Origin of the sequence: Dongia sp. (assembly GCF_041909655.1) — a bacterium.
In the GTDB taxonomy this organism is placed as follows: domain Bacteria; phylum Pseudomonadota; class Alphaproteobacteria; order Dongiales; family Dongiaceae; genus Dongia.
This window is the reverse complement of the sequence record NZ_JAYRDA010000003.1, coordinates 227,363-284,331: the sequence shown is the minus strand read 5'-3', so window position 1 is coordinate 284,331 and position 56,969 is coordinate 227,363. Positions and strand designations below refer to the sequence as shown.

General features: G+C 62.2%; 53 protein-coding genes (2 of these 53 running past the window's edge). 21 read left to right on the top strand and 32 right to left on the bottom strand.

The genetic code is table 11. The features are described from left to right. On the top strand, window positions 1–79 hold the final stretch of the coding sequence (locus ACE3PR_RS07545) for a pentapeptide repeat-containing protein (protein ID WP_374369998.1). It extends 953 nt beyond the left edge of the window; only the last 79 of its 1,032 coding nucleotides appear in the window; its start codon lies beyond the left edge, outside the window; its stop codon occupies window positions 77–79. Between the two features lie 36 nt (window positions 80–115). Here the strand turns inward: ACE3PR_RS07545 and ACE3PR_RS07540 are convergent, their stop codons facing one another. The 7 genes from ACE3PR_RS07540 to ACE3PR_RS07510 form a co-directional block, all read right to left on the bottom strand. Continuing rightward, the gene (locus tag ACE3PR_RS07540) at window positions 116–601 is read right to left on the bottom strand and encodes an STM3941 family protein (protein ID WP_374369995.1); all 486 of its coding nucleotides are present in this window, start codon (window positions 599–601) and stop codon (window positions 116–118) included. A 2-nt stretch (window positions 602–603) separates the two neighbouring features. Next, window positions 604–1,380: a succinate dehydrogenase iron-sulfur subunit gene (locus tag ACE3PR_RS07535; RefSeq protein WP_374369992.1), complete on the bottom strand. Its 777-nt coding sequence runs from the start codon at window positions 1,378–1,380 to the stop codon at window positions 604–606. A gap of 13 nt (window positions 1,381–1,393) precedes the next feature. Further along, window positions 1,394–3,220 (bottom strand): succinate dehydrogenase flavoprotein subunit, encoded by a 1,827-nt coding sequence (sdhA, locus tag ACE3PR_RS07530; RefSeq protein ID WP_374369989.1) that lies wholly within the window; start codon window positions 3,218–3,220, stop codon window positions 1,394–1,396. A gap of 26 nt (window positions 3,221–3,246) precedes the next feature. Beyond that, window positions 3,247–3,642, bottom strand: a complete 396-nt coding sequence (sdhD, locus tag ACE3PR_RS07525; protein WP_374369986.1) for a succinate dehydrogenase, hydrophobic membrane anchor protein — start codon at window positions 3,640–3,642, stop codon at window positions 3,247–3,249. Further along, entirely contained in the window at window positions 3,642–4,061 is a 420-nt protein-coding gene (sdhC, locus tag ACE3PR_RS07520; protein WP_374369983.1) for a succinate dehydrogenase, cytochrome b556 subunit, read from the bottom strand. Before sdhC ends, sdhD begins: the two co-directional genes overlap by 1 nt. Before the next feature lie 289 nt (window positions 4,062–4,350). After that, window positions 4,351–5,412: a MaoC family dehydratase gene (locus tag ACE3PR_RS07515; RefSeq protein WP_374369980.1), complete on the bottom strand. Its 1,062-nt coding sequence runs from the start codon at window positions 5,410–5,412 to the stop codon at window positions 4,351–4,353. A gap of 92 nt (window positions 5,413–5,504) precedes the next feature. Next, window positions 5,505–6,236, bottom strand: a complete 732-nt coding sequence (locus tag ACE3PR_RS07510) for a hypothetical protein (protein WP_374369977.1) — start codon at window positions 6,234–6,236, stop codon at window positions 5,505–5,507. A 289-nt stretch (window positions 6,237–6,525) separates the two neighbouring features. Here ACE3PR_RS07510 and ACE3PR_RS07505 point away from each other — a divergent pair, with 289 nt between their 5' ends. The 5 genes from ACE3PR_RS07505 (at window position 6,526) to ACE3PR_RS07485 (ending at window position 12,525) form a co-directional block, all read left to right on the top strand. Continuing rightward, entirely contained in the window at window positions 6,526–7,272 is a 747-nt protein-coding gene (locus tag ACE3PR_RS07505; RefSeq protein ID WP_374369974.1) for an SDR family oxidoreductase, read from the top strand. A 97-nt stretch (window positions 7,273–7,369) separates the two neighbouring features. After that, window positions 7,370–8,215, top strand: a complete 846-nt coding sequence (gene pdxY / locus ACE3PR_RS07500) for a pyridoxal kinase (protein WP_374369971.1) — start codon at window positions 7,370–7,372, stop codon at window positions 8,213–8,215. A gap of 141 nt (window positions 8,216–8,356) precedes the next feature. Continuing rightward, the gene (locus ACE3PR_RS07495; RefSeq protein WP_374369968.1) at window positions 8,357–10,567 is read left to right on the top strand and encodes a hypothetical protein; all 2,211 of its coding nucleotides are present in this window, start codon (window positions 8,357–8,359) and stop codon (window positions 10,565–10,567) included. 42 nt (window positions 10,568–10,609) lie between these two features. Further along, on the top strand, window positions 10,610–11,611 hold the full coding sequence (locus ACE3PR_RS07490) for a hypothetical protein (RefSeq protein ID WP_374369965.1): 1,002 nt from the start codon (window positions 10,610–10,612) through the stop codon (window positions 11,609–11,611). Further along, window positions 11,608–12,525 (top strand): hypothetical protein, encoded by a 918-nt coding sequence (locus ACE3PR_RS07485; protein WP_374369962.1) that lies wholly within the window; start codon window positions 11,608–11,610, stop codon window positions 12,523–12,525. The genes ACE3PR_RS07490 and ACE3PR_RS07485 overlap by 4 nt, the downstream gene beginning before the upstream one ends. Before the next feature lie 12 nt (window positions 12,526–12,537). Here the strand turns inward: ACE3PR_RS07485 and nth are convergent, their stop codons facing one another. Then, the gene (gene nth, locus ACE3PR_RS07480) at window positions 12,538–13,173 is read right to left on the bottom strand and encodes an endonuclease III (protein ID WP_374369959.1); all 636 of its coding nucleotides are present in this window, start codon (window positions 13,171–13,173) and stop codon (window positions 12,538–12,540) included. Between the two features lie 93 nt (window positions 13,174–13,266). On the opposite strand from nth, the gene ACE3PR_RS07475 reads away from it, so the two are divergent. Both ACE3PR_RS07475 and ACE3PR_RS07470 read left to right on the top strand, forming a co-directional pair. Continuing rightward, entirely contained in the window at window positions 13,267–13,803 is a 537-nt protein-coding gene (locus ACE3PR_RS07475) for a DUF2244 domain-containing protein (RefSeq protein ID WP_374369956.1), read from the top strand. A 17-nt stretch (window positions 13,804–13,820) separates the two neighbouring features. Continuing rightward, window positions 13,821–14,729 (top strand): DMT family transporter, encoded by a 909-nt coding sequence (locus tag ACE3PR_RS07470; protein ID WP_374369953.1) that lies wholly within the window; start codon window positions 13,821–13,823, stop codon window positions 14,727–14,729. Between the two features lie 4 nt (window positions 14,730–14,733). On the opposite strand, the gene dapB is transcribed toward ACE3PR_RS07470, so the two are convergent. The 4 genes from dapB to dnaK form a co-directional block, all read right to left on the bottom strand. Beyond that, on the bottom strand, window positions 14,734–15,555 hold the full coding sequence (gene dapB, locus ACE3PR_RS07465; protein WP_374370765.1) for a 4-hydroxy-tetrahydrodipicolinate reductase: 822 nt from the start codon (window positions 15,553–15,555) through the stop codon (window positions 14,734–14,736). A gap of 384 nt (window positions 15,556–15,939) precedes the next feature. Next, complete coding sequence (locus ACE3PR_RS07460) at window positions 15,940–17,442, bottom strand: ATP-binding protein (protein WP_374369950.1); 1,503 nt, start codon at window positions 17,440–17,442, stop codon at window positions 15,940–15,942. Between the two features lie 150 nt (window positions 17,443–17,592). Next, window positions 17,593–18,735: a molecular chaperone DnaJ gene (dnaJ, locus tag ACE3PR_RS07455; protein ID WP_374370763.1), complete on the bottom strand. Its 1,143-nt coding sequence runs from the start codon at window positions 18,733–18,735 to the stop codon at window positions 17,593–17,595. 174 nt (window positions 18,736–18,909) lie between these two features. Next, the gene (gene dnaK / locus ACE3PR_RS07450; RefSeq protein ID WP_374369947.1) at window positions 18,910–20,841 is read right to left on the bottom strand and encodes a molecular chaperone DnaK; all 1,932 of its coding nucleotides are present in this window, start codon (window positions 20,839–20,841) and stop codon (window positions 18,910–18,912) included. A gap of 388 nt (window positions 20,842–21,229) precedes the next feature. Between dnaK and ACE3PR_RS07445 the strand changes: the two genes are divergently transcribed. Beyond that, a complete protein-coding gene (locus ACE3PR_RS07445; protein ID WP_374369944.1) occupies window positions 21,230–21,433 on the top strand; it encodes a hypothetical protein in 204 nt (67 codons plus the stop codon). Window positions 21,434–22,006: 573 nt separating this feature from the next. Next, window positions 22,007–23,695, top strand: a complete 1,689-nt coding sequence (locus ACE3PR_RS07440; RefSeq protein WP_374369941.1) for a methyl-accepting chemotaxis protein — start codon at window positions 22,007–22,009, stop codon at window positions 23,693–23,695. Window positions 23,696–23,740: 45 nt separating this feature from the next. Here ACE3PR_RS07440 and ACE3PR_RS07435 read toward each other — a convergent pair whose 3' ends face one another. From ACE3PR_RS07435 to ACE3PR_RS07415, 5 genes are all read right to left on the bottom strand, one after another. Further along, window positions 23,741–25,030 (bottom strand): ELM1/GtrOC1 family putative glycosyltransferase, encoded by a 1,290-nt coding sequence (locus ACE3PR_RS07435; RefSeq protein ID WP_374369939.1) that lies wholly within the window; start codon window positions 25,028–25,030, stop codon window positions 23,741–23,743. A gap of 100 nt (window positions 25,031–25,130) precedes the next feature. Then, a complete protein-coding gene (locus ACE3PR_RS07430; RefSeq protein ID WP_374369936.1) occupies window positions 25,131–25,421 on the bottom strand; it encodes a SelT/SelW/SelH family protein in 291 nt (96 codons plus the stop codon). Further along, the gene (locus ACE3PR_RS07425; protein ID WP_374370761.1) at window positions 25,414–26,943 is read right to left on the bottom strand and encodes an MFS transporter; all 1,530 of its coding nucleotides are present in this window, start codon (window positions 26,941–26,943) and stop codon (window positions 25,414–25,416) included. Before ACE3PR_RS07425 ends, ACE3PR_RS07430 begins: the two co-directional genes overlap by 8 nt. A gap of 94 nt (window positions 26,944–27,037) precedes the next feature. Further along, window positions 27,038–27,391 (bottom strand): helix-turn-helix domain-containing protein, encoded by a 354-nt coding sequence (locus ACE3PR_RS07420; protein WP_374369933.1) that lies wholly within the window; start codon window positions 27,389–27,391, stop codon window positions 27,038–27,040. Window positions 27,392–27,434: 43 nt separating this feature from the next. After that, window positions 27,435–27,941, bottom strand: coding sequence for a hypothetical protein (locus ACE3PR_RS07415; RefSeq protein WP_374369930.1), 507 nt, complete (start codon window positions 27,939–27,941; stop codon window positions 27,435–27,437). Window positions 27,942–28,283: 342 nt separating this feature from the next. Here ACE3PR_RS07415 and ACE3PR_RS07410 point away from each other — a divergent pair, with 342 nt between their 5' ends. The 3 genes from ACE3PR_RS07410 (at window position 28,284) to ACE3PR_RS07400 (ending at window position 33,425) form a co-directional block, all read left to right on the top strand. After that, window positions 28,284–30,017: a putative bifunctional diguanylate cyclase/phosphodiesterase gene (locus tag ACE3PR_RS07410; protein WP_374369927.1), complete on the top strand. Its 1,734-nt coding sequence runs from the start codon at window positions 28,284–28,286 to the stop codon at window positions 30,015–30,017. Window positions 30,018–30,073: 56 nt separating this feature from the next. After that, entirely contained in the window at window positions 30,074–32,869 is a 2,796-nt protein-coding gene (locus ACE3PR_RS07405) for an ATP-dependent DNA helicase (protein WP_374369925.1), read from the top strand. 145 nt (window positions 32,870–33,014) lie between these two features. Beyond that, a complete protein-coding gene (locus ACE3PR_RS07400) occupies window positions 33,015–33,425 on the top strand; it encodes a tellurite resistance TerB family protein (RefSeq protein ID WP_374369922.1) in 411 nt (136 codons plus the stop codon). 65 nt (window positions 33,426–33,490) lie between these two features. Here ACE3PR_RS07400 and ACE3PR_RS07395 read toward each other — a convergent pair whose 3' ends face one another. From ACE3PR_RS07395 to ACE3PR_RS07385, 3 genes are all read right to left on the bottom strand, one after another. Continuing rightward, window positions 33,491–34,342 (bottom strand): branched-chain amino acid aminotransferase, encoded by an 852-nt coding sequence (locus tag ACE3PR_RS07395; RefSeq protein WP_374369920.1) that lies wholly within the window; start codon window positions 34,340–34,342, stop codon window positions 33,491–33,493. A gap of 143 nt (window positions 34,343–34,485) precedes the next feature. Next, window positions 34,486–34,896, bottom strand: a complete 411-nt coding sequence (locus tag ACE3PR_RS07390) for a hypothetical protein (RefSeq protein ID WP_374369917.1) — start codon at window positions 34,894–34,896, stop codon at window positions 34,486–34,488. 112 nt (window positions 34,897–35,008) lie between these two features. Continuing rightward, entirely contained in the window at window positions 35,009–35,725 is a 717-nt protein-coding gene (locus tag ACE3PR_RS07385) for a helix-turn-helix transcriptional regulator (RefSeq protein ID WP_374369914.1), read from the bottom strand. A 491-nt stretch (window positions 35,726–36,216) separates the two neighbouring features. On the opposite strand from ACE3PR_RS07385, the gene ACE3PR_RS07380 reads away from it, so the two are divergent. Genes ACE3PR_RS07380 through ACE3PR_RS07370 form a run of 3 tightly spaced genes read left to right on the top strand, consistent with a single transcriptional unit; the run spans window position 36,217 to window position 39,570 of the window. Then, a complete protein-coding gene (locus ACE3PR_RS07380) occupies window positions 36,217–37,299 on the top strand; it encodes a quinone-dependent dihydroorotate dehydrogenase (protein WP_374369911.1) in 1,083 nt (360 codons plus the stop codon). A 48-nt stretch (window positions 37,300–37,347) separates the two neighbouring features. After that, a complete protein-coding gene (locus ACE3PR_RS07375) occupies window positions 37,348–38,694 on the top strand; it encodes an EAL domain-containing protein (protein ID WP_374369909.1) in 1,347 nt (448 codons plus the stop codon). 3 nt (window positions 38,695–38,697) lie between these two features. Beyond that, entirely contained in the window at window positions 38,698–39,570 is an 873-nt protein-coding gene (locus tag ACE3PR_RS07370) for a TIGR01459 family HAD-type hydrolase (RefSeq protein ID WP_374369906.1), read from the top strand. A 15-nt stretch (window positions 39,571–39,585) separates the two neighbouring features. On the opposite strand, the gene ACE3PR_RS07365 is transcribed toward ACE3PR_RS07370, so the two are convergent. Genes ACE3PR_RS07365 through ACE3PR_RS07350 form a run of 4 tightly spaced genes read right to left on the bottom strand, consistent with a single transcriptional unit; the run spans window position 39,586 to window position 41,411 of the window. Further along, complete coding sequence (locus ACE3PR_RS07365) at window positions 39,586–40,203, bottom strand: flavin reductase family protein (RefSeq protein WP_374369904.1); 618 nt, start codon at window positions 40,201–40,203, stop codon at window positions 39,586–39,588. A gap of 16 nt (window positions 40,204–40,219) precedes the next feature. Further along, window positions 40,220–40,651, bottom strand: coding sequence for a DUF6691 family protein (locus ACE3PR_RS07360; protein ID WP_374369901.1), 432 nt, complete (start codon window positions 40,649–40,651; stop codon window positions 40,220–40,222). A 4-nt stretch (window positions 40,652–40,655) separates the two neighbouring features. After that, entirely contained in the window at window positions 40,656–41,084 is a 429-nt protein-coding gene (locus ACE3PR_RS07355) for a YeeE/YedE family protein (protein ID WP_374369898.1), read from the bottom strand. A gap of 21 nt (window positions 41,085–41,105) precedes the next feature. Further along, window positions 41,106–41,411 (bottom strand): ArsR/SmtB family transcription factor, encoded by a 306-nt coding sequence (locus tag ACE3PR_RS07350; protein WP_374369895.1) that lies wholly within the window; start codon window positions 41,409–41,411, stop codon window positions 41,106–41,108. Window positions 41,412–41,640: 229 nt separating this feature from the next. Between ACE3PR_RS07350 and ACE3PR_RS07345 the strand changes: the two genes are divergently transcribed. Next, entirely contained in the window at window positions 41,641–43,938 is a 2,298-nt protein-coding gene (locus ACE3PR_RS07345; protein WP_374369892.1) for an Orn/Lys/Arg decarboxylase N-terminal domain-containing protein, read from the top strand. Window positions 43,939–43,941: 3 nt separating this feature from the next. On the opposite strand, the gene ACE3PR_RS07340 is transcribed toward ACE3PR_RS07345, so the two are convergent. Beyond that, window positions 43,942–44,790, bottom strand: coding sequence for a LysR family transcriptional regulator (locus ACE3PR_RS07340; protein WP_374369889.1), 849 nt, complete (start codon window positions 44,788–44,790; stop codon window positions 43,942–43,944). 111 nt (window positions 44,791–44,901) lie between these two features. Here ACE3PR_RS07340 and ACE3PR_RS07335 point away from each other — a divergent pair, with 111 nt between their 5' ends. After that, window positions 44,902–45,900 carry a zinc-dependent alcohol dehydrogenase family protein gene (locus tag ACE3PR_RS07335; RefSeq protein ID WP_374369886.1) on the top strand — a complete coding sequence of 333 codons (999 nt, stop codon included), beginning with the start codon at window positions 44,902–44,904 and terminating at the stop codon, window positions 45,898–45,900. A gap of 3 nt (window positions 45,901–45,903) precedes the next feature. Here ACE3PR_RS07335 and betC read toward each other — a convergent pair whose 3' ends face one another. Next, window positions 45,904–47,430, bottom strand: a complete 1,527-nt coding sequence (gene betC / locus ACE3PR_RS07330; protein ID WP_374369883.1) for a choline-sulfatase — start codon at window positions 47,428–47,430, stop codon at window positions 45,904–45,906. 117 nt (window positions 47,431–47,547) lie between these two features. Here betC and ACE3PR_RS07325 point away from each other — a divergent pair, with 117 nt between their 5' ends. Next, window positions 47,548–48,429, top strand: a complete 882-nt coding sequence (locus ACE3PR_RS07325) for a LysR substrate-binding domain-containing protein (protein ID WP_374369880.1) — start codon at window positions 47,548–47,550, stop codon at window positions 48,427–48,429. A gap of 118 nt (window positions 48,430–48,547) precedes the next feature. Continuing rightward, on the top strand, window positions 48,548–49,096 hold the full coding sequence (locus ACE3PR_RS07320; RefSeq protein ID WP_374369878.1) for a rhodanese-like domain-containing protein: 549 nt from the start codon (window positions 48,548–48,550) through the stop codon (window positions 49,094–49,096). Window positions 49,097–49,186: 90 nt separating this feature from the next. On the opposite strand, the gene ACE3PR_RS07315 is transcribed toward ACE3PR_RS07320, so the two are convergent. The 4 genes from ACE3PR_RS07315 to ACE3PR_RS07300 form a co-directional block, all read right to left on the bottom strand. Then, entirely contained in the window at window positions 49,187–49,993 is an 807-nt protein-coding gene (locus tag ACE3PR_RS07315; RefSeq protein ID WP_374369875.1) for a hypothetical protein, read from the bottom strand. 18 nt (window positions 49,994–50,011) lie between these two features. Next, the gene (locus ACE3PR_RS07310) at window positions 50,012–50,815 is read right to left on the bottom strand and encodes a M55 family metallopeptidase (protein ID WP_374369871.1); all 804 of its coding nucleotides are present in this window, start codon (window positions 50,813–50,815) and stop codon (window positions 50,012–50,014) included. A gap of 75 nt (window positions 50,816–50,890) precedes the next feature. Further along, window positions 50,891–52,480 carry a trimethylamine methyltransferase family protein gene (locus ACE3PR_RS07305; protein WP_374369868.1) on the bottom strand — a complete coding sequence of 530 codons (1,590 nt, stop codon included), beginning with the start codon at window positions 52,478–52,480 and terminating at the stop codon, window positions 50,891–50,893. 104 nt (window positions 52,481–52,584) lie between these two features. Further along, window positions 52,585–53,421: a pirin family protein gene (locus tag ACE3PR_RS07300; RefSeq protein ID WP_374369865.1), complete on the bottom strand. Its 837-nt coding sequence runs from the start codon at window positions 53,419–53,421 to the stop codon at window positions 52,585–52,587. Between the two features lie 204 nt (window positions 53,422–53,625). On the opposite strand from ACE3PR_RS07300, the gene ACE3PR_RS07295 reads away from it, so the two are divergent. Further along, entirely contained in the window at window positions 53,626–54,447 is an 822-nt protein-coding gene (locus ACE3PR_RS07295; protein ID WP_374369862.1) for a phosphodiesterase, read from the top strand. Window positions 54,448–54,507: 60 nt separating this feature from the next. Here the strand turns inward: ACE3PR_RS07295 and ACE3PR_RS07290 are convergent, their stop codons facing one another. Continuing rightward, complete coding sequence (locus tag ACE3PR_RS07290) at window positions 54,508–56,031, bottom strand: ABC transporter substrate-binding protein (RefSeq protein WP_374369859.1); 1,524 nt, start codon at window positions 56,029–56,031, stop codon at window positions 54,508–54,510. Next, on the bottom strand, window positions 56,024–56,969 hold the 3' portion of the coding sequence (locus ACE3PR_RS07285; RefSeq protein WP_374369856.1) for an ABC transporter ATP-binding protein. It continues 59 nt past the right edge of the window; 946 of the gene's 1,005 nt are visible here — the last part of the coding sequence; its start codon lies off the right edge, out of view — the gene reads right to left on this strand; its stop codon occupies window positions 56,024–56,026. The genes ACE3PR_RS07290 and ACE3PR_RS07285 overlap by 8 nt, the downstream gene beginning before the upstream one ends.

The window sequence follows — 56,969 nt, the reverse complement described above, 5'->3', positions numbered from 1 at the left end:
GCGCGGGTTGGAGATGGCCGGTGCCAAGACCGGCGAGATTCCGGGATTGGGTGTGAAGACGAAAGGGTTGCGAAAGTAGCGCGCCTGTCTCTCGGAAAGCAGCCACACGCAATCTCTATTCAAGCGTCTTGTAGTGACCAATCGCCGCCCGAATGTCTCTTATGTCAGTATCGAGCAATTGCAGCGGAACGAAGACGTCGCCACCGATGAAGGGCTTATTGACGAGACCTAGCATACGCTTGGTCGGCGACTTGATGAAGTCGGCCGCCGGTTGTGTCAGACGCAAGCTGAAATAGTGCGCGCCTATTAAACGTCCTTCGGAAATGGATTTGATCGCGTTCCACGGAATCGCACAATCCATCGCCCGGCTGTCAAAGAAGCCATTCAAATCGACGACCATTGCCGGGCCGGAAGTAATAAGACGAATGGCAAAGATCCAGAAGCAGAGCCCAAAGAACGCGGCACCAATAACGCCGCGCCACCAATCCTCAGAAAGGAATGGGCCTCGCCAAACCATCCAAAACCCGATGCTCACAAAGAGCAAGGATAACAAGGCACAAAAACGAAGCTTCCATCGTGCGTGGCCGACGCGAAGCGCCACGCTTAGCGCCGCTCCACCATCAGCTTCTTGATCTCGCCGATGGCCTTGGCCGGATTGAGGCCCTTGGGGCAGGTCTTGGTGCAGTTCATGATGGTGTGGCAGCGATAGAGGCGGAAGGGATCTTCCAGCGCATCGAGGCGCTCGCCGGTGGCTTCGTCGCGGGTATCGGCGATGAAGCGATAGGCCTGCAGCAGGATGGCGGGGCCGAGATAGCGATCGCCGTTCCACCAATAGCTGGGGCAGGAGGTCGAGCAGGAGAAGCAGAGGATGCATTCCCAGAGACCGTCGAGCTTGGCGCGCTCTTCCGGGGTCTGCAGCCGCTCGCGGGTCTGCGGCGGGGTATCCGATTTCAGCCAGGGCTCGATCGTTTCGTATTGCGCGAAGATATGCGTGAGATCGGGCACCAGATCCTTCACCACCGGCATGTGCGGCAGCGGATAGATCTTCACGTCGCCCTTCACCTCCGAGGTGAATTTCGTGCAGGCCAGCGTATTGGTGCCGTCGATATTCATCGCGCAGGAACCGCAGACACCTTCGCGGCAGGAACGGCGGAAGGTCAGCGTCGAATCGATCTCGTTCTTGATCTTGATGATCGCATCCAGGATCATCGGGCCGCAGCTATCCATGTCGACTTCGTAGGAATCGACGCGCGGATTGGCACCGGTATCCGGATCCCAGCGATAGATCTTGAACACCTTGATGTTCTTCGCTCCCGCCGGCGCCTTCCAGGTCTTGCCGATGGTGGGTTTCGAATTGGCTGGCAGTGTCAGTTCGGCCATTTTTCCAGAACCTTCAGTACACGCGGGCTTTGGGCGGGAAGACCTGAACATCGTTGCTCAAGGTCGTCATGTGGACGGGGCGGTAATCGAGACGGACCTTGCCGTCCTCGCCCAGCCACGACACGGTATGCTTCATCCATTTTTCGTCATCGCGGTTGGGGAAATCCTCGCGCGCCTGGGCGCCGCGGCTTTCCTCGCGATTGGCGGCGGATTCGATCGAGACCCGCGCCTGATAGAGCAGATTGTCGAGTTCCAGCGTCTCGACGAGATCGCTGTTCCAGATCAAGGACCGGTCCTCGACCTTCACACGGTGGCGCTGGTCCCAGACAGCCTTCACCTTCTCGGCGCCTTCCTTCAGCGTCTGGCCCGTGCGGTAGACCGCGCAGTCGTTCTGCATGATCTTCTGCATGTCGAGGCGCAGCTTGGCCGTCGGGATATCGCCCTTGGCGTGGCGCAAACGGTCGAGACGCTCGATCGCCATGTCGCCCGCATTCTTCGGCAGGTTGCGATGCTTCTCGCCCTTGCCGATGATTTCGGCAGCACGGATCGCGGCCGAGCGGCCGAAGACGACGAGATCGAGGAGCGAGTTCGAGCCCAGGCGGTTGGCGCCGTGGACCGAGACGCAGGCCGCCTCGCCGATCGCCATCAGGCCCGGCACCACGGCATCGGGATTGCCGTCCTTCTTGGTGACGACCTCGGTGCGGTAATTGGTGGGGACGCCGCCCATGTTGTAGTGACAGGTCGGAAGGACCGGAATTGGTTCGCGTGTCACATCGACGCCGGCAAAGATGCGCGCGGTTTCCGAAATGCCCGGCAGGCGCTCATGGATGATCTTCGGATCGAGATGCTCGATGTGAAGATGGATATGATCCTTGTGCGTGCCGACGCCGCGACCTTCGCGGATTTCCATGGTCATGGCGCGCGAGACGACATCGCGCGACGCCAGATCTTTGGCCGAGGGTGCATAGCGTTCCATGAAACGCTCGCCTTCGGAATTGGTGAGATAGCCGCCCTCGCCGCGCACACCTTCGGTGATGAGGCAGCCGGCGCCGTAGATGCCGGTCGGATGGAACTGGATGAATTCCATGTCCTGGAGCGGCAATCCGGCGCGGAGCGCCATGGCATTGCCGTCGCCGGTGCAGGTATGGGCGGAGGTGGCCGAGAAGAAGACGCGGCCATAGCCGCCGGTCGCCAGCACCACGAGCTTGGCATGGAAGCGGTGCATGGTGCCGTCATCGAGATTCCAGGCAACGACGCCAACGCAGGCACCCTCTTCATCCATGATGAGATCGAGGGCGAAATATTCGACGAAGAACTCGGCGCGATGCTTCAAGGCCTGCTGATAGAGCGTGTGCAGGATCGCATGACCCGTGCGGTCGGCGGCGGCACAAGTACGCTGCGCGATGCCCTTGCCGTATTCCGTGGTCATGCCGCCAAAGGGGCGCTGATAGATCTTGCCGGCTTCGGTGCGGCTGAAAGGCACGCCGTAATGTTCCAACTCGACGATCGCCGGCACGGCTTCGCGGCACATGTATTCGATCGCATCCTGGTCGCCCAGCCAGTCCGACCCCTTCACAGTGTCGTACATGTGCCAGCGCCAATCATCAGGGCCCATATTGCCGAGCGAGGCGGAGATGCCGCCCTGTGCCGCCACGGTATGCGAGCGGGTCGGATAGACCTTGGAGATGCAGGCGGTCTTGAGGCCCTTCTCGGCCATGCCGAAAGCGGCGCGCAGGCCTGCGCCACCGGCACCCACCACCACCACGTCGTAGACATGATCGACGAAGGGATAGGCCTGGCCGTTGATCTTCGGGGCGTTCGTGCTAGCTGTGTCAGCCATGTTGAATCACTCTTGAATGAGACGCGTCAGCCGGCAAAGGCGATGACCAGCAGCGAGACGATCGCCGCGGCGGCAAAGGCGAAACCGGCGAATTGCAGGCCGATCAGCAGGACGAATTTCAGAACCTTGCCGTGGATGTAATCCTCGATCACGATCTGCAGCCCCAGGACCGCATGATAGAAGACGGCGAGGATCGTGAGGCTTAAGGCCGCCACGGTGAAGGGGGTGGAGAGCCACTGACTCACCACCGCGTAATCGGCGCCGGCAAGGCAGATGAAGGACGCCACCAGCCACAGGCTCAAGGGAATGAGCGCCAGGGCCGAGACACGCTGCGCCCACCAATGATGCAAGCCCTCGTGAGCGGAGCCAAGGCCCCGGGCACGGCCGAGATGCGAACGCAATGTCTTGCTGTTGTCGGCCATCACAGCGCTCCCATCTGGAAATAGGCGATCACCCAGGCGGCGATGGTGAGCAAGGCTGTGCCGATGAGCACCGCATAACCGGAGCGGTAGGCCGCCGGCAGCTCAAAACCGAAGCCGGCATCCCAGGCGAGATGCCGGATGCCATTGAGAAGATGGTAGAAGAACGCGATCGACCAGCCGAACAGCATCAGGCGCCCGAGGATACTGCCGTTGAAACTCTGCAGGGTATCGAAAGCCGCCATGCCCTGAGCCGCGGCCGCCAGCCAGCAGACTAAGTAAAGCAGGCCGATGCTGAGCACGATGCCGGAGATACGGTGGAGAATGGAAGTGATCGAGGTGAGCTGCGGCTTGTAGACCTGCAGATGCGGGCTCAAGGGTCTCGGATGACGCTTTGCGCCGCCTGACTGGCTTTCGGCCATGATGTTTCCCGTCCGATGCCCCACGTGCCGGGTGCTGACGCCCGGCGAGACGCGGGTTGGTTTGCCTTGGGGTCGATACGCGCCCCATGGGTAATTGGACTGCGCTGCGGCGTTTGGTCAGGGTCCGGCCCGCCTGAGGGTGATCGTCTGGCGACGATCGGCGGGGGGGCGCATGGCCTGCCGCATTGCAGCAGAAAGCGCGATCTTGATACTGAATAGTTACCGGGAGGTCAACGAAACTGCGACCCGGAGCGACATTTTATTGCCGGACCGCGCCAAAGGCGGAAACTTAGCCCCGGCGCTTCATCAGGACCGTGTAATCGAGGTCGAGGACGACGTTTTCGGGATATTTCCCGGTCGAATCCGGCCCGGGATGGTCGCCGCAGGCGAGATCCTTGGTGGCAATGGTTCTGAGGCGCAGGGCGCCCACATCGCGCCGGTCGGGGAGTTCGCCCTTTTCCAGCACTTCCGACCAGGCATAGATCGTGTCACCGGCAAAACTGGGATTCACATGCCGCCCGCCATTGATCGCCGCCACGCGGAAGGCATTGGCGAGGCCGTTGAAGGAGAGCGCGCGGGCGAGGCTGATGATATGCCCGCCATAGATGAGGCGGCGGCCGAAGCGGCCCTGCCCTTCGGTATGCTGGTTGAAATGCACCTTGGCATTGTTCTGGTAGAGCCGTGTCGCAATCATGTGGTCGGATTCTTCCAGCGTCATGCCGTCGACATGGTCGATCTTCTCGCCCACCGCATAATCCTCCCAGAGATAGGGCGAGCCAGCGAGAACCGTGTCGTAGCCGGAAAGATCGAGATCGAGCGGCACCTCGAGATCGGCCATCGCCACCTTCTCAGGGAGCTGCGGCACCAGGGCTTCCGGCGAGGGAGCCAGGCGGTCGCGCTTCCGCACCATCACCCAGCGCACGTAATCCAGCACCACTTCATCGGCCTGATTGAGGCCCACCGAATGCACATAGACGATGCCGGTTTCGTGGTTCGAATTCTCCTTCAACCCGATCACGGTCGAGCGCGCGGTGAGGCTGTCGCCGGGATAAATCGGCACGCCGAAACGCCCGGCGGCATAGCCGAGATTGGCGACGGCATTCAATGAGATGTCGGCAACCGTGCGGCCGAACACCATGTGGAAAGCCAGCATGTCGTCGATGGTGGCGCCGGGCAGACCGACATTCTGTGCAAAGGAATCCGCCGAGGAGAGCGCAAAGCGCGAACCGGTGAGCCCGATGTAAAGGGCGGCATCACCCTCCGTCACCGTGCGCGGCACCGCATGCTGGATCTCCTGCCCGATATGGAAATCCTCGAAGAAATTGCCTGGATTGGTCTTGATGGCAGCCACGGCGCGGTCCCCGTTCGGAATGATCGGCCGCCAGCATATCGCATAGAGCCCGCAGAGAGGCAAATCGGGGAGAGGCAAATGGCGGGCGGCGATCAGCCGTTCGAGGGGATGGCGATATGCCGTCTGCTACCGGCGACCATCGCCGGCCTGCGCTGCAACTCGGGTCGCAGGACGGGCCATTCCGGCATGGTGAAACGCTGGTGTTCCTGCCACCAATTGCCGGCGGTATCGCTGCAGCGGATAAGGACATGGTAGTCGCTGCCCGGGGCGAGCGATTTGAAATCGAATTGATAGAACTGGCGATGAAAGCCGAAGACGGCCCGTTCGGGTGTGGTAAAGCGCAACGCGCCGTCGCTGCCTGGCCGAGGTTCATCGCGGGAAATTTCGATCAGCACATGCGAAACGGTGGCGGGCGTGCCGAGACGAAAGCGGCAACCTGTGCCAAGGGCTTCGGCGCGGCTGTAATGGAGCCAGGGGCCATGGCGCGGGCGGCGTCTCAGGCCCATCAGGACCAATCCGTCATAGGGCACCACGACGCCGCGCGCATTTGAATCGCCCTGGCTCGGGTTGTGCTGCATGTCCTCATAGATGCGGTATTCCAGGATATCGCCCGGCAGCAATGCGCTGGAACGGAACGCGCCGCGACAGGCGAGACCGGGCATGCTGCCAGCCCGGTCCAGCACGAGGCGGATCCAGACATAGAAATTGTGCCGGTACCAGATCGCGACGGGGCGATCTGATTCATAGAAGAGCTCGGCCGACTGGCCGGGCTGTTCCTCGATGAAGAGGCTTGTCTGCGCGGTGCCAATTCTGGCGGTAAACATCCCTGGTCAACCTTCATCCCCGTTACCGGCCAATCATTTGCAGCGCCGGCGCGGTTCTTTTCGCGCCGCGACCCGACAAAGAGAAGTGACCAGAAGGCCAGGTGTGACGGCGCGCACAGTAGCGGGGTCAAAGGTCACACGCGCGCCCAGATGCCGTCAGGCATATCGCCGCCGCCCCACACAATGCTGCATATGTCGCCTGCGATTTCGCCGGTCCCAGCCGCATTGCCATCGCCGGGCAAAGCCGCGAGAGTGCCGGATAAGTGCATTCAAAGGGACGGGGGATTTCATGAGCCAGACCATTCTCATCACCGGCGGCAGCCGCGGCATCGGTCGCGCGGCGGCCATCCTGGCGGGGGGCCGTGGCTGGTCGGTCGGCGTCAATTATGCCGGCAACGAGCAGGCGGCGCGGGCGACCGTCGCGGCGGTGGAAGCAGCCGGCGGCAAGGCCGTCCCCATCCTGGGCGACGTCGCCAAGGAAGCCGATGTCATTGCCATGTTCGATGCCACGGAAAAGGCCTTCGGGCCTTTGAGCGGTGTCGTCAACAATGCCGGCATCGTGGCCCCCGGCTCGCCGCTCGCCGATATGAGCGCCGAGCGCCTCACTCGCATGTTCAACGTCAACGTGTTGGGTGCCTATCTGGTGGCCCGCGAGACCGCGCGGCGCCTGTCGACCGATCGCGGCGGGAAAGGCGGGTCGCTGGTCAACCTCTCTTCGGCGGCGGCGCGGCTGGGCTCGCCCAACGAATATGTCGATTACGCCGGCTCCAAAGGCGCCATCGACACCATGACTGTCGGCCTTTCCAAGGAGCTTGGCCCGCGCGGCATCCGCGTCAATGCGATCCGGCCCGGCCTCATCGATACCGAGATCCATGCCAGCGGCGGCGCCCCCGACCGCGCCTTCCGCCTCGCCAATATGGTCCCCCTGGGCCGGCCCGGCACCGCCGAGGAAGTGGCCCGGACCATCCTCTTCCTGCTTTCCGACGAAAGCTCCTATATCAACGGCGCCATTATCGACGTCACCGGCGGACGATGATGGGGGCCTGATGTATCCAGACATGATGCGCGTTGCGCCCCGGCACCTGATTGCCTAGGCTCGCCCGGCCGCAACAGAACACGATCAAAACCGCGTCATGCCGATCCTTTCCATCCAGTCCGAAGTCGTCTACGGCCATGTCGGCCACCAGGCCTCGCGTTTCATTCTGGAGCGGATGGGGCATCCCGTCTGGGCGGCGCCGACGGTCGTCTTTTCCAACCATCTCGGCCACAAGACGGTGACGGGCCGCGTCCTGCCCGCTGGCGAAGTGCGCGAGCTCATCGACGGCTTGCGGCAATTGGGCGTGCTGGGGAAAGCCAATGCCATCCTCACCGGCTATCTGGGTGCGCCCGAGACGGCGGCTTTGGTGGCCGAGATCGTGGCCGAGATAAAGGCCGCCAATCCCAACGCGCTCTTCATCTGCGATCCCGTGATCGGCGACCAGGGGGCGATGTATGTGAAGCCGGCTTTGGCCGAGGCGCTGGCAAAGATCCTGGTCCCCATCGCCGATATCCTCTCGCCCAATGTCTATGAACTCGGCCATCTCACCGGCGGCGAGGTGAAATCGCGCGCGCAGGCCGTGGAGGCGCTTCATGCCTTGGCCGCGCGTTCTTCCGCGCGGGTCGTCATCGGCACCGGCATCCCGGATCCGGATCATCCGGACGAGCTCGCGGTCCTCGCCCTCACTCGCGCGCATGGTCACGACGCGGCCCCTATCGCCATGGCGACCACAAGGCGCCACCCGATCTTCGCCTCAGGCACCGGCGATGCCTTCACCGCCCTCTTCACCGCGCGCTATTTGCGCGACCGCAATCTCCAGGCCTCGCTCGATTGCGCCGTGGCCGCCATGGCGGTCATCGTCGGCGAAACCGCAGCCACCGGTTCGGATGAGCTCAAGATCATCGAAACCCAGGACCGCTGGGTAGCGGCGCTGGGGCGGTAGATTTCGCATTTTCTTTAATATGTTAGCGGCGAGTGTCACCGCCTGCACCCAGAATAGAACAAAATAGGAACTTTCTGCTTTCCGAGAGACGTTTTTTACGTTATTATACGTAATTCCAACCTTACTCGGGGAGATACGACCATGACCTCGCAGCGACCGCGCCGCCCGATTCCCGCGTCTTCTTTGGCTCTCCAGCAACCATCCCAACCGCCCGCCGGCATGCCGACACAGGAATATGCCAATAAGGCCAACCTTGCCCGACACCTTCATGACCAGGGCATCAACCCGCTGCTCTGGACCAAGGCACATCCGGCGCCCTTCGCCGATCAGGAGGAATTCCGCAAGACCGGCCGGAAGGTTCGCGAGAGCCAGTTCGAAGTCGGCGGCCGCCTCTATGACGCCACGCCAGACATCGCTGCCACCCCGGCGCAGGGCCGGGCCGCTTTCGGCACCTATCTGAAAAAGATCGGCGACCCCGACGCCAAGGATGCGCCACCCCTGGAGAGTTTCGTCGAGATCGAGAAGGTGCCCTTGCAGCATCCCCTGGGGCAGGCCGCGAGCCGCGTCGACACACCTGAGAACGCGGCGATTCTGCTCGAGATGATCAAAACGCGGATCGATCCGAAGAACGCCCATCTCGGTGACCCGCTTCCCATGCCGGTCCAGGATCGGCTGAAGCAGATGTTCGAGCGGAAGCTGATGGTCGAGACCGGATCGGAGCCGGAAACATCCGACCTGCTCTATCGCAATGCCGATGGCTGGATCTATGCCAAGAACGATGCGACGCGTGAAGCGGAGGACGTTCTCAAGATCCGCGCCAAGCATGCGGAGAAGCGCGCGCAGCAAGCCGGCACAGCTCCGGATGCCGCGGCCAATGACAACGACCCGGCGGAAGAAGAGGAGATCCTCCAGCATTACATGACGCGCGATGGGGCATCGCATGAGCCGACACAAGCAGCACCTGTTGCGGCCGGAGAGGGTGAGAGTGAGAGTTCCGGCGACGACGAACTGACTTTCAACAAACGAGCGGCCGAACGCATCGCCGCCTTGGCCGAGGACATGCCGCATATCGTGGCGGCCGTCGAAAAGACCCAGGCGGGTCAGGAACTGACCGGGGAAGAGCGGGAAATCCTGGCTGGGCTGGAAAAGGCATATGAGGCGGTCGGCCTCGATCTCGACCTCACGAAGGCGAACCCCGCCTATCTGCGCGACGTCGCAACCGCGATCGAAAACGCACACAAAGCCATCAACGGCGCGGGGAGCAGCCCCATCAGCGCCGAAACGCGCAGGGGCCGGGCGCCACTTCATGTGGCAGCACAGGCGCTCAACAACGAACTCGCTCAGGCTCTGGTTGGCTCGACCATCGCCTGGGCGCAGGTCTCGCAACATGGTGCCACCGAGGCGCTGCAACGGGGGCTTCTGGGCATGCGCGGCCTCGGCGGCCATATCCGCCGGCTCGGCCCTCTCGCCAGCGCCGCAATGGGCGGTCTCAACGCCGCCGAGATCGCCCGCAGATGGGCCGAAGAAGACGGCAATCCGAATATCATGTCGCCGTATCCGGGGGAGACTGAATCTCAGCCTATGGATAGCGCCCCTTCTCGTACTGAACCCGCTCCGCTGGAGTTTCAGCAATCGCCTATCACGAACACCGGGCAAGGACAACAAGTCCGCGACCTCGCGCCGCCATCACCAGAAACGCTCGGAGTACTGGAGAGTCGTGCGGCCGAGGTGACCGATTTCGAAATCCTGATTGGCGGCGTCCCCTTGTTCAAGCAAGGGGAACACAAGACACTTATGGACAATATTTTCCGCGAAGAATTCATCGAGATCGCGCAAGAGAAGGGCTGTCTACCCGACCCGCGAGAGCCGGGCAAAAACTTCGACCAATATGGCGGAGACAAGCCACAGAAGCGAATCGGTGATCCAGATAGAACGGGCAACCTCGGCAGTCGTCAGCCAGATGGCACGGTTAGATGGCAAAATGGGGATAGAAGCTGGACCGAAGTTCATTGGAACTCCACAACCTCTGGCCCAGATGGGTTCACGGAAATTCTGCGAGAATGGAGAGCTCTCGTCGACATGAACAAAAATATTGGCAATCAGCTCACCAAAGTCTTTGATGGCATATCAACGCTTAACAAGTATCGAACGCCTATCCTGGGTGACGGGCCAATCTACCACATGGCGGAAAAGAGATACCTAACTCCCACTCAAATGCGGAAGTATATTCGGAAGAAACTACGAGATAGATTCGACAAAGATTTCAAAGATTGCAAATTCATCGGCGAAAGCAGATTGGTGAAGCTGGATGAAAAAAACGATCCAGATTTGCCAACCCCAGAACAAGAGTGACACTAGCTAGGAAGCTACATTTCTATCCAACTGGAGTTTTCGATGGGACGGAAGAATCCCTTCGTTCGCATGAACTGGCTGCAACGTGCGCCTCGTCTTGTTCAAGATGACGTAATGGTGCTGCAGCTTGAATTACGACGACTATATCCGCAGATGGTCCTGTTTCCCAAGCGCTATCACTTCCATGAGCTGGGGCAAGAAGTTGGCCGGCCAGCGTTCATTGAGGATATGATCGAACACTTCCAACCGTGGATCAAGGCATCTTCTAGATTTGGGTATACGAGCGGCGAGCCAATCGCCGTTCGTGTACCTTGGCCGGAAGAGATTGCGTCGAATAATCCGCAACGTTTGATCGGTCGGCCGCATCGCCGACCTTTTGACGATTCTCCGGAAGCTTTTCGACGCTTTGGACGCACGGTTTATTTCGGTCCGAGATCATCGATTTGCTATTCAGGTATTATCCTGGATCTCCCGAACGAATTGATCGTGGGCACAGGCGAGAATTCGAAATCGAACATCCGGGTCCTCGCAGAATGCGATGGTTTCGAGATGGAAATCCCATATGACACCGAAGACGAAGAGGTCGTTGCCTTCGTCAAGTCGATCACAAGCATCATTACCCGCCTGGGATCTAGCGCCTATTGCTACTATGACTGCGTTACTGGTGAAGCCCTGTTCATGCTGCACGCTCACCCCGCCAGCAAATCCTTCATGAAACGTTGCGCCATGGAACCTGGGCTTTACCTCTATCTCGAGCATGGCACCGTTAACGGCCATCCGATCGGCATTGGCCCGACGCCGGCGCAACGGAGAAAGTGGCGGCGGGAAGCCGGGCTGGGGGATGATCCCAAGCTCCAGAACCCGCCCAGCATTACTTTGCCAGAATATTCTGCTTGGCATCGAGATCGCCTGCAGAAATATCCTGACGAGGTCTTCAAAGAACTCCGGCGCCTCAAGAGCGAAGCCTTTTTCCGGTATATGCAGGAACGCGATTCGGATGCCGGAGGGCACGCTGGTGATCTTAGTACCAACGCATCTTCATGACCTATTCCAATCCCCATCTCCGCATGCGCTGGACCGACATTGCCGGTCGGTACTTTCTCGACGATGTCGACGAATTTGTCGAACGTATGCGGCAGCATCATCCGGAGATGGTTCTGTTCGCGCGCTCTGTGCATTTTCGCCCGATCTTGAACCGCGAGAGCTATATCGATGCGCCGATTAGGCTCTGGGAAGATGCAAGGCATTACGACGAAGACCCTTATCTGGCAGGTGGGTTGCCAGCTTGCGGCCTAGCGTTGCGGATCCCCTGGCCGGAGGATATGGCCAGCGGGGAGATCGAGCAACTGGTTGGCGGGAATCGGCAGCGCAAACTCTATGAGGACGACCGGGAAACCTTCCGGCGCTTCGGCCGCACGGTCTATTTCAGCACCGGAATGAGCGAGGAAATTACCACCGCGAACCGTGAGGTGATCGCAAAGATCACAGGTGTGCCTCTTGGAAAGGTTCCCGAGATTCGGTTTCTCAAACACCATAGAAACCGTATCGGGTTTGAAGTGCTGCACGACGCCGACGATCCAGACATGGTCGCCTTCGTTGCTCTGGTGAGGCTTTGCCTGCGCGGCCTGGGCGCAACCACGGCCTGTGCGTATGATGTGCTGACCGGGGAGCCGGTTCACACTTTCAACATATTGTCGGCAAGCAAACGCTGGCTACGACGCTGCGCCCTGGAAGAGCATCTTTATTCCGGTCCCGCCAGTCAGATGGGGAACCGGGTTCTCTTTACCGGACCGGCGCCTTTAATGCTGAAGAAGTGGCGCCTCGAGGCGGGGCTGTCCTATGGCCGCAATACCGACCCAAAACTGATCAAGAAGCTCGACCGCGCCGCTATGCGGAAATTGTTTCATGAGGGCTTGGACAAGCGTCTGCCCGATGAAATCGAGAAGCCGGCAGGATAGCGCCGCGCCACATCACCCCGTCTTCTCCTTGAACTGACACACATCCCGCACGATGCATCGCGCGCATTCTGGACTCCGGGCCTTGCAGACATAGCGGCCGTGCAGGATGAGCCAGTGGTGGCAATGCTGCTTGAACTTGTCGGGCACGCGCTTTTCCAAGGCCGCTTCGACTTTCAGCACGTCCTTGCCCGGGGCGAGGCCGGTGCGGTTGGAGACGCGGAAGATATGCGTGTCCACGGCGATGGTGGGTTCGCCGAAGGCGATGTTGAGGACGACATTGGCGGTCTTCCGGCCGACACCGGGAAGGGTCTGCAGGATGTCGCGGTCCCGCGGCACCTCGCCCTTGAAATCGCGGACCAGGATTTCCGATAGTTTGATGACGTTCTTGGCCTTGGTGTTGAACAGGCCGATCGTCTTGATGTGTTCCTTGAGCTTCGCCTCGCCCAGTTTCACCATCTTCTGCGGTGTGTCCACGATCTGGAAAAGCTTCGCGGTGGCCTTGTTGACGCCGACATCGGTCGCCTGGGCGGAGAGGACCACGGCCACCAGCAAGGTATAGGGATTGACGTAGTTGAGCTCGCCCTTGGGTTCCGGATTGGCCGCCTGGAGGCGTGTGAAAAAGGTTTCGATCTGGTCGCGCTTCAGCATGGCTGGCCTGTGGTTTTGGGGGGAGATCCGGCTGGCTGGCCCGTTGTCGGGAACGTGCGAGAGACTATACTGAGGCTCTCGAGGAACGAAAGCATGCTGCTAAGCGTACCCAAAGAGCCGATTGTTGTACCCCAACCGCAAACGCCCGATTTGCCGGTCTTCGAGGCGATTCTCTATCCGCACCGGTCGATGGGAAGGCGCGGCTATACCATCCTCATCGCCGGGACCGCCATCATCATGGGGCTTTACGCCCTCACCTTCCTGGTGATCGGCGCCTGGCCGATTTTCGGCTTCATCGGCGCCGAATGGCTGCTGTTCTGGTATCTCTTTTCGCGCCATCTGCGCGGCGACCGGCGCGCCGAGCGTTTGCGCCTTTATGCCGACCGGCTGGTGCTGGAACGGGTCGATGCCAAGGGGCGCTTTTCGGCGATCTCGCTGCAGCCCTATTGGCTGCGCGTCATCCTGCAGCGCGGCGATGAACCGGATAGCAGCCTTTATCTCGGCTCCCATGGCAAGGCGATCGAGATCGGCGCCTTTCTTTCGGCCCCGGAAAGACGCAGCTTCGCGACCGAGCTGGAAGCGGTCCTCGGCCGTTACCGCAAGGGCGATCACCTCACCCAGACAGCCTGACCAGATCGCAGCCATTCATGACCCATCCCAGCGCTCCGCCGGCCATCCGATCGCCCGGACTTGCCGAGTTTGCCCTGCTCTCGCTCCTGGCACTGGTCTGGGGATCCTCGTTCCTGTTCATCAAGGTGGCGGTCGATAACGGCCTGCCGCCGATGACGCTGGCCACCCTGCGCATCGCCATGGGGGCCGTGATCCTGGTGGGGCTGGCACGCTGGCGCGGGCAGGCTTGGCCGCGCGGATGGGCCTTGTGGGCGCGGCTGACCTTCCTCGGTATCATCGGCAATTCGCTGCCCTTCTTCCTCATTGGCTGGGGCGAGCAATTCACCACCTCGCAATTGGCGGCGATCCTGATGGCGACCATTCCGCTCCTGGTCGTGGTCCTCGCCCATCTCATGACCCAGGACGAGAAACTCTCGCTCCTCAAGGTGGCGGGCGTTCTCTGCGGCATGGCGGGCGTCATCGTGCTGGTCGGTATCGACGCGCTCAATGGCTTGGGTGCCCAGGTGATCGGGCAGCTCGCCATCATCGGCGGCTGCCTCAGCTATTCGCTCTACGGCGTCAATGCGCGGCGCCTGCCGCAGATGGGAGCCGAGATGACGGTCGGCATCATCCTGGCCCTCGGCCTGGTCGTCATTTTGCCGATCGCCCTGATCGTCGACCGGCCCTGGGAGCTGACGCCCAGCGGCTCGGCGATCTTCGCCGCGTTCTGGCTGGGCCTGCTGTCGACCGCCTTCGGCAATTGGCTGTTCTTCACCCTGATGCGCCGGGCCGGGGCGAGTTTCGCCGCCACCAACAATTTCCTGGTGCCGGTGATGGGACTGGGCTGGGGCTATTTCGGCTATGCGGAAGTGCCCGGCGCCAATGCCGTGATCGCGCTGGCGCTGATTCTGACCGGGCTCGCTTTGCCACGCTTGCGGCGCGGCTAGAGTCTCAATCGGCAGCCGGTTTTGCGACGCTGAAGCCCAGCACGTCCTTCATCGAATAGAGCCCCGGTGGCTTGCCGGCGGCCCAGAGCACCGCTTTCACCGCACCGCGCGCGAAGATTTCGCGCGAGGAGGCCTTGTGGGTGATCTCGACCCGTTCACCATCGGCCGCGAAGAGGACGGTGTGATCGCCCACCACGTCGCCGCCGCGCAAGGCGGCAAAGCCGATCTCGCCCTTGACGCGGGGGCCGACCTGGCCGTCGCGGCTGCGCTTGGCCACACGGCGCAGCGCCACGCCGCGGCCGCGCGCCGCCGCCTCGCCCAGGATGAGGGCGGTGCCGGAAGGGGCGTCGACCTTGTGACGGTGATGCATTTCGACGATCTCGACATCCCATTCGGTATCGAGGATGCGGGCAACCTGTTCGACCACCTGTTCGAGGAGGTTGACGCCCAGGGACATGTTGGCGGCGAGCACGATGGGTGCCCGCTGGGCGGCGCGCGTCACCGCCGCCACCTGTTCGGAATCGAGACCGGTCGTGCCGATGACATGGGCCGCCCCCGTCCGCGCGGCATAGCCGGCATGCTGGGCGGTGGCGGAGGGGTTGGTGAAGTCAATCACCACATCGGCATTCTCGAAGAGAACCGAGGCATCGTCGCCAACCGTGATCCCGAAGGGTTCGGTTCCGGCAAGGGCGCCCAGATCCATGCCGAGAGCTGGCGAGCCGCGGCGTTCGGACCCGCCGACCACCAGGACGCCCGGCACCGCGGCCAGGGTTTTCAGCAACATCTGGCCCATACGACCGGCACAACCCGCGACTCCGACGCGGATGGCGCCGTTCACTGGCCGTTTCGGCTTCAGGCCGCTGGGGGCGGGTTTGGGCGCCGACTTCGGTGCTGCTTTAGGCGCTGGTGCTGCCTTAGAGGCCGGCGCGGGGGTTGGTTTGGCCGGCGGCGGGCTGACCTTGGCGACGGGTTTTACGTTCTTCGGCAATACCTTAGGCTTCTGCGCCACGGCCTTGGCGGTGGCTCCGCCCTTGGCCGCAGGCTTTGCTGCCGGTGCCGGCGCGGCCTTGGGTTTCGGCCGCTTGGTCTGTGTTTTTCCCGCCACTTTCACCCCCTGGAACGTCGCTGGAATGAAATCTAGACGACGTTGCGCAATGGGGGCAACAGGGCTTGCCGGATATTCCAACCCATAACCGCTTGAAATTTGCGGCTATTGGATGCCGAGGCCCGCTTCCGGCGCTGGTGGTAGGACCGCGGTCACAGAGGTGCCCTCGCTCCGGCGGCTGATGATGTCGAGGGTGCCGCCATGGATCTCGACCAGATTTTTGACCAAAGCGAGGCCGAGACCGCTGCCGCGATGATTGCTGGCGACCGAGGAATCGATCTGCCGGAACGGATCGAGGGCCCGGCCGATCTCCTCCGGATCCATGCCGATACCATTATCCCGGACGGTGATGGCGCTGGCCCCATCCGGACCCGGCTGGATGGTGAGGTCGATGCGGCCGCCTGTCGGCGTGAACTTCACCGCATTGGAGAGCAAGTTGATGATGATCTGCTTGATGGCCCGCGCATCCCCGTAAAGCGTCTCGATTCCGCCGTCGATATCGGTCACGAGCTTGACGCCCGCTTCCTTCGCCATGCCGGAGACCAGGCGGCTGCTGGCCTCGACCAGCGCCTGCGCTTCGATAAGTTCGGGGCGCAATTCGAACTTGCCGGCCTCGATCTTGGAAATGTCGAGGATGTCGTTGATGAGGTCGAGCAGCAGACGACCGCTTTCATGAATGAGCTGGGCGTAATCACGGTAACGCGGCGGCTCGACCGGCCCGAAAGTGCCCTGCCGCGTCACGTCGGAAAAGCCGATGATGGCATTCAAGGGCGTGCGCAATTCGTGGCTCATATGCGCGAGGAATTGCGATTTCGCCCGGCTGGCGGATTCCGCGGCACGGTGCAATTCGCGCAATTCTTGCGCCTGCTCCTCAAGTTTGGCGCGGCTTTCCTCAAGCTCGGCCTGATAATTCATGGCCTCGGTCGCGTCGGTCTCGCTGACCAGCAGCGCGGGCGCGCCGGTGACGGCATCGCGGCAGGCGCGCGCGGTGATCTCGTGCCAGCGCTGGCCATGGGCGGTCTGCATGCGGGCAAGCTGCCGGGCCTGGCCGGCCTCGGTAAGAGTGCCGATGAGACGCTGATAATCCGCCTTGTCGACAAAGCGCGCGGCAAAGCTGGTGACGATGCCGTCATCCACACCCAGCGCCGCGGCACGCGCGGCCGGGTTTCGGTAAAGTGCGCGGCCATCGGGATCATAAAGGGTGATCATGACCGAGGTGTGCAGCAAGGCCTCGGCACTGCGCAGGGATTCCGGCGTCTCGCTGAATTCGGCGATCGCCTCGCACAGCATCGCCATACGCCCATCCTCAAGGCGTACGCCGCTGAAGACCACGTCGATGGCGCGAGGTTCGCCCTGGGGATAGATGGTCCAGACTTCGGAGAAGCTGGCATCGCGGGCGATGAAATCTTCCTGGTATTGCTTGAGACGCGCCGCCACGGCCGGCGACATGTCGGAACCCATGTCGCGCGCCATGAGTTCGTCCAGCGATTCCGCGCGCCAGATCTTCAGGGCGGCGCGGTTCGCCCAGGCCACCCGCGAGCGGTCGATGTCGAAGACCCACAAAGCCGTCTTCATTCGATCGACCGGCAATCCGGTTACTTTGGTCATGCCGTTTCCCCCACGCGACCCCCAAGGGGCACGACCCATGACGACGCCCCATAACGCCATCATCGGTTGATGCGAAAGGAAGGACGAGCAGGCCCCCGGCGTCAAGCGCCTAGATGCGGAATCCGACCACGCGGGTAGGCGTTAACCCTGCTATTCGCGGGCGTTGTCGAAAAATTCCTTAACGCGGGCGAAAAAGCCTTCGCTCTGCGGGGAATGATTGCCGTGCTTTTTGCCCTCGGCCTCGAATTGCTGCAGCAATTCTTTTTGCTTCTTGCTGAGATTGACCGGGGTTTCCACGACCAGTTCGACATACATGTCGCCACGGGCCGGTGAGCGCAGGACCGACATGCCCTTGCCCTTCAATCGGAATTGCTGGCCGGTCTGGGCCCCCGCCGGCACCGAAACCTTGGCGCGGCCGCCATCGATGGTGGGTATTTCGATCTGGCCGCCCAGCGCCGCGATACTCATCGCGATCGGCACATGGCAGTGGATATTGGCGCCGTCGCGCTCGAACAAGCGATGCGGCTTGATCGAGAGGAAAATATAAAGATCGCCCGCGGGAGCGGACATCATGCCGGCCTCGCCTTCGCCTGCGAGGCGGATGCGGGTGCCTTCCTCGACACCCGCTGGAATGTTGACCTGCAGGGTCTTTTCCTTGGCCGTGCGGCCGCTGCCATGGCAGGTCTTGCAGGGCTTTTCGATCACCTTGCCGGCGCCGCCGCAATGCTGGCAACTACGCTCGATGGTAAAGAAGCCCTGGGTCGCCCGGACCTTGCCGTGGCCATGGCAGGCTGGACAGGTGATCGGCTTGGTGCCCTTCTCGCCGCCCGAGCCTTCGCAATCCTCGCACATGACCGAACTGGGGACGCGGATCGTGGTCTGCTTGCCGCCATAGGCCTCTTCGAGGCTGATCTCCATGTTGAAGCGGAGATCCGAGCCACGGCCGCGGGCCTGGCCGCGCCGGCCGCCACCCATGAAATCGCCGAACATTTCGTCGAAGATGTCGGCAAAGCCCGAGGCGTTGAAGCCGCCCGCCTGGCCGTTGCGGAAACCGCCGCCACCGCCATTTTCGAAGGCGGCATGGCCGAAGCGGTCATAGGCGGCGCGCTTCTGATCGTCCTTGAGGACATCATAAGCCTCGTTCAGTTCCTTGAACTTGGCTTCGGCCTCGTGATCGCCCGGATTGCGATCGGGATGATATTGCATGGCGAGCTTGCGATAGGCCTTTTTCAAGACCTCGGCATTGGCGCCTTTTTCAACCCCCAGCGTCTCGTAGTAATCGCGCTTCATGATGCAATCGTCTGCAATTCGGTCTGATGAAAACTTGCCCAGCTGAAAACTTGCCCGGGTGCGAAAAACGCGCCCCGCGCATAAAAGCCGAGGTCGGGACAGGTATCAAGCAGACACCCGACCCGACCTCGTCAGCACTTGCTATGCCCGTGGTATCAGCACGGCGTGATCACGCGATCAGGCGCTCTTGCCCTTGCGGTCGTCGACTTCTTCGAAATCGGCGTCGACCACCTTTTCGTCATTGGCCGAGGCACCGGCACCCGGGGCTTCGCCGGCATCGGATTCCGGTGCACCACCTTCGGCGGCCTGGGCCTTGTAGAGCGCTTCGCCGACCTTCATCAGGGCCTGGGTGAGGGCCTGGGTCTTGGCCTCGATCGCCTCGACATCCTCGCCATCCTTGACGGCCTTCAAATCGGCAACCGCGGTTTCGACCAGGGCCTTGTCTTCGCCCGAGACCTTGTCGCCTGCATCCTTCACCTGCTTCTCGGCATTGTGCACGAGGGCATCGGCCTGGTTGCGGGCTTCGACCAGCTTCTTCCTCTTCTCGTCCTCGGCCTTATGGGCCTCGGCATCCTTGACCATCTTGTCGATGTCGGCATCCGAGAGACCGCCCGAGGCCTGGATGCGGATCTGCTGCTCCTTGCCCGTGGCCTTGTCCTTGGCCGAGACGTTGACGATGCCGTTGGCGTCGATGTCGAAGGTGACCTCGATCTGCGGCACGCCGCGGGGTGCGGCCGGCAGGCCCACCAGATCGAATTGCCCCAGCAGCTTGTTGTCCGCCGCCATTTCACGCTCGCCCTGGAAGACGCGGATGGTGACCGCGGTCTGGCCGTCCTCGGCGGTCGAGAAGACCTGGGACTTCTTGGTCGGGATCGTGGTGTTGCGGTCGATCAAGCGCGTAAACACACCACCCAGGGTTTCAATGCCGAGCGAAAGCGGGGTGACGTCGAGCAGCAGCACGTCCTTGACGTCGCCCTTCAAGACACCGCCCTGGATCGCAGCACCGATCGCCACGACTTCATCCGGGTTCACCGAACGATTCGGCTCGCGGCCGAAGAATTCCTTCACCTTTTCCATGATCTTGGGCATGCGGGTCATGCCGCCCACGAGGATCACTTCCTGGATGTCGGAGGCCTTGAGGCCGGCGTCTTTCAACGCCTTGCGGCAGGGCTCCATCGTGCGCTCGATGAGATCGTCGACGATGGCTTCGAGCTTGGCGCGGGTCAGCTTGATGATGAGATGCTTCGGCCCGGTCTGGTCCGCCGTGATGAAGGGCAGATTGACTTCGGTCTGCATCGCGGAGGAGAGCTCGATCTTGGCCTTTTCCGCAGCTTCCTTGAGGCGCTGCAGAGCAAGCTTGTCTTTCTTGAGATCGATGCCGTTCTCTTTTTTGAACTCTTCGGCCAGGTAATCGATGATGCGGGCATCGAAATCTTCGCCGCCGAGGAAGGTGTCGCCATTGGTCGACTTCACCTCGAAGACGCCGTCGCCGATTTCCAGCACCGAGACGTCGAAGGTGCCGCCGCCAAGGTCATAGACCGCGATGACGCCGCCATTCTTCTTGTCCATGCCGTAAGCCAACGCAGCCGCCGTCGGCTCGTTGATGATGCGGAGCACCTCAAGACCGGCGATCTTGCCGGCATCCTTGGTGGCCTGGCGCTGGCTGTCATTGAAGTAGGCCGGGACGGTGATGACTGCCTGGGTGACCTTTTCGCCCAGATAGGCTTCCGCCGTTTCCTTCATCTTGCCGAGGATGAAAGCAGAAATCTGGCTGGGGCTGTAATTCTTGCCGTGGGAATTGACCCAGGCATCGCCATTGTCGCCCGAGACGATCTTGTAGGGGACGAGGTCGATGTCTTTCTTGGTGGTCGGATCCTCGAAGCGGCGGCCGATCAGGCGCTTGATCGCGAAGAGGGTGTTTTCCGGATTGGTGACCGCTTGGCGCTTGGCGGCCTGGCCGACCAGGCGCTCGCCGGAATCGGTGAATGCGACCATCGAGGGGGTGGTACGCGCACCTTCCGAATTCTCGATGACTTTAACGTCCTTGCCTTCCATCACGGCGACGCAGGAATTGGTCGTGCCGAGATCGATGCCGATAACTTTGGCCATGGTCTTCATCCTTTCTTGCGGCAGATCCCGTTGATGGGCCTTCGCATTGAAGCACCCGGTCAGGGCTGATCGCCCCAGGGACCCCCGACTTTCACGGTTTCAGCAAATCATGCCCCGGTGAGCCGAACCGGCACCCCTCGCGAAACATCCCGGGGCCGGCCCGCCGCCGTTTAGGCATTGGTTTCGAGGGGTTATATAGGCGGTTCTGAAACCCGCGCAAGTCGCCGGGCGGAGAATCTTAACGGCTGGGGCCCGGTCTTTCGCCCGACTGGGAGCCTATAGTTGAGTGAAGTACTGGGATTTATGCGGTGCGCCGGTGGCGGAGCCGGCGGAATCCGCTAGAATGAAGGAGGGGAAGCAGCCGCGTCGGGGGTTTGATTCTGGGGCCATGACCGGGGAAAAGCGCAAGGATTCCATCTTTCGGGCGATCGTGATCCTGATGGCGTTCGACGTCGTCTTCGGGGCCAGCATCGCCGCCATCGGTTTTGCCCTGCTGGAAAGCCGCGCCATCGCCCTGGCCGGGGCGGGCTTGGCTGCCTGCGGCATTGTGCTGCTGGTCTTCTTCGCCCTGCTGGGCCGCCGCAGCATCTAGGCAGCACCCGTATCGGCGGGCAGGGCAGCGACGGCGGATCCCGGTCGCGACTTTGGCGGTCTCAGGAGGCAAGAGCCCGAACGCTGCCAAGGTCGCGACCGGGATCGTCAAAAGCGCCGGACAGGAAAAGAGCCTGACAAGAAAACCGGCCGCGGCATCGAACTCGTTGCCAGCAATTCTCGAAACTCGCGCGAGCGCGAAACTTCCCACCAGCGGCCGAAACGCTGGAACCAGCATCCATGTCATGGGCGTCGACAGCCCATCTTCGCGAATTCGACGAAGAAGAATCGCGGCCTTATCTTTCGTTCAAGTTTAGCAGCAAGATAAATAGGATTCTGTACCGTACCGGAGAATAAGAATTAAACGCGGAGTCAGGTCGGAGGAAATATTGGGGCCAGAGATCGGCATTAATTATTTGGTAGTTGGTGCGCGATACTTTCCCGCCACGTCAGCCCTGAATGGTTGGATCCGCCAACGGAATTGCACAGTCAATTTCCAGCCGGGCGAAGCGAGTGATCACGATCATCGGAGATCGCTCGATCACATTGGCCTAGTCAAAACCAGGAACCTTAAATGTCCGCCCTTCTCAATCTCAAGATCGCCCACAAGCTTGTCATCGGCTTTGCCATCCTGATCGTCCTGGTCAGTGCCGTCTGCACCTTCATCTACACCCGCGTCGGGTTTCTCGACAAAAGTGCGGGTTGGACAACGCATACCTACGAAGTCCTGGAAACGCTCGACGCCAGCTTGATGGGGATGATCAATCAGGAAACCGGCGTGCGCGGATATCTCGTGTCGGGTGACGAGGGCTTCCTTGATCCCTACCACAGTGGCATCAAGCAATACGACGAAGCTTTCGCGAAGGTAAAGCAGCAGACATCCGACAACGCGACCCAGCAGGGCCGCCTCGAGGAACTGGATGCACTGGCAAAAACCTGGCGCAACGAGGTTGCGGAGAAAGAGATCGCGCTGATGGCCGATCCAGCGACCAGCGAACAGGCCCGTGCCATGGAAGCCAGCGGCGCCGGCAAGAAATCGATGGATGGATTCCGCGCCAAGCTCGCCGAGATCGCGGACGCGGAGCGCGGCCTTCTGGTGACGCGCGGCGCCGATCAAAAGGCGGCCGTCTCGACCACTGAAATCGTCACCATCCTTGGCGCGGCGGGCACGGTCGCTATTTCGATCCTACTCGGCGTCTTTCTGTCGCGCACCATCGGCGCCCCCATCGTGCGGATGACCAATGCCATGACGGCTCTGGCCCAAGGCAATACGGCGACCGAAATCCCGGCGCGTGGTCGCAAGGACGAGGTCGGCCAGATGGCTGAGGCAGTCCAAGTGTTCAAGGACAACATGATCGAGACCGAGAGATTGCGGTCGGAACAGGAAGCCGCCAAGAAGCGCGCCGAAGAAGATCGTCGCAAGGCGATGCTGGGCCTCGCGGACCAGTTCGAAACCAGTGTTGGCGGTGTCGTGACGGCGGTAACCACCGCTGCTCAGGAATTGCAGAAGACGGCGCAGTCCATGTCCTCCGTCGCTGAAGAGGCGGCTCATCAGTCCAATGCTGTGGCCGCCGCATCGCAGCAACTGACCCAGAACGTGCAGACCGTCGCCTCGGCTACCGAGGAACTCAGTGCCTCGATCCAGGAGATCGGCAACCAGGTCACGGAATCGACGCGTATCGTCAGTGGTGCCGTGATCCAGGCCAATGATACCAATGACAAGGTAAAAGGCCTCGCCGCAGCAGCGCAGAAAATCGGCGAGGTCGTGACGTTGATCAATGAAATCGCCAGCCAGACCAATCTGCTGGCGCTCAATGCGACGATTGAAGCAGCGCGCGCCGGAGAGGCCGGCAAGGGTTTTGCAGTGGTCGCATCTGAGGTCAAGAACCTGGCCACCCAAACGGCCAAGGCGACTGACGAGATCGGCGGTCAGATTCGCGCCATTCAGGAAGCCACGGATTCCTCGGCCGATGCGATCCAGGGCATCACCACGACCATCGCCCGCGTCAACGAGATTTCCACCACGATCGCTTCGGCGGTCGAGGAACAGGGAGCTGCGACGCAGGAGATTTCCCGCAATGTGCAGCAGGCAGCGACCGGCACCAATGAGGTCTCTTCCAACGTTGCCGGCGTAACGCAGGCATCACAGCAAACCAGCGCTGGCGCCAGCCAGGTCCTGAATGCCGCCACCGAGCTTGCAAGAAACGGTGAGACATTGCGCAGCCAGGTCGACCAGTTCCTGCGTCAAATCCGGGCCGGCTGAGGATTCTGTCTGCCGGGGGCTTGGCCGCCGGCAGACAGGGCATCCTTAAGCCTGCGAAGCCAGCAAGGGGAGCTGCGCGCGGGCCGGGCGTCTGGGAGAATCCTGTACTCGGCGGCTGAGCCGGGCGGCCAGCGCCTTGGCGCGCCGTTCCGCGAGCAGGGCTTCGATCCGAACCAACACCATGTCACGTTCATGGGCGGCGAGGCTGGCCAGCCCCGTTCCCGGCGGGATTGGATCGCTAAGGAGAGCCACCTGCCCTTCGCGCAGCAGGCGGTTGGTGAGGATCGGCACATGGCGGCTGGGCTGGGCGAGGCCTGCCCGGACCTTGGCATCGAACCACCGGTCGATAAGATCGGCGGAGAGGCCGGCATTGAGGCGGTGGACCCGGCGGCGGCCGGCCCAATGGACCGGCCAGCTCGGTTTCCACAGCGCCCGCCGGGGTGCGACCGGCAGGGAGAAAAGGCGGGTTTCGCGGCCGGCGAGGCAGGCATCCGCCATCATCGAAATACTGTCCGTCGTCACCACGAAGGCATCGCAGAGGGCGAGAAGCGCCAGGTAAGGGTTGGGGCCCTGGCGGGCTTGCGTGAAGACAAAAAGGCGGTGCGGCGCCGGCAAGTTCCGCGCCAGATATTCCGTGACTGCGGCCGGGGTGCGCGGCGAAGTCGCCATCAGCAGCGTGCCGCCCCGAGAATCGGCAAAGGCGAGCGCTTCCTTGAGAAGCCGCTGCCCTTCGGCAAGGTCGAACTCGATCGGCCGCGAGGGGCCGCCCACCAACACACCGATGAGCGGCTTCTTCAATGCTGTGAGTTCGTCACCGAAATGCGCCGCCGCCTCGGCCAGTTTCTCGGCCGGGCGGGCCGTGATCGGCAAGGTAAGATGGAGCGCATTGGGTGCCAGCGGCAGGCCGTATTGCGCCGTCGTCAGCAGCAGATCGACGTCGCGGAAATCATCCTGATAACGGCCGAGCTGGACATGGATTCCGGTACGCGGATGCTGTGCCTTGATCCAGCGCGCGACGGGTGCTGCGCGACGGCCGATGGCGATGACGAGATCGGGCGGCGGCCCCGCTTCCGGCCCGGAGATGGCGTCGCTGCGCGCAAGGTCCACATGATCGATGGATTGCGCGAGCGGCACCCGCGCCAGGGGCGCTCGCGCGTACTGGATCCGTTTGACCCGGACCGACCAGCCAAAGCGTGCCGTGAGGGCGGCACCCAGGGCCAGTACCTGCTCGTTATCGCCCAGGCGCGGCCCCTGCAGCAGCCAGATTACCGGCGCCGCATCAAGGTCAAATTCCTCAGTGCCGCGCAAAGCTATCGGCATCTGGCAGTTCGGCATCGGTCATTCCCATCCGTCCCAAGGATTGATGCCGGAATTTACGAGAGGCTTGATGACAAGTAGCTGACGACTTCCTTGCAGCGGGATGACATCGTCGATGCTAGGCATCCTTGCGGTCGGAATGACCCAGCGGCCTTTCCGGGGCGATCAAGTCCCGCAGGCGCTGCTTCAGCTCCTTGAGTTCAGGAAAGCGCCCTTCCTGCTTGCGGGACCAGACCACTTCCTCGCCGATGACGATATCGAACACACCGCCACTGCCCGGGATCAGCGTCACCCCGCCCAATTCATCCTCGAAGGTCACCAGCAATTCCTGCGCTGTCCAGCCCGCCCGCATCAGCCAGCGGCATTGTGTACAATAGGTGATGGTGACGATGGGTTTGGGATCAGTCATCAGTGACACCGGGACGCGCAACCTCGAGCGCCTTCGGATGGCGCTTGATCATCCAGAACAACATGGCCAGACCAGGCACTGCCATGGCGATCGACAGGAAGTAATAATTGGCCCAGCCGAGAACATCCGCCAGACCGCTAAATGGCGATGCGAGTACTGTCCGGCCGAGCGCAGCCAATGCCGAGAAAAGAGCGTATTGCGTGGCCGTGAAAGCCGTATTGCAGATCGCGGATAAAAAGCCGACCAGCACGACGGCACCCAGCGCCCCAGTCAAATTTTCCACACCGATGGTGAGGTAGAGAAAATGGACATCGGCACCCACTTCCGCCTGAACCACATAGAGAAGATTTGACGCCGCCTGCAGGACTCCACCGATGATCAAGGATCGCGCAACACCCAGTTTGATCATCATCAGCCCGCCCAGGAAGGTACCAAGCAATGTGGCCAACAAGCCGAAGACCTTGGTCACCTCGGCTATCTGCAACTTGTCGAAACCGATCTTGGTATAGAAGTAGCTGGCGTTGACACCGAGAACCGCATCGCCGAGCTTGTAGAGAATGATGAAGGCCAGCAGTGCCTTCCATCCGTCACGTGTTGCGACGTCGGCAAACGGGCTGAAGACCGAAGAGTTCAACCAGCGGCGAAAGCTCTGATACGATTGCGGACTCCTGCTTCCGGCTGCGGGCAACAGTTTCAGCATGATCAGCGGAATGGACGCGGCAGCAATTGTCGCCATGAAATTTGCGGCCGCAACCTGCCACTTTTCCACGCCCAAGAAATATGCGGCTCCACGTGTGATGGCGAGATATGTCGCAACGGCAACAACAAGGGCAACAACGACAAACACCACGCCCCATAAAACACCGGTCTCCGTTGTTAAACTCGCAGTCACAGTCTTGGTAACTTCCGGTTCCCGAATGGCAAGGATCGTCACGACACCGACAAGCACGCAGGCAGCCATGACAGCATATGCCGCTGTCCATCCGAAATATTTTGCGATGACCAAGGCGCCGGCGCCGGCAACGAGTGAACCGGCGATGCGGTATCCATAGGTGACCATTGCGGCACCAGCACCCTGCTGCTCCTTTTCCAGCAATTCGATGCGCAAACCATCGATAACGATGTCCTGACTTGCCGAAAAAAAGGCAATGCATACGGCAGCGGCCGCTGCCAAACCCGGCCACGTCGCAAGATCGACCAACCCAAGACACAGAATTGAAAGTGCCAGAGGCAATTGACAAGCAAGTGCCCAGCCGCGCCGACGACCGAATGTACGGAAGCCCAAGGGTGGCAGCGACCGATCGATGATCGGCGACCACACGAATTTAAGCGCATATGAAACACCGACGAGGGAGAAAAGACCTACCGTCGCTACATCGACACCCGCGTCGGCCTGCATGATTTGAAAAGTACCGCCGGTAAGAGCGAGAGGCAGGCCGCTGGAAAAACCCAACAGAAAGACAGCGATCAGCCGTGGTGAAAAATACATTGCCAATGCGCTGGTCCAACCGCTCTCTTGCATGCTCACGCCCTGGTTCCTTCCGCCGGTAGCCGCCCGACTCGGGGCAAACTGGCCGCCATGCTGAATCATCTGCCGCGCTGGAGCAATCGACGCCTTACTTGGGCTTCAGCTGCTCGTTGAGATCGTGGAGCGTCGACGCATCCAACTCACCAATGCGCTTGGCGAGCCGGTTGGCGAGTTCGGTGGCGAGCGGCGTCAAGCCCCCGGTCTCGATCGTGACCTTGGGATCGGAGAGATCGGCCAGGGCTTTGAGATCGTCGACCTCGTCCCAGGCGAGGTTGAAATAGGCAGCGACCTGTTGCACGAAGCCGGCCTTGGGCCGCGCCCGGTGGCCATGCTCCAGCGCCGAGAGATAGGCGGAGCTTACCTTCAGGGCCTTGGCCATGTCCTTGAGCTGGCGGTTATGCTGCTGGCGCAATTCGCGCAGCTTTTGTCCGAAGGGTGTCATGCCGCCCGGAGCTTAGGCAGCGAGGGGCGAAGCCGCAACAGGCTTAGACGGCGATCTGGAATCGCCCCGTGGCGCGGCTGTCCTCAAGGGCTGGCTGGCCGCCGGCCTGACGATAGGCGCGGTCGGCGGAGCGGAGCGGCGGATCATAAAGGCCAGGGCGCAATTGCTCCTGCGCGATCAATTGTGCGAGGAAGGGCGCGGAGGGTGTGGCCAGCGTGGCGCCGGCAGTCCCGGCCGCGCGCGGCGCCTCGCCGCCGCTCCGGACCCGTTCGGTTTCCGCCTCATCGCTTCGGGCCGTGCCAGCGCTTCTTGAGGGCACACCATTGTCGCCCGCCAGCGCCTCGTCGGCACGGCCACCGTCATAGACCCGGAAGCGGAAGGATTTGGCACGGGCAGCATTCGCATCGTCGGAATCGCGTTCGACCGCTGCCACCAGATCGCGGGAATCCGTCTGGCGCGTCCTGGTTTCGGTGGCATCCAGGGGAATCGCGTTCGCCCGGCCCGAAACGACCGGCGGCGGCAGAGCGAGGATGCGACCGATATCGGCCATGCTAAACGGGGTTCCTTTGCATCCGGGACCTCAAGGACGCGAGGGCACCGCTGCCACCTTCAACAATTAGATAGAATTTTAGATAAATTGGATTTAGGGACAAGCCGATTCAAGAGCCGGGACCTTCCGAATCGATCCCTTTTTGTGTGGGCCGGCTGATTTTCTCGAGTTTAACCAAATATTTACCATGCTGATCCGCCCCTTCCCCGCTTGCATGTCACAGCTTGGTCGCAAGCGAATGCGTCGCAAACAATGCCCGATCAGTCAGCTTTTAGGATTTTGTTTAGACTCTGGCGCTAGGGTCCGCAGATGGTACCAGGCGGTGGCGATACAGGAGCGCTCGTGACGGCCCTGAGGAACGAGCAAGGTGCGGATCCTTTGTCGCCAGACCCGATCACTGAATCGGGTACGGGTGACGTTGATTGGGTCCGCGCTGCGATCGGAGCCTCGGGCGATATCCTCTATCGTTGGGACATTCTTTCCGACCGGTTGAGTTGGGCCGGCGAAGTCGAAGATGTGCTGGGCGAAGGCGAACAGGCCATCGCCAGCGGCCACGGCTTCAACAACCGCATCCATCCCGAAGACCTGCCGCGCCGCCTGAAGGCGCTGTCCGACCATTTCAGCCAGGGCGATACCTATGATTGCGAATACCGCATCCGGAACGCCCAGGGTGTCGTCATCTGGGTGCATGACCGCGGCCGCGTCGAAATCGACGGCAACGGCATGCCCCGCGCGATGGCCGGCGCCATGCGCATCATCACGCAAAGAAAGCAGAACGAAGCTCGGCTGGAGCGGATCGCCAATTACGACGAGTTGACCGGCCATTTCAACCGCGCGCGGCTGCGCGACGAAGTCGAGCACGCCCTGTCCTTCAGCCGCCGCTTCCGCGTCGAGGGCGGCTTCCTGGTGATCGGCGTCGACAAGCTCGCCATGGTCAACAACGCCTATGGCTACGAGATCGGCGACGCGGTGCTGGTGGCGATCGGCCAGCGTCTGGACCGGGTATTGCGCGCCAGCGACGTGATCGGGCGCTTAGGGGGCGACCGCTTCGGCGTGCTGCTCACCAATTGCCCGGAAGATTGCGTCAGCACCTGCATGGACCGCATCATCGACGTGATGCGCGACCAGGCGATCGAGATCAACGGCCAGTCGATTCCCATCACCGTTTCGATCGGCTGCGTCTTGTTCCCGGGCCTGGTCAACACAGCCTATGAAGTCATGACCAAGGCGGAATCCGCCCTCGCCTATGCCAAGAAAGCCGGGCGGTGCTGCGCCAACATCTATCGCCCGTCGGAACAGCAGACCTTGCTCCACCGCCGCGCCCTCGACATGGGGAATCAGGTCCAGCAGGCGATGCGCGAACAGCGCCTGATCTTCACCTATCAGCCGATCGTGGCGGCGCAGACGCTCACCGTTTCGAAATACGAATGCCTGTTGCGGATGAAGGATGCGCGCGGCGAGATCGTGCCGGCCGGCGCCTTCATTCCGGTGGTCGAACAATTGGGCATGACGCGTCTCATGGACCGCTATGTGCTCGACATGACGGTCGAGGAATTGCGCCGCGATCCACAGACCGTGCTCTCGCTCAACATTTCCGGCCTCACCGCCACCGACCAATCCTGGCTGCGCGCCCTTATCGCCGCGGTGAAATCCACCCCGGCCATCGCCGAGCGCCTCATTGTCGAGATCACCGAGACGGCGGCCCTTCACGACATCGAGGAATCGGCGCGCTTCGTCAATGTGGTGCGCGATGTCGGCTGTCGCGTGGCGATCGACGATTTCGGCGCCGGCTTCACCAGCTTCCGTCATCTGAAGGCCCTCACCGTGGATCTGGTGAAGATCGACGGCTCCTTCGTGCGCAACCTCGCCAACAATGCCGACCAGCAACTTTTCATCCGCAATCTGATGGGCCTTGCCGGCACCTTCGGCCTGGAGACCGTGGCCGAATTCGTCGAGAACGAAGCCGACGCCAAGGTGCTGATCGATGCCGGCGTTCATTACCTGCAGGGCTATTATTACGGCCGCCCGCAATTCGAGCGCCCCTGGGCCATCGGCGCCAAGATCCAGCCGGTCTAACCATCTCCCATCCCGACGTTTGCTTATCACCGCGCGCTGCGGCATAAAGCGGCGTAATGAACGAAACCGGTACATTCCAGGCACCCGCAGCCACGGGACTGGCCGCCCTGCCGGCCTTGCTCGCCCTCCATGGCGAGGCGGTCTGGATGGATCATGGCGCAGCCCCGCCGGCCCGGCTCAATCACGGCACGGCGGCCTTGAGTGCCCGCGCCCGACCGCCGCTGCTGGTCCATGCCCCGGCAACCGCCCGGCGCCTCAAGATCGAGCGCTTTCCGGCCTATGATCTTCTCGAGCTTTATGCCTTCGTGCGGCCGGCGAGTTTCTGCCTGCCCACCGCCAAGGGTGTCGCCGAGGCGCTCGGCATCGCGGTCCCCGCGCATCACGATGCGCTGGCCGAAGTGCGACTGCTGCACGAAAGTGCGCGGCTGCTGCTGGCCGAGCTCAATGGCCTGGCCAAGCACAGGCGCCGTGTCATCGGCCTTGCCTGGGCGATGGGGCGGGCCGGCTGGGCCTGGGGGCCGCTGGTCCTCGCCGCCCTCGATTTCCAGTCGGAAAATGCGGGCGGCAAGGCGGCACCCGGCATCGGCGTCTGGGACGAACTGCCGGAATGGTCTGACGGCGCACCGCCGCCCGAGCCCGACCATCAGCCGATCCAGGCCGAGGAAACCCGGCGGCGCCTCGCTGAGCTGATCGGCGCCGAGGCTGAACAGCGCACCAGCCAAGCTGATTTCGCCGCCGGCCTGGTGCCCGCTTTCGTGCCGCGCCCGGAAGAAGGAGCGCCCAACGTCGTGCTGGCCGAGGCCGGCACCGGTGTCGGCAAGACCCTGGGCTATATCGCCCCGGCAAGCCTCTGGGCGCAGCGCAATCAAGGCCCGGTCTGGATCAGCACCTATACCCGGCATCTCCAGACCCAGATCGATCAGGAGCTGGACCGGCTCTATCCCAATCCGGCGCAGAAGGCGCAGAAGGTCGTCATCCGCAAGGGGCGCGAGAATTATCTCTGTGTCCTCAATCTCGCCGAGATGGGTGCGCAGATCGCCTCGCGGCCGAATGATGCCGTGCCGTTCGGCTTGGCCGCACGCTGGACCATGGCGACGCGGGACGGCGACATGGTGGGCGGCGATTTCCCCGGCTGGTTACCCGACCTCATCGGCCACGGCCGCGCCTTTGCCCTCGCGGACCGGCGCGGCGAATGTATCTACGCCGCCTGTCCGCATTACACACGCTGCTTCATCGAACGTTCGGCGCGGCGCGCCAAGAAGGCCGAGATCGTCATCGCCAATCATGCTTTGGTCATGGTGCAGGCCGCGATGAACGGCAACAGCGAAGAGCAGCGATTACCGACACGTTATGTCTTTGACGAAGGGCATCACCTATTCAGCGCCACCGACAGCGCCTTCGCCGCGCACCTCACAGGACAGGAGACGGCCGATCTCCGCCGCTGGCTGCTGGGTGCGGAAGGCGGACGTTCGAGCCGCGCCCGGGGCCTCAAGCGGCGGCTTGATGATCTGCTGCTTGACGATGCCGAGATGCCGGAACTGGTCGAGGCGGTGCTCGCCAATGCCAAGATGCTAGCCAGCGAAGGCTGGCAGCAACGCCTCATCGACCAGCAGGCCCTCGGTGCCACGGAACGCTTCCTGCTGGCCGTGCGGCATCAGGTCCTGGCGCGCGCGGCGAGCCCGCGCAGCGGCTACAGCCTGGAATGCGCCACCAGCCCGGTCGAAAGCGAGATCGCGATCGCCGCCGTCACACTCGACCGTGCCTTGAAGTCACTGATGGAGCCGATGCAGAAGCTGGCGGCGAAATTGCTGCGGCGCCTCGACGACGAGGCCGATCAATTGGAGAGCGCGCAGCGCCAGCGCCTCGATGCCATGGCGCGCGGATTGATGCGCCGCTGCGACAACGAACTGGGTGCCTGGCGCGCGATGTTGCGCGCTCTCACCGATCCGATGCCGCTCGACGACAAGCCGACGCTCTTCGTCGATTGGTTCGGGCTGGAGCGCAGCGATGGCCGCGAAATCGACCTTGGCATGTACCGGCACTTTCTCGATCCCACTGCGCCCTTTGCCGAAGCGGTGATGAAGCCCGCCCATGGCATCGTCATCACGTCGGCGACGCTGAGCGACGGCAGCGGCTCGGATATCGCTTGGCAAGGCGCCGAGGCGCGGGCCGGCACCAATCATCTGCCGCTGCCGGCCTATCGCCTGCGGGTACCCTCGCCCTTCGATTACGCGCGCCAGACCCGCGTCATTATCGTCAACGATCTCGACAAGGATGATCTTGCCCAGGTGGCTGCCGCCTATCGCACGTTGTTCATCGCCGCGGGCGGCGGGGCGCTGGGCCTCTTCACCGCGATCCAGCGCTTGCGGGAAGTCCATAAAAGGATCGCCCCGGCGCTTGAATCTCACGGCCTCAATTTGCTGGCACAGCATGTCGATGCGATGGACAACGCGACCCTCATCGACATCTTTCGCGGCGACCGCGATGCCTGTCTTCTGGGTACCGATGCCGTGCGCGACGGCGTCGACGTGCCGGGGGATGCCTTGCGCCTCATTGTCTTCGACCGCGTGCCCTGGCCGCGGCCCGATCTTCTCCACCGGGCGCGCAAGCAGGCCTTCGGCGGCACCGCCTATGAGGACCAATTGACGCGGCTGAAACTGAAACAAGCCTTCGGACGCCTGATCCGGCGCGCCGATGACCGTGGCGTTTTCGTGCTGCTCGACAAGGCAATGCCCTCGCGCCTGCTCTCGGCCTTTCCGGCCGAGGTCAGCGTCGAGCGGATCGGGCTCCGGGCCGCAATCGCTCAGGTTAACGCTTTCCTCGGTCCGGCAGAGGGCACCGAAATTGCCTGATTTTAAGGCTTTTCCCGGGGGTTGAGCGAAAAGCAAGCCGCCGCTATTGTGGCGCCGGATTCACGCCCATTCACATTGGGGGCCAGGCGCCTCTCGGCGCCGCGCCGATTTCACCACATTCCTTCAGCAGACAGGATCGACCGATATGGCGAGCATCAATCATCACACCGCCCTCATCTACACCATGATTCTGGTGTCCGCCGCGGATCGCGAAATGACCGATGCGGAGATGAACTCGATCGGCGACATGGTCGGCCATCTGCCGGTGTTCCGCGATTTCGACCAGGCGAAGATTGCCAAGACCTCGGCTTCCTGCGTCGACCTCCTCAACGGCAAAGAGGGCCTCGACGGCGTCCTCAAAAAGATCGCCGAAAGCCTGCCGGAGAAGTTCCGCGAAACCGCCTATGCCCTGGCCTGCGATGTCGCGGCTGCCGACGGCAAGGTGACGGAAGAGGAAGCGCGCATGCTCGACCTCATCCGTTTCGAGTTGAAGGTCGGCAAGCTGGTGGCCGCTGCCATCGAACGCGGCGCCCGCGCGCGCCACATGACGCTGTAAGAGAGTCTCGCCCCTCCCAACCCTCTCCCCGCAAGTGCGGGGCGAGGGTTGGAACGTTCTGAGTGTTACGCCGCCGAGCGAAGATTGCCGTGGGCGTATTCCATATAGAGCTGGCGGGCGCGGCGATAGATCGGTCCCATCTCCAGCGCCCGATCCTCGATGCCGGTCACCGGCATCACCTTGCCGTAATTGCCGGTCGAGAAGATCTCGTCCGCATCCAGGAGATCGGCCGGCGTCAGGCTGCGTTCATAGACCGGAATGCCGGCGGCCATGAAGAGGCGAATGAGGCGCTGGCGCGTAATACCGTTGAGGAAGCAGCCGTTATGCGCCGGCGTGATCGCCGCGCCATCCTTGGCGATCCACAGATTCGACGACGCGAATTCGGCGACATTGCCCAGCGGATCCAGCATCACGGCGTCGTCGAAACCCTTGCTGCGCGCTTCGCCCGAGGCGCGGCCGGCCTGCGCGTAAAGACAGACAGCCTTGGCATCCGTGGGTGCCGTTTCCGGCGACGGGCGGCGGAAGCGCGAAATCATGACGCGGTTGGCCTTGGGTTCGGGCAGCGGCGTCAAGGTGAGCGAGATGCAGATGCGGGTGCTGGCCGGGTCCGGCGCCATCCAGCCATCCTCGGACCACATGAAGGGCCGGATGTAGAGATGGGCGCCGCGGGGAAAGCGCAAGATGCCATCACGGCAGATCTCTTCGATCTCGCCCGCTGAGAGCGGTGAGCGCAAACCGACATTGAGGGCCGAGCGGACGGCACGACGGCAATGCAGATCGAGATCGGGGGTGACACCGTCAAAAGCGCGCGCGCCGTCGAAGATGCCGCCCATCAGCCAGGTCGCATGATCGAACGCCCGCATCAAGGGCGGATTGCCGGTGACCCATTTACCGTCGATGAAATGCCATTGCTCCATGGCGCGCCTCATTCCGACTGGCGGCACGGCATTGCTGATTGCAATCCAGCGGGATCGAATTGGGCAAGGTCAACATGCCGCCATGATTTAAAGATAAACGCTAGGCCGCTTTTTCAGGTGGCGTCAAGCATGGCGGCCGCAATTCAGCCGCAGGCGCGATCAGCCGCAGCCGGGTTTTCGCCGGCTCTGTCATCGGCGCAAACCGCGTTGCCCGCCGATGGATTGCAATTATTTGATCGCTGTCGCTCGACCTCTGCGACCATTGCAAGCCCTGCGATCCGCAGATTGGTCCAGGCCCGCTGGGCATGGGGGTCGTCGCCAGTGGAAAAAGTCGTCGCAGATCTGCGCGCGGCGACCCAGCGCGCTAGCCGCGCCGCCACCCGGTCGATCTCGCGCCGGAGCGCCTCGGCTTCGGCCAAAGCGGCCGCCTCGGCACCCCCGAAACGTTGCCAGCGCCGGACATCTTCCGGCAGTCGGTCGAAACGCAGTCCACTGTCTCCAGGGCTGCTGTCTCCGGGGCCGCTATCCCCTGGCTGTTCCGCATCCACTGTCATCACCTTCCCGGCCATTCGCGACGACAGAACATATCACGAACATTGGGCTTGGAAAAGGTCTCGGTGGTAATCCCGCTACGGGACAGTCGGGCTAGGCCCGCTGCAGAGGGCCTTACTGGGTGACCCAGAGAATGCGGGCGGCGAACCGAACTTGGTCCTGAGGCAGGAATTGAGGCTGCCCGGAATGCTTGATCGTCTCGGTGTAATAGCCGTCGGCATCATGGCGCACGACGCGTCGGATCAGCGTGCCGCCATTGGCAAGACCCAGAACCACGCGGTCGCCGCGGCGGATTTCTACCCCGCAGCTGGCGATGACGGTATCACCATCGCGGTAGATGGGATCGAATTCGCCACCGCTGATTTCGATGCCGAAAGCATCACGACCGACACTGCCCTCGAAATCGAGATGACCCCAGCCGGTTCCGGTCGGCTGACCGGCATTGCTGAAGAAGTCGCCGCTGGTCAACCGCTCGAGCGGCAGGACCGGAACGGTCCGTGCCTGGCCGGAACGCATGACCAGACGACCGCCGGCGACCGGCTGGTCGAACCCCGCGGGACCATGGCCATTGCCCAGCGCTTCGCCACTATGCGCGCCCGTAAGCAGCACAAAATCGAGAAAGGGCTCGCCGGTGACGGCGAGGATCTTCGACAATGATTCGGTACTCGGCCAACGCGGCCGCCCTTCACGCGTGATGCGCTTCGACGGATTGAAGGCGGTGGGGTCAAGCCCGGCCCGACGCGCAAGACCAGAGGCAGAAAGACCGTGTTTGGCGGCGAGTCTGTCGATACCGCGCCATACATCGGCGTGCTGCAACATGGGAACTGACACGATCGCGTCTCCTAACTGTTACGTCAGAATACGACTCGCTTTCCGCAGCCCCAGTATCGAGCGATTCTAGTTGATACTCCCTGCTCCGAGATCAGACCCCGAATTCGGGACCTCATCCCCCTCACCGATTGCGACGCTCCCCCCGAAGCGATCCGCATTCCTAGTGAAGACAGAAGTCATTTTAGCGCAGGTTACGCGCAGAAAGAACATCCGATTTAGAGATAATTGGTTGTAAATAGTTCTCATTTCTGATGAGAATAAATGCCGAAATCCTGTACTAAATCTACCAAACCGGGACCTGCAATATTGTTCGTTTGCCAACAAATCAAGATTGGACCGGGTCGAGATACATAACGACACCCGAATGGACTGGATAAAGTGCAAAAGCTTTCTTCAAAACGCCGCCGCGATGGCCGCGCCGCCTGCGGGCTGGTTCGCCGCCGCGGGCTGTGCGACCTTAGGCGCCTCTCCGACCGGCATCCTCGATCCTCATGACCTTTCCCGCCTGGCTCTACCCATTCCTGCGGCCGCTGCTCTTTCAGCTCGATGCCGAAAATGCACATCGCCTGGCCGTGCGCGCCCTCGCCGCGACACCCGCGCAGGCGGGATCATCGGCCGAGGATGTCATGCTGCGCCAGATCCTCTGGGGCCGCAGCTTTCCCAATCCGCTGGGCCTTGCCGCGGGTTTCGACAAGAATGCCGAGGCCTATCGCGGCGCGTTCGGTCTGGGTTTCGGCTTCGTCGAGATCGGCAGCGTGACACCGCGCCCGCAAGCCGGCAATCCGCGACCGCGTCTCTTCCGCCTGATCCACGACCGCGCCGTGATCAACCGCATGGGCTTCAACAATGACGGCATGGCGCGCGTCGCCGAACGCTTGCGAGCGCGCGACCGCAAGGCCGGCATCCTCGGCATCAATCTCGGCAAGAACAAGGAGACCGAGGACGCAGCCGCCGATTACGAATTGGGCGTCGCGACCCTTGGGCCGCTCGCTGATTATCTGGTGATCAACGTCTCCTCGCCCAACACGCCGGGTCTGCGCGCGCTCCAGGGCAAGGCACCTTTGGCGGCCCTCGTCGATCGGGTGCGGGTGGCACGCGACGCCCTCGCGGCCGACATATCGAAAACGCAGCCACCGCTTCTTCTCAAGATCGCACCAGACCTCACCGCCGAGGATCGCGTCGACATCGCCGAGGTGGCGCTCACGCATGGCCTCGACGGCCTCATCATCAGCAACACGACGATTTCGCGCCCCGCTCATCTGGCGCCCGCATTCGCCGGGGAAGCCGGCGGCCTCTCCGGAGCGCCCCTCTTTGCCATGTCGACCGCCTTGCTGCGCGACATGTATCGTCTGATCGAGGGCAGGCTGCCACTCATTGGCGTGGGCGGGATCGCCTCGGCGGCCGACGCCTATGCCAAGATCCGTGCCGGCGCCAGCCTGGTGCAGCTCTATTCGGCATTGGTCTATGAAGGGCCTGGCCTGCCGGCGCGCATTGTCGCGGAACTGCCGGCCCTGCTGGCCCGGGACGGATTCAAAAGCATCGGCGAAGCGGTGGGGGCGGATCATCGCTCATGATGACTTTTTCATTGGCCATGCGAGCAACCAACGGGTAGTGCTATTGCCATGAATCCACGGGCGCATTTCCTGCTTTTCATGATCTATGTCCTGGCGGCGGTGGCCTTGGCCATCTGGTTGCCGGAATTCATGCCGATGGTCTCGCCGATCCTGGGCGCCATCGCCGGTGGCTTCGTGTTCCTGGTGGGTGGATTGCTGCATCAATCGGCCCTCAGCAGCCGCCGCAACCAGGCGCAGGCGCGCAACTTCGCCGAGCTCGCACGTCAGGTCGAATCCATTCTCCGCGATCAGCGCAGGCTCGAGGATGACATGCTGCAATTGCGGGCAAGCCTCGCCAATCTCGCGAATACGCCGCAGCAGGATGTGGGCGATGTGGTCGCCGAGGTGAAAGTCCTGCAGAAACTGATCGAACAGCTTTATTCGGCGCGCGCCATATCGGCGCCGGGCAAGGCCGCGCAGCGCCCGCCGGCGCCTGCCAAAGCGGCAGCCGCGCCGACCCTGGTCGTGACGAAGCCTGGCGAGGATACACCCAGTGCGATCCCGCTCGATCAGCCCTTGCGCCAGCCGCTACAAAGCCCGCCACCCGCCGCCGGGAGCCAGGCGAGCCTGCCCATGCCGCCGGTGGCCTATGATCTCGACGAAGCGGAAGTGCTGGACGTGTTGCGCGATGGATTGCGCGAAAACGGTGTCGAGCTCGCCTTGCAGCCGATCGTCAGCCTCCCGCAGAGAAAGCGGCGCTATTTCGAATGCTTTTCGCGCATCCGTCTGGCCGATGGCCGCGTGATGATCCCCGATCAATACATCGAGCTTGCCGAACGTCATGGCCTGGTGACCGCGATCGACAACATGCTGCTGTTCCGCTGCATTCAGACCCTGCGCCGGATCCGGAAATCGAATACCAGCGTCGGCTTCTTCCTCAACATCTCGCATTACACCCTGGCGGACCGCGAGTTCTTCCGCGAGTTCATCAATCTGATGGCACAGAACGCGGAGCTCGCCCCGGCCATCGTGTTCGAGTTTTCGCAACGCGCGATGGAATCCGCCGACGATGCGCTGCTGGGCGATTTCGAACGGCTGGCGCAGCTCGGCTATCGCTTCAGCCTGGACCAGGTGACGCATTTCGACATCAACCCGGCGGTTCTTTCCAGTCGCCATTTCCGTTATATGAAGATCGAAGCCGAACGCCTGATCGCGGCAGCGCGGGCTGGTGCGCTCGGCGAGGATCCGCAGGATTTCAAGCGCATGCTCGATTCCTTCGCCATCGACCTCATCGCCGATCACATCGAATCCGAGCCGATGCTTCTTGAACTTCTCGACCTTCATCTCGATTTCGGCCAAGGCTATCTTTTCGGCGAGCCGCGCCTCGCGCGCTCCGGCAGCAACGTGACACAATAAACCATGTCTCTTTCAGCGATCGCCTATCTGGATGGCCTCGGTGCCATCAGTGACACCATCGACCTTGTCATCATGGACCTGTGGGGTTGCATGCATGACGGCATCAATGTCTATCCCGCCGCCCTCAATACCTTGCATCAGTTAAAGGCCAAAGGCATTCCCGTGGCGCTGGTTTCGAACGCGCCGCGCCGCACCGAAATCATCAGGCCGCGTTTGCGCCAGCTCGGCATCACCGACGATCTATATGCCGGCATCTACACCTCGGGCGAAATGATCTGGCAGCATCTTTCGACCAGATACGATCCCGCCTATGGAAAATTGGGCCGGCGCGCCTATGCCATCGTTGCCGATCACGACCGCAGCTTCTTCGACGGGCTGGATGTCACCCCGACAGAAGACATCGCGGATGCCGATTTCATCCTGGCGATCGGGGTCGAGAACGAGCATGTGACGGTGATGGATTTTGATCCCGTGCTGAAAAAGGCGCTGGCGCGCGGCCTGACGCTGATCTGTGCCAATCCGGATCTGATGGTGCATCGCGGCGGCATCGCCGAAATCTGCGCCGGTGCCATCGCCGATGAATATCAACGCCTCGGCGGCGATGTGCTGATCGAAGGGAAGCCCTATCCCGGCATCTATCGCCGCGTCATCGCCGATTTCGCGATCAAGGACGTAACCCGTGTCATCGGCGTGGGCGATGCCTTGCGGACGGATGTGGCGGGTGCCGCCGGGATCGGTGCCAAATCGCTCTTCATCGCCGGCGGCATCCATCAAGGCGATCTTTTGCGCGAGGGCCGGATCGACCGCGAGGTGTTGGATCATTTGAGCGCGCAAGGGCCGCGCCCGAGCTACGCGCTCCCTTATCTCGCCTGGTAATCAGCCATCCTTTGGTTACTGGGGCCGTCGCATCGCGAAGGTTTCCGTGACCGCCGTGTAGAGCGAGTAGCCGAGGCGGGCCAGGGGTTTGGCGATGGTGATGTCAACGCGGCCTTCGGGCGTGATCAGCTTCTCGTCGATATGGACACCCACCACATCGCCGAAGATGACGTCATTGGGCTGATCGGGATCGAGGGTGGGCAGCGACACGGTCTGGAGATAGCGGCATTCCAGGGCGACCGGCGAAGCAGCAACGCGTGGTGCGTTGACGATGCGCGATGGCACCATCTCGAGCCCCGCTACGTCCGCCTCGTTGACACCCGCTGGGAACTGCCCGGATGTGGCGTTCATCTGTTCCCGGAGATCCCAGGTCGCCATATTGACGACGAAGGCGCCGCTGGCCTCGACATTGCGGCGTGAATCCTTGATCTCGCCATTTGCCTTCCGGCCTGAGGGTGCAAAGAGGACGATCGGTGGCGAATCCGCCACCATGTTGAAAAAGCTGAAGGGGGCCAGATTGACGCGCCCCTCGAGATCGACGCTGGAAATCCAGCCGATCGGCCGCGGCACCACCAGGGCCTTCAAGGGATCGATGGTTAGGCCGCTATTTTGAAGGCGCGGTTCATAGAACATGAAGGGGAACTCCGGATCAGGCAGCGCGGCGCCCGAGGATGTGATGGATCATCATGCCGCCCAGGAGCGCTGCGAAAAAGATCCAGGCCTGATAGCCGCCAAGGCCCAGGATGGCAAGAGCGGGACCGGGGCAGATGCCGGCAAGGCCCCAGCCGATGCCGAAGAGGAGGCTGCCCAGAATGAGCGGCCGGTCGATCGCCTGCGCTTGGGGCCAGGCGAATGTTTCGGCGAGCGCCGGTTTTTCGAGGCGCCGTGCATAGGCAAAGCCCGGCACCGCGACAAGAAGGCCGCCCGCCATGACCAGAGCGAGGCTGGGGTCCCAACCGCCGCTGGCGATGGCAGCGAGATCCAGGAAGGCGAGAACCTTTTGCGGATTCGCCATGCCGGAGAGGACAAGACCGGCGCCGAAGACGAGACCGGCAATGAGGGCGGAGATAAGGCGCAGCATGATCTCAAGCTCCGATCAGGTGACGGACGACAAAGACGGTGACGATGGCACTCGCCATGAAAGTGAGCGTCGCCGCGAGCGAGCGTTTGGAAAAACGCGCCAGGCCGCAAATGCCATGGCCGCTGGTGCAGCCCGAGCCCATCCGCGTGCCATAACCGACCAGCAGACCGCCCAGGATGAGGAGTGGCCAGCCGCCCGCGAATATCGGCATGAAGCCGCCGATCGATTCCGCCATGGCATAGGCGCCAAGGACGATGCCGATCAGGAAGGCGAGGCGCCAGTTGCGTTCCTCGCCGGATTGCGTCGCCGCATTGGCGAGGATGCCGCTCACACCGGCGATGCGGCCAAGGCGGATCATCAGCATCACCGCGGCGAGGCCGATTAGAATCCCGCCGATAAGCGCACGCTGCGGGTCGAAAGCGTTCCAATCCATGACGAATACTCCGGTTGATCTCTAGCGACGGCGGCTCTCGGCACCGCCGGGGGGACAGAATTCGGCCTGCAAAGCCGCGACGATATTGCGGGCCGCCGCGCTATTGGCCCGATATTCGATGCTGGTACCGCGCCGGGTGGCGGCTACCATGCCCTGGCCTTTCAGGATGGCGAGATGCTGCGAGACCTTGGGCTGCGCCAATCCCAGGAGCGAGGCCAGCTCGCCCACAGCGCGCGGGCGCTCCTCGAGCGCACAAAGAATCGCCAGGCGATGCTCATGGGCAAGCGAGCGCAGGAAAGCAGCCGCCTGCTCGGCCTTGGCGAGCAAGTCCTCGACGGGGGGTTGCGGGGCACTTTTCGCTTTTATATTCATAAATTCGAATATATGAATATTATCGATTTTGTCAAGCCTTCCTGGATAATCGCAGCAAAGCGCCAGTCGGACCGGCATTTGGCGGGCAGAGAGGCACCCCGCCCTTGCGCTCTGCCAGTTCCCACCGGGCAGGGCTTCGGGCGACACTGAAGTCCAATTCCCTTTCACCCGCGCGAGCCCCCAGATGGTCCAGCACCTCAATTTCCCGATCCTGATCGTGCACCGGCAATTCGGCACCACCAATGCCGCCGGAAGACGGTTGGGCGAGATCGCGCGGCAATTGGAAACAGATGGTTTTGCCACCATCACCACCACCGATTATGCCGATGCGGGCATCGTCGCCGCCACCCATCGCGGCCTCTCGGCCGTGCTGTTCGGCGAGGCGGCTTTGACCAATGACGACTCGGCGCGCAAGGAGATGCACGACCTCATCGCCGCCATCCGTCTGCGCGCACCCAATCTGCCGATCATCGCCTTGGCCGAGACCGACCGCGTCGCGCTGACGCCGGGCAAGAAGGCGAAGACCCGCAATGCCGATCGCCGCAGCGATCTGCTGGGCGAGATCCGCCAGGTGATCTATCTGTTCGAGGACACGGTCCCCTTCATCGCGCGCCAGATCGAGCGTGTGGCCGAATCCTATCTGCAGGGTCTGCTGCCGCCCTTTTTCGGCGCTCTCGTGCGCCACGCCTCGCGCTCGAATTATTCCTGGCACACGCCCGGCCATGCCGGCGGCGTCGCCTTGAAGAAAAGTCCAGTCGGTCGCGCCTTCCATGATTTTTTCGGCGAGAACACGCTCCGCGCCGATCTCTCGATCTCGGTCCCGGAACTGGGCTCGCTCCTCGATCATATCGGCCCGGTCCAGGAAGCCGAGGCACGCGCGGCGCGGAATTTCGGCGCCGATCATTCCTTCTTCGTCACCAACGGCACCTCGACCGCCAACAAGATCGTCTGGCAGGGATTCGTGGGCAAGGATGATCTGGTGCTGGTCGACCGCAATTGCCACAAATCGGTGCTGCACGCGATCATCATGACGGGGGCGACGCCGATCTATCTCGAGCCCAAGCGCAATGCGCTGGGCATCATCGGCCCGATCGGCCGCGACCAATTCGAACCGGCGGCGATCAAAAAGCGCATCGCCGCCAATCCGCTGGTGAAGGGCAAGCATTCAGGCCGCGTGCGCCTCGCCACCGTCACCAACTCGACCTATGACGGGCTTTGCTACAATGCCGAGATGATCAAGGAGACGATCAACGGCGCCACCGACGTGCTGCATTTCGACGAAGCCTGGTACGGCTATGCGGCCTTTCACGAATTCTATGCCGGGCGCCATGGCATGGGGCGGCGCCATGGCTTCAATCGCGCGGGACACCCCATCGTCGTCGCCACGCAATCGACGCATAAACTGCTCGCGGCCTTCAGCCAGGCCTCGATGATCCATGTCGAGGATGCCGCGAAGCCCCGCTTCGACTGGGCGCGCTTCAACGAAGCCTTCATGATGCACACCTCGACCTCGCCGGCCTATGGCATCATCGCCTCCTGCGACGTCGCCTCCGCCATGATGGAAGGGCCGGCCGGACGCTCCCTCATCGAAGAGACCCATGAAGAGGCGCGCGGCTTCCGCGCCGCCATGGCCGCCGTGCGGCAGGGATTGAAGGCCAATGATTGGTGGTTCTCGGTCTGGCAGCCGGACAATATCGATCTCGACCGGCCCACGAGTGCCGCCGATTGGACGCTGAAACCCAGTGCCGCCTGGCATGGCTATGGCGCGGTCGCCAAGGATTTCGTGACGCTGGACCCGATCAAGGTCACCATCCAGACGCCAGGCCTTTCCATCGACGGCAAGATGTCGGCTTTCGGCGTGCCGGCCGCCATCGTCAGCAAGTTCCTGTGGGAACGCGGCATCGTGGTTGAAAAGACCGGCCTCTATTCCTTCCTGGTGCTCTTCTCCATGGGCATCACCAAGGGCAAGTGGAACACGCTGGTGACGGAACTGCGCACCTTCAAGCGCGCCTTCGATGCCAATGAACCGCTGGAGCGCGCATTGCCCAGCATTATGGCGAAACATGGCGACGCCTATCGCGGCATGGGCCTCAAGGATCTCTGCCAGGCGCTCCACGATTGCTACCGCAAGGACCAGATCCCCGCCAAGATGAATGCGATGTTCAGCGGTCTCCCCGAACCGGTGATGAAGCCGGCCGAGGCCTATGACCGGCTGGTGCACGAGAAATACGAGAAGGTTGAGATCGACCGTCTCGCCGGCCGTGTCGCCGCGGTGATGCTGGTCCCCTATCCGCCGGGCATTCCCCTCATCATGCCGGGCGAGCGTTACGGCAAGGGCACACAGCCCATTCTCGACTATCTGAAATTCGCCCGAGATTTCGACCGCCGCTTCCCCGGCTTCGAGATCGACATCCACGGGATCCGCTTCGAGACCGGCAAGAACGGCGAGAAGCGTTACCTGGTGGATTGCTTGAGCGAGTGAGAATCAGGTCAATCGCTCGATCGTGAAATCCAGCAATGCCCGCAACCGCGTCAGCCGCTTGAGATCGCGATGATAGCCGACCCAGACATCGCGGCCGGGTGGCACGTCGCCGAGATCGATGACGTGGAGGCCGACGATGTTGTCGCCCAGCAGCCGCGGCAACACGGCAAGGCCTGCGCCGGCGCGGCAGGCTTGTGCCTGCACCTCGCGGTTGTTGCTGCGATAGGCGATGCGCGCCCTGGGTAGATGTTGCTGCAGCCAGGCCATGTCGGGCAAAGCGCCGAAGGCCGTGTCCATCGTCACCAATGCAGCGCCGGTGCCGTCGCCGAGTTCGACGCGCGTCATGGGTACGGCACCGTACAAGGCATAATCCATGCGCAGCACTTTCCGCTGCACGATTTCCGGTTCCTCGAAGCGTGCGATGCGGAAGGCGAGATCGGCTTCGCGCCGTGCCAGGCTGAAGACCCGCGCATCGGTGACAAGCTCGATCGTGAGTCCGGGATGGCTGCTGGAGAAAGCAGCGAAGATGGGTGTCAGCACATGGGTCCCGAACCAATCCGATGACGAAATCCGCAGCAGGCCGGTGTGACCGGTTTCGGCACCGCCGAGCGCCCGTTCCGCCGCCAGCGCCGCCTCTTCCATCCGTTCCGCCGGACCCAGCAGGGCCTCACCTTCATGGGTCAGCACGAAGCCATCGCCCGTGCGCTGGAAAAGAGTCTGGCGGAGATCCTGTTCCAAGGCACGCAGCCGCCGGCCCATGGTCGGCTGGGTAAGGCCCAGGCGCCGGGCCGCGGCCCCCAAGGTGCCGGCGCGGGCGATGGCGAGGAAAATGCGGAGATCGTCCCATTCCATGCCACATCATACAAAAATGCATGGAAACTAAAAATAAATCTTCGTTTCCATTCTTTTATGACTGCTCCACCTTTCTCCCAGCGGCACAGCGCCGCTGGAAAGCGAGGTCCAATGTCCGTCATATCCATGCGCGCCCAGCGCACCGAAGCGCCCGATCGGCCCTTTACCCTGGTCGATCTGCCCGTGAAGCAGCCCGGCCCCGGCGAGGTTCTGGTGCGCATCCAGGCGAGCGGAGTCAATCCGCTGGACCTCAAGATCCGCGCCGGCGAAGCCGCTCATGCGCGGCATCCTTTGCCGGCGATTCTCGGCCTCGATCTGGCCGGCACGGTCGCGGCGATCGGTGCGGGTGTCACCCGCTTCCGCATCGGCGACGAGGTCTATGGCATGGCAGGCGGTGTCGGCGGGCATCAGGGAACGCTCGCCGAATACGCGGTGGTCGATGCCGATCTCCTGGCCCTGAAGCCCGCCAATCTTTCCATGCGCGAAGCGGCCGCGATCCCGCTGGTTTTCATCACCGCCTGGGAAGGCCTGGTCGATCGCGCGGCGGTCACAGCCGGCGACAAGGTCCTGGTCCATGGCGGCGCCGGCGGCGTCGGGCAGATGGCCGTGCAACTGGCTGCCAGTCGCGGCGCCAAAGTCTTTGCGACCGATTCCGCCGACAAGAAGGATTACATCGAAAGCCTCGGTGCGACCGCGATCGATTACCGCGCGGAAAGCGTCGACCAATATGTCGGCCGCCTCACCGGGGGCGAGGGCTTCGACATCGTCTATGACACGGCGGGCGGGGCGACGCTTGACGCATCCTTCCAGGCCGTGCGCGCCTATCAAGGTCATGTCGTCTCCTGCCTCGGCTGGGGGACACATGCCCTGGCGCCGCTCTCCTTCCGGGCGGCGAGCTATAGCGGCGTCTTCACATTACTGCCACTCCTGACCGGCAAGGGCCGCACCCATCACGGCGAGATTCTTGAGGCGGCAACCAAACTCGCCGAAGCCGGCCAGCTGATGCCGCGCCTCGATCCCACGCGCTATACCTTGGCCCAGGCGGATGCGGCCCATGAGGCGCTCCGCAACCGCCTGGCGCGCGGCAAGGTCGTGGTCGAGATCGACTGATCGTTACTCCGCCGCCTTTTTCACCGCCGGGAAGCGCGAGCGCATTTCCAGTTCGAAAATCGGCACGGTGTTGCGGATATACTGGCCCTTGGCATCGAACACCGGCTGGTAATCCCAGGCGACACCCTGCGCCCGCAGAATGTCGTTCAGGTAACGGCGGCGGCGCTGGCTTGCCACCACCTGCTGACGAATGCCTTCCATATCCCAGTTCCTCGCGATCTCGGCACGCAGGGCCGCGATCTGCGCCGCATGGGCGGGATCTGTGGCGAGATTCGTCACCTCCAGGGGATCCGCCTCAAGGTCGTAGAGCTGGTCCGGGTCCGACTGGAAATGCACGAATTTGTACTTGCCGCGGCGGATCATGACGCCCGGCGCCTTGGCGCCTTCGCCCATATATTCGCCGATCACCTCGTCATGCCCCTTGCCGCCCGTGATATGCGGCACCATCGACCGGCCCTCGGTCACGACCTGCTCATGCAACGGCGCACCGTCGGTCGCGAGGTCCAGCAGGGTCGGCAGGATGTCGATCTGCGAGACGGCCTCCTTGACGCGGCCCGCCTTCACGCCGGGGCCATTGATGATCATCGGGATGCGGGCGGAGTTCTCGAACCAGTTCATCTTGAACCACAGACCGCGTTCGCCCAGCATGTCGCCGTGGTCGCCGGTGACGATGGTGTAGGTGTTGTCGGCAAACCCGCTTTCCTTCAATGCCTGCATCATCTCGGCGAAGCGCTCGTCGATATAGGAGACCGTGCCGTAATAGGCATGGCGTGCATTGCGGATGGCATCTTCGGTCGGCGCCGGATCCAGCATGCCGATGCCGTTCGAGATGCGCTGCTCGTGAGGATTGAGCGGCACGGAACCAGCCTTGAGTTTCGGCATGTCGATATCGTCATGCCGGTAGAGATCCCAATGCTCCTTGCGCGCGAGATAGGGATCGTGCGGGCTGATCAGCGAGACGACGAGACAGAAGGGTTGATCATCGCCCCTCCGGGCGAGATCGAAGAGATGACGCTTGGCCAGGAACACGACCTCGTCATCGAAATCGAGATAGGCCGAGCGTGTGCAGATGCCGGCCTCATGCACCACATCCATGTTGTGGAACCAGTCGAGCTTCATTTCCGGATGATCCCAATTGGGCACCCAGGCAAAGTCGGAGGGATAGACATCGGTGGTCAGGCGGCGATGGAAGCCGTGGAGCTGGTCCGGGCCGCAGAAATGCATCTTGCCGGAGAGCGTTGTGTCGTAGCCGAGCGCCGAGAGGTGATGCGCGAAGGTCGGGATCTCGGCCATGAATTCGGCGGCATTGTCCCAGGCGCCGATCTTGGTTGGCAGACGCCCGGACATGAAGGAATAGCGGGCCGGTGCACAGAGCGGATAGTTGCAATAGGCGGCGTCGAAGACAGCACTACTTTCTGCGAATTTCTGGAGATGCGGCGTCTTTACCACCTGATGCCCATAGGTCGGCATGAATTGCGGCGCCAATTGATCGAGCATGAAGATGACGAAATTGGGCTTCCGGTTGGCCATCTCTGTTCCCCTGGCTGTATGGCTGAGCTAGGCCAAGTCTTATATTTGTCATCCGCCGCGACAAACGATAAATTGTGACCTCATAGGCTAAGCAAAACTAAGCCTGAAGGAGATTGGATGCGGCGCCTGCCCCCCTTGGCGATGTTGCGGAGCTTCGAGGCAGCCGCCCGCCATGTCGGTTTCGCCCGCGCCGGGGCGGAATTGGGCGTCACGGCCGCCGCCATCAGCCAGCAGGTGCGGGCGCTTGAAGAATATCTGGGCCAAGCTCTGTTCCTGCGCCGCGCACAGGGCCTCGCCCTCACCGATCGTGGGCTGTCCTACCTTACCATCGTGCGCGATGCCTTCGACCGCCTGGGTGCCGGCACCGATGAATTGTTCCATGGGCGCGATACGGCCCAGGTCGCGCTGCGCGTCACCGCGGGTTTTGCGCATCTGTGGTTTGCCTCGCGTTTATCGGCCTTTCTGACGCGTCACCCAGAAATGCCGGTGCGCGTGCTGACTTCGCTCTGGACCCCGATCGAGCTCGATCCCGATGTCGATTTCGAGATCCGATGCGGGATCGGCTCATGGCCCGGCCTTACCGCCTATCCCCTCACCCGCGACCGGCTGTTCCCGGTCTGCGCGCCCGAACTGATCGAGGGGGAGGCGCGTCCGCGCGATCCGGCAGCGTTACTCGCCGGCCAGCGCCTCATCCATATCGAGGGCTTCGCCGAAGGCTGGCCGGAATGGGGCAAGGGGGCGGGCGTCGCTTTGGCGGCACCCAGCCTCGCCTTCGATACGGCGAGTCTGGCGATCGACCTGGCTTTGGCCGGCGGCGGCGTCTTGATCGGCCGTACCTCTCTGGTCGAGTCGCCTCTGGCAGACGGGCGGCTCATCGCCCCCTTCGCTACCAAGATCAAATGCACCGAGAACTTCTATCTTGTTGAACGCGCTGGAGAAAGGCTCTCCCAGCCAGCCCGCATCCTGCGCGACTGGCTCCTCGCCGAAGCCGCGCAATAAGGCAGCGAGCTTGACATTTCCTTGGTCTTTGGCTATTTAGTCTATCAATCTAATAGACTATTGTTCCCGGCGTGCTCCCCACCGCCAGCCGCCGGCTCAGGGAAAGTCGATCTAGATCATGAAAGCAGCCGTTCTCCGCGCGTCGCAGCGCTCGTCCCATCTGCTCAATCTCCATACGCTGGGCGGGATCCTCAGCCTCGCCATCCTCATCGCCATCCTGCCGGTCTCGATCGGCCTCGTTGCCAGCATGAGCGGCCTCGCAGCGGGCCCCACCAGTTCGGTCGATGTGATCGATTTTGCCGCCCGGCGATTGGTCTCGGTCCAGGAAGCACGCGCGCTCATCGCCTCGGGCGCCCTGGTGCTGGATGCCCGCGATCCTCAGACGCGCCTTGCAGATGCCCTGCCCAATGCACAAGGCATCGACGGAATCGATCTCACGCAGGACGATGCAACACTCACCACCAAGTTGCGCGCGCTCGGCCTCTCCACGGCACAGCCGGTCGTGGTGTTGGGCGATTCGGCCGAGCAGATCGTCACAACCCTCCGCAGCCTTGGCCAGATGCGCGCCGTCGCGGTGGAGGGTGGCCTGCCGGCACTTCGCCAGGCGGGCTTCCTCGCCATCTATCCCCCGGCGGGCAGCGGCGATTTCATCGCCTCTCGCAATTGACGGTGCCGCTCAGGTGCTGTTGCCGGCCTTGCCGTCATCCTGGGCATTGAACTGCGCGATCGAGATGGTGACGGGTCGTTTTTCGGCGTCCTACTCGTTCTCTTTCCAACCGCATTTAAGATCGTATTGGCAGTAGGCACGCAGAGCTAGGTTCATATAACGATTTACAAATGCTCTGCCGCCGTTGCCGCGGAAGTCGACAAACTTTACCGTGAGGGAAACGCCGCCATCCAGCCCAATGTGGTAGTCACAATAATATATGGCGTTCGTAAACTGATTCGTGCAGCGAGCAACATCGAAACTGTCGACTGATCGATCTCCGAAGTACGTAATCTTTCCATCAGTGCTGACCCACGTCGTGAAATCTAGCGTTCCATTCTTTTGTATCTTGGGAGCACGAAGCTCTACACTCCTCAATCCTTCTTCGGTGACCGCTTCGATTGCACGCTCATGCGCATGAAACGGCTCTACGAAGTCGCTGTAGCGTGGGGGAGCCGTAGCCGAACGACAGCAACCGACGTCGACCTCGATCATCTGTTTTCTATGGTCCCTCAGAACACTGCTGATATATCCGTTTCGATTTACCGCTTCCGACACAATCTTGCCAGCAGGTGATCCTTCCGGCGCCAGGATGGCGAAGGTAATTCTACCTGAAGTGTTCATAACGTCAGGCCATTGCGGAAAGTCATCGATCGGGTATCCCGAGGCATAGACCAAGGCGTTCTTGGGGATCGAGAGATGGCGAAGGAGGCTTTGACTGTCTCGCCTTACAATATTCAGTGAAATGAGCGACGGGTCGTTGGTATAGCGACGGAAACCATTATCAACTGCCAGATCCTGTGCCTTCACCGGCAAAGCAAAAACGATCAGGAATGCAAGTACGGCAATTAACTTCAATGTAATCTCCCCGTCTGCTTACGCCCCCAGGATGAATTTCTGCGCGCGCATGATTTCGAAGAAATCTTTGTGGGCGAACTGAACCGTACGATTGCCGAGATGTTTGGCCCCCGGATAGAACGACGCCTTGTAGGCCGAGACGGGGTTGGTGAAGAAAACTTCCATCACCGTTTCGGCGGCGGGCTTCAGCAGATAGGCGGCGCGGTTGCCGCTTAGGGCGCGCTTCACCCCTTCCCTGATCTTGCGGCGCGCGAGCTTGGGCGCGATCGAGACGGTGGAGCGGCCGATTCCTTCAAGGGTCGCGACTGTTTCCATCCCTGGATTGAGCCGTTCGGCATCGGCGCAGATGCCTTCATCGCCGGAGAGAAACACCGCCGGCACGTTGTAATAGCCGGCGGCCGTGGCATGGAGATGAAATTCCGAGGCCGGCACGCCGTTCAAGCGTAGCTCGCCGATATTCAAGTTCATGGTATGGGCGAGCGGATTGCTCTCCGCGCCCGCGCGCGAATGATAGCCGGTGAAGAGGACGGCATCGAAACTCTCGTCGATCTCCTGCACCATGCTCAGGGGATGGCCGCTCCACCCGCGCACGATCCTGACGCAATCGGGCAGATCCTCGGTGAGAATGTTGCGCCCGGAATCATGCGCATCCTTGAGGACGATCTCCGTCGCCCCGGCCTCGATGGCGCCCTCGATCGCGGCCATTACCTCGCCGGTCATCAGCGCGCGGAATTCCTTGTAATCGGCATGGGCCTTCTCGGCCTCGTTCCAATTGGTGATGCCGGCGGTACCTTCGATATCGCTGCTGATATAGACCTTCATGGCTGCCCTTCGAGAGAGGATTGGCTCGGCCGAAGTGTTGCCCGAACGGGCCGATAAAAGCTAGTGCCGGCACGCCTAGTCCTGGGCGTTCCTGCGCTCTTCCTTGCGCTTTGCAACAAAAGCGTCGAGCGCCTCGGCGATGGCGGGATCCAAGGGTGGCGGCGTGAAGGCGGCAAGCGCCTGCTGCCAGATACCGGTGGCGCGTTCGGTGGCGTTCTTGGCTCCATCCTCGGCCCAGGCCGGATAGGAGCGCCAATCGGAGAGCAACGGCCGACGGAACGCATTTTGATAGCGTTCCAGGGTGTGTTGCGCGCCAAAGAAATGACCGCCGGGTGCTACCTCGCGCTGGGCGTCGAGGCCGAGTTCCGCCTCGCTGGTATCGAAGGGTTGTACCAAGAGCGCCATCATCTGCAGCATCTCGACATCGAGGATCACTTTTTCAAAGGATGCGGTGAGACCGCCTTCCATCCAGCCGGCACCATGATAGACGAGATTGGCGCCGCCCATGACCGAGGACCAGAGCGACATCTGAGATTCATAGGCCGCCTGGGCATCGACGATGTTGGAGGCGCTGGCATTGCTGGCGCGGTAGGGCAGGTTATAGCGCCGCGCTAATTGTCCGCCGGCAAGGGTCGCCCGCGCATTCTCGGCCGTGCCGAAAGCCGGCGCGCCGGAGCGGAGATCGACATTGGAAGTGAAGGCGCCATAGACTACGGGTGCACCAGGCCGCGTCAATTGCGAGAGCGCGATGCCCGCCAGCGCCTCGGCATTCTGCTGTGCCAAGGCCGCGGCAAGGCTGACTGGTGCCATGGCGCCCATCAGCGTGAAGGGTGTCACCACCACCGCCTGGCCCCATTCACTCATCGCCATCAATCCTTCGCTCATCGCTTCGTCGAAGCGGCGCGGGGAATTCACCGAGATGATGGTGAGGACACCCGGATCGTCGCGCATCTCTTCGCGCGTCAGGCCGCGCGAGATCGCCATCATGTCGATGCCGTCCAGTGCGCGTTCTCGACCGATCGCAGTGCAGTGATAGACCTTGTCGGTCAGGGTCACATTGGCGAGATAACAATCGAGATGGCGGGAGCTCACCGGCAATTCCTGCGGCGCCGTGGTCTGGTTGCCGAGGAGATGGATGATGTCGAAACTTTGCGCCAGTGCGATAAGGCGCTTGTAATCGGCGAGATTGCCGGCGCGGCGGCCGTTCACAAAGTCATGCACATTGGGCGGGCCGGCGACGAGGCCGAAGGCCAGCGCATCGCCACCGAGTTCTATGGTCCGCGCAGGGTTGCGCGGTGTCAGGCGGAAACTTTGCGGCGCGGTCTTCAAGGCCGCGTCGATCACCTCGCGGGGAATCCGCACGAGACCGGTCGCGTGATCGACTCTGGCCCCGGCTTTGGAAAAGAGATCGCGGGCGGCAGCACCCATGAATTCGATGCCGATCTCTTCGAGGATGGTGAGCGAAGCCTGGTGGATCGCCTCGATCTGATCCGCACTCAGGGGTTCGATGGGTTTGAGGGCGCGCCGCAGGATCGCCGGGAAATGGCCTTGGGAAAGGCCGCTCTCGCGCGGCCGTCTGGCATTTTCCGGCCCGCGCCGGCGCCGGACGGCGACCCGCGCACCACTTTCGCTTTCCGGATGTTCGCCGCTGATCTCGTCAACCATGTCACCCTCGCCAGAAATTGGTGGGATGACCTTAGCGAAGTGGGCCTGTGATCGAACAGGCGCTAGATGACGAGAAATGATGCTGGCGCGATGCGGTTAGCTCATCACCCGAAGCGGCCGGCCTGGTAATCCTGGAAGGCCTGCTCGATCTCGGCCCTGGTGTTCATGACGAAGGGACCGGCACGGACGACCGGCTCGCCGATCGGGCGCGCAGCGAGGATGAGGGCGCGGCCGCCCTCGGGGCCAGCCTGCAAGGAAACCGTGTCGCCCTCCACCGTCACCGCCATATGCGCAGCCGGGACTAATTCGTCGCCGACGGTAACAGCACCTTCGAAGACATGGACCAGGACGGTCGCCGCGGGATCGACCGGGCATTGCCAGGCCGTGCCCGCCGGGAGCGTCACGTCGACCAGCAAGGGCTGGCGCGAGACGCCATTGACCGGCCCCGCAATACCGCCGGCTTCGCCCGCCACGACCTTCACGGTGATTCCACCTTCCAGCGTCTTTTCCGGAATCTCGCTGGGCGCGTAATCCTGATAGCGCGGCGCCGTCATTTTCTCGGCCGCCGGCAGATTGACCCAGATCTGGAAGCCGCGCATGAGGCCGTCGGTCTGTTCCGGCATCTCGGAATGGACGAGGCCGCGCCCGGCGGTCATCCATTGGGCACCACCGGCGGTCAGCAAACCGCTATTCCCCTTGTTGTCGAAATGTCGCATGCGCCCGGCCAGCATATAGGTGACCGTTTCGAAGCCGCGATGGGGATGGTCCGGAAAGCCGCCGATATAGGCGTCGGGGTCGTCCGAGCCGAACTCGTCGAACAGCAGGAAGGGATCGATTTGCAGGATGCCCTGGACCGGGAAGACGCGCTTCATCCGGACCCCGGCCCCATCCGAGGCGTCCTGGCCCGGAATGACATGGATGGTTTCGCGGATCTGGCTCATCTGACTGGCTCCGGCGGCAAAAGTTCTGGAAGATATGCTGAAGAAGATAGGCACTCGGCGGGCGCTGAACAATCACCGCACCAGTCACCAGATTGTTGACTCATCCGACACAATACGACGCGGCACGGCGCAATTTCGCAAGCCAGGAATGCCGGGGCCGGTATAGGCTCCGTTTCCTCACCCCAAGCGGCGGCGGTCCTTCCCATGCTGAAATTCATCCACATCACCGACACCCATCTGGTCGGGCGCAACGAGGCGCTCTATGGGACCGATCCTTCCTGGCGCCTCAAGGCCTGTGTCGAGGACATCCGCGCCGCGCATGCCGATGCCGCCTTCTGCATCATCACCGGCGATCTCGCCGATCGCGGCGGCAAGGCCACCTACGAGATCATGAAGGAGATTCTGGCGCCCCTTCCCATGCCGGTCCATCTCATGGTCGGCAATCATGACAGCCGCGAGGATTTGCGCGCCGTGTTCAAGGGCGCCTTCGATGACGGCAACGGTTTCGTGCAGGGAAAGCTGGAGACGGCGCAGGGTGTCTTCCTGATGCTGGATACGATCGAGCCCTTTCGCCATGAAGGCGTTTTCTGCGAACGCCGCGCCGCCTGGCTGGCACAGGCTCTGGCCGAGAGCGGCCAGAAACCGGTCTATCTCTGCCAGCATCATCCGCCCTTTCCCGTCGGCATCGCCGGCGATGACCGGCTCAGTATCCTCGACAGCAAGCCGTTCGTGGATGCAGTGACGCCGCATTGGAATCGCATCCGACACATGTTCTTCGGCCATATCCACCGCCCGATCTCCGGCTCCTGGCGCGGCATGCCGTTCTCGACCCTCTTTGGCACCAACCACCAGACGGCACTGGAACTCACCCCCTATCTCTCCGTCGAGAAAGCGCTCGCGGAACCGGATGACACGGTCTGGGGATCGCCCGAGGCACCGCATTACGGTGTCGTGCTGATCACCGAGGAATTGGTGGTGGTGCACCAGCGCTCGTTCCTGACCGGGCCGCAGCGCTTCAAGCTATAGGGAAAAGAAAAAGGCCGGACGCGCTGGCGCCCGGCCTTCTCCGTATTCAGTCCGGCAAGGTCATTCGGCCTTCTTTACCGTGTCTTCCAGGAAGAAGCGGCCGAGCGGGTTTTGATAGAACCCCTCGATGTTCTTGCGGCTGACATTGCGATAGGGGCTGTAGAAGAGATCGATCCAATGCGCATCGTCCTTGGCGATGGTCTGGATTTCAATATACATCGCCTCGCGCTTGGCCGGGTCCATCTCGACGCGGGCAGCCGCCACCAGATCCTTCACCTTGTCGTTCTTGTAGCGGGTCATGTAGTTCATGTTGGCGTCATGCCCGACGACGAAGGTCGTCTTCTGGTCGGGATCGATGATGTCGTTGGTCCAGTAATTCATGGCGAGGTCGAATTCACCGTTCACTTCCATATCCCAGGACGAGCTGGGATCGACCTTGCGGATGTTGACGGTGACACCCGCCGCCGCCAATTGCTGCTGGATGAGAATCGCGGTCTGTTCGGCGACTTCGTCGCCGGTATCGACGATGTAATCGAGGGTAAGATCAGACGCGCCGGCATCGGCCAGCAATTTCTTTGCACCTTCGGGATCGTAAGGCCGCTTCAGATTATTGGCATTGTGATAAAGGGCGCCCTTCGGGACGAAGGAATAGGCGACCTCGCCGAAGCCGAAGGTGACCGTGTCGACGATCGCCTGCTTGTCGATCGCCATGTCGAGGGCTTGGCGCACCTCTTTCTTTCCGAGCGCGCCCTTCTCGTGATTGATCAGCAGATGATCCTCACGGGTCGAAGTGTCGAGATGCACTTGCAGATTCGGATCCTTCTTCAGCTCCTCGATCCGCGAGAACGGTACGAAGATGGCGGAATCAAGCTCGCCCGCCTGCACTTTCAGCATGCGCGTGTTGTCGTCGGGGATCGAGATCCATTCGACGCCGTCGAGGCTCACGCGGTCGGCTTCCCAGAAATTCGGATTCTTCTTCAGGACGACCTTTTCGCCGCGGACCCATTCCTCAACGGTAAAGGCGCCAGAAGCCAGGGGCTTCTCGGCCCAGGCTTCTTCGCCCATCTCGGCCAAACCCTTTTCGGAGAGAATGGAAGCACCCGGCATGGCAAGAGCTGCCAGGAACGGGGCCGTCGGCTGGTTCAAGGTGATGACCAGAGTGCGGTCGTCTTTCGCTTCCGCCGTCTTGATCACCTTGTACATATCGGCCCAGAGCGATTCCGGGTTGTCGCGGATGCGCGTCAGGGTGAAGGCCACATCCTTGGCCGTGATCGGCGAACCGTCGGAGAATTTCGCATCGCGGATCTTGAAGGTATAGGTCACCCCGTCATCGGCGATCTCCCAGCTTTCGGCGATGCCGGGTTCCAGCTTGGTGCCGGTCTTGTCGACGCGGACCAGCACGTCATAGACATTCGAAAACACCCAGAAATCGACGTTCTGCGCAGTCTTGATCGGGTCAAACGTGGTGCCGTCCTCGCGACGGCCGATGCTGAGCACCCCATCCGCTTCGGCGATACTGGTGCCGATGGTCAGCAGCGCGAGCACGCTCGCGACGCCGATGCCGAGTAGCTTCTTTTTAAGCATGGATCCTCTCCCTGGTTGATTGATGGTTCGTCTGTGGATCGTCATAGAGATGGCAGGCAATTTCGCAGGCATTGATGAAGCGCGTGGCCGGTACCGGATCCTGCCGGCAGATGGGCATCACCGCCGGACAACGCGGATGAAAGGCGCAGCCCGGTGGAATATCGAGGGGGCTCGGCGGTTCGCCGCCCAGAGGATCATTGGGAAGGCCGCGATCCGGATCAATCTCGGGGATCGCGCGCATCAGGGCCTTGGTATAAGGATGTTGGGGATCGCTGAAAACATCCTCGGTGCGACCCATTTCAACGATGCGGCCAAGATACATGACCGCGACGCGGTCGCAGAGGCGCCGCACCACGCCGAGATCATGGGCAATGAAGATGAGGGCCAGATTCATCTGCGATTTGAGCTCGATCAGCAGATTGATGATCTGCGCCTGGATCGAAACATCGAGGGCCGCCACGCATTCATCGGCGATGATGAGCTTGGGCTCGACCGCCAACGCGCGGGCGATCCCGGCACGCTGGCATTGACCGCCGCTGAGGGCCGCTGGCCGGCGATCGGCAAGATCCGGCGAGAGTCCGACCATCGCCATCAATTCGGCGACACGTGCCTGGATGCCCGCGCGTGGCACTTTTCCCTGCACCGCAAGCACTTCGGCAATGGCGGCCCCGATGGGGAGGCGCGGATTGAGCGCGTTATAGGGGTCCTGGAAGATCATCGCGGTTTCGCGCCGCAAATGCGCGATGCCGGTGGCATCGGCGCCGGCGATGTCGATGCCGTCGAAATAGGCGCTGCCGCCGGTGATCGGGCCGAGGCGCAGAAGCGCGCGGCCGAGCGTGCTCTTGCCGCAACCGCTTTCGCCCACCAGACCCAGAGTCTCGCCCGGCAGAAGCTCGAAGCTGACACCGTTCACGGCGCGCACGAAGCGCTTGCGGTCG

Excerpts from the sequence above, each read along its gene's own strand:
- ACE3PR_RS07490 (WP_374369965.1), top strand. The coding sequence starts at position 10,610 with ATGGGACGGAAGAATCCCTTCGTTCGCATGAACTGGCTGCAACGTGCG.
- ACE3PR_RS07365 (WP_374369904.1), bottom strand. The coding sequence starts at position 40,203 with ATGTTCTATGAACCGCGCCTTCAAAATAGCGGCCTAACCATCGATCCC.
- ACE3PR_RS07335 (WP_374369886.1), top strand. The coding sequence starts at position 44,902 with ATGTCCGTCATATCCATGCGCGCCCAGCGCACCGAAGCGCCCGATCGG.
- ACE3PR_RS07355 (WP_374369898.1), bottom strand. The coding sequence starts at position 41,084 with ATGGATTGGAACGCTTTCGACCCGCAGCGTGCGCTTATCGGCGGGATT.
- ACE3PR_RS07345 (WP_374369892.1), top strand. The coding sequence starts at position 41,641 with ATGGTCCAGCACCTCAATTTCCCGATCCTGATCGTGCACCGGCAATTC.
- ACE3PR_RS07310 (WP_374369871.1), bottom strand. The coding sequence starts at position 50,815 with ATGAAGGTCTATATCAGCAGCGATATCGAAGGTACCGCCGGCATCACC.
- ACE3PR_RS07405 (WP_374369925.1), top strand. The coding sequence starts at position 30,074 with ATGAACGAAACCGGTACATTCCAGGCACCCGCAGCCACGGGACTGGCC.
- ACE3PR_RS07505 (WP_374369974.1), top strand. The coding sequence starts at position 6,526 with ATGAGCCAGACCATTCTCATCACCGGCGGCAGCCGCGGCATCGGTCGC.
- ACE3PR_RS07375 (WP_374369909.1), top strand. The coding sequence starts at position 37,348 with ATGAATCCACGGGCGCATTTCCTGCTTTTCATGATCTATGTCCTGGCG.
- ACE3PR_RS07445 (WP_374369944.1), top strand. The coding sequence starts at position 21,230 with ATGACCGGGGAAAAGCGCAAGGATTCCATCTTTCGGGCGATCGTGATC.
- ACE3PR_RS07420 (WP_374369933.1), bottom strand. The coding sequence starts at position 27,391 with ATGACACCCTTCGGACAAAAGCTGCGCGAATTGCGCCAGCAGCATAAC.
- ACE3PR_RS07510 (WP_374369977.1), bottom strand. The coding sequence starts at position 6,236 with ATGTTTACCGCCAGAATTGGCACCGCGCAGACAAGCCTCTTCATCGAG.
- ACE3PR_RS07320 (WP_374369878.1), top strand. The coding sequence starts at position 48,548 with ATGAAAGCAGCCGTTCTCCGCGCGTCGCAGCGCTCGTCCCATCTGCTC.
- ACE3PR_RS07415 (WP_374369930.1), bottom strand. The coding sequence starts at position 27,941 with ATGGCCGATATCGGTCGCATCCTCGCTCTGCCGCCGCCGGTCGTTTCG.
- ACE3PR_RS07390 (WP_374369917.1), bottom strand. The coding sequence starts at position 34,896 with ATGACAGTGGATGCGGAACAGCCAGGGGATAGCGGCCCCGGAGACAGC.
- sdhD (WP_374369986.1), bottom strand. The coding sequence starts at position 3,642 with ATGGCCGACAACAGCAAGACATTGCGTTCGCATCTCGGCCGTGCCCGG.
- nth (WP_374369959.1), bottom strand. The coding sequence starts at position 13,173 with ATGCTGAAGCGCGACCAGATCGAAACCTTTTTCACACGCCTCCAGGCG.
- ACE3PR_RS07470 (WP_374369953.1), top strand. The coding sequence starts at position 13,821 with ATGACCCATCCCAGCGCTCCGCCGGCCATCCGATCGCCCGGACTTGCC.
- ACE3PR_RS07425 (WP_374370761.1), bottom strand. The coding sequence starts at position 26,943 with ATGCAAGAGAGCGGTTGGACCAGCGCATTGGCAATGTATTTTTCACCA.
- ACE3PR_RS07305 (WP_374369868.1), bottom strand. The coding sequence starts at position 52,480 with ATGGTTGACGAGATCAGCGGCGAACATCCGGAAAGCGAAAGTGGTGCG.
- dnaK (WP_374369947.1), bottom strand. The coding sequence starts at position 20,841 with ATGGCCAAAGTTATCGGCATCGATCTCGGCACGACCAATTCCTGCGTC.
- ACE3PR_RS07290 (WP_374369859.1), bottom strand. The coding sequence starts at position 56,031 with ATGCTTAAAAAGAAGCTACTCGGCATCGGCGTCGCGAGCGTGCTCGCG.
- sdhC (WP_374369983.1), bottom strand. The coding sequence starts at position 4,061 with ATGGCCGAAAGCCAGTCAGGCGGCGCAAAGCGTCATCCGAGACCCTTG.
- ACE3PR_RS07295 (WP_374369862.1), top strand. The coding sequence starts at position 53,626 with ATGCTGAAATTCATCCACATCACCGACACCCATCTGGTCGGGCGCAAC.
- ACE3PR_RS07485 (WP_374369962.1), top strand. The coding sequence starts at position 11,608 with ATGACCTATTCCAATCCCCATCTCCGCATGCGCTGGACCGACATTGCC.
- pdxY (WP_374369971.1), top strand. The coding sequence starts at position 7,370 with ATGCCGATCCTTTCCATCCAGTCCGAAGTCGTCTACGGCCATGTCGGC.
- ACE3PR_RS07360 (WP_374369901.1), bottom strand. The coding sequence starts at position 40,651 with ATGCTGCGCCTTATCTCCGCCCTCATTGCCGGTCTCGTCTTCGGCGCC.
- ACE3PR_RS07325 (WP_374369880.1), top strand. The coding sequence starts at position 47,548 with ATGCGGCGCCTGCCCCCCTTGGCGATGTTGCGGAGCTTCGAGGCAGCC.
- ACE3PR_RS07430 (WP_374369936.1), bottom strand. The coding sequence starts at position 25,421 with ATGACTGATCCCAAACCCATCGTCACCATCACCTATTGTACACAATGC.
- ACE3PR_RS07340 (WP_374369889.1), bottom strand. The coding sequence starts at position 44,790 with ATGGAATGGGACGATCTCCGCATTTTCCTCGCCATCGCCCGCGCCGGC.
- ACE3PR_RS07460 (WP_374369950.1), bottom strand. The coding sequence starts at position 17,442 with ATGACCAAAGTAACCGGATTGCCGGTCGATCGAATGAAGACGGCTTTG.
- ACE3PR_RS07535 (WP_374369992.1), bottom strand. The coding sequence starts at position 1,380 with ATGGCCGAACTGACACTGCCAGCCAATTCGAAACCCACCATCGGCAAG.
- betC (WP_374369883.1), bottom strand. The coding sequence starts at position 47,430 with ATGGCCAACCGGAAGCCCAATTTCGTCATCTTCATGCTCGATCAATTG.
- ACE3PR_RS07370 (WP_374369906.1), top strand. The coding sequence starts at position 38,698 with ATGTCTCTTTCAGCGATCGCCTATCTGGATGGCCTCGGTGCCATCAGT.
- ACE3PR_RS07495 (WP_374369968.1), top strand. The coding sequence starts at position 8,357 with ATGACCTCGCAGCGACCGCGCCGCCCGATTCCCGCGTCTTCTTTGGCT.
- ACE3PR_RS07300 (WP_374369865.1), bottom strand. The coding sequence starts at position 53,421 with ATGAGCCAGATCCGCGAAACCATCCATGTCATTCCGGGCCAGGACGCC.
- ACE3PR_RS07435 (WP_374369939.1), bottom strand. The coding sequence starts at position 25,030 with ATGCCGAACTGCCAGATGCCGATAGCTTTGCGCGGCACTGAGGAATTT.
- ACE3PR_RS07380 (WP_374369911.1), top strand. The coding sequence starts at position 36,217 with ATGACCTTTCCCGCCTGGCTCTACCCATTCCTGCGGCCGCTGCTCTTT.
- ACE3PR_RS07475 (WP_374369956.1), top strand. The coding sequence starts at position 13,267 with ATGCTGCTAAGCGTACCCAAAGAGCCGATTGTTGTACCCCAACCGCAA.
- ACE3PR_RS07400 (WP_374369922.1), top strand. The coding sequence starts at position 33,015 with ATGGCGAGCATCAATCATCACACCGCCCTCATCTACACCATGATTCTG.
- ACE3PR_RS07440 (WP_374369941.1), top strand. The coding sequence starts at position 22,007 with ATGTCCGCCCTTCTCAATCTCAAGATCGCCCACAAGCTTGTCATCGGC.
- ACE3PR_RS07395 (WP_374369920.1), bottom strand. The coding sequence starts at position 34,342 with ATGGAGCAATGGCATTTCATCGACGGTAAATGGGTCACCGGCAATCCG.
- sdhA (WP_374369989.1), bottom strand. The coding sequence starts at position 3,220 with ATGGCTGACACAGCTAGCACGAACGCCCCGAAGATCAACGGCCAGGCC.